Source organism: Paenibacillus solani, assembly GCF_050475945.1.
In the GTDB taxonomy this organism is placed as follows: Bacteria; Bacillota; Bacilli; order Paenibacillales; family Paenibacillaceae; genus Paenibacillus_AQ; species Paenibacillus_AQ solani_A.
In genome coordinates this window covers 1-57,671 of sequence record NZ_JBCMXJ010000029.1, presented here as the reverse complement: position 1 = coordinate 57,671, position 57,671 = coordinate 1, and the positions used below count along the sequence as shown (strand labels likewise).

Annotated in this window: 54 protein-coding genes and 1 riboswitch (1 of these 55 running past the window's edge); of the genes, 43 read left to right on the top strand and 11 right to left on the bottom strand. The window is 49.9% G+C overall.

Annotation, left to right across the window (positions count from 1 at the left end):
• The 4 genes from ABEQ74_RS29505 to ABEQ74_RS29490 all read right to left on the bottom strand — a co-directional run.
• Nucleotides 1–764, bottom strand: partial view of a sensor histidine kinase gene (locus ABEQ74_RS29505; protein ID WP_430125855.1) — the 5' portion only. 910 nt of this gene lie to the left of the window's left edge; the window shows 764 of its 1,674 coding nt (coding positions 1–764); the start codon lies at nucleotides 762–764; its stop codon lies beyond the left edge, outside the window.
• Between the two features lie 172 nt (nucleotides 765–936).
• A complete protein-coding gene (locus tag ABEQ74_RS29500; RefSeq protein ID WP_430125853.1) occupies nucleotides 937–1,824 on the bottom strand; it encodes a carbohydrate ABC transporter permease in 888 nt (295 codons plus the stop codon).
• An 18-nt stretch (nucleotides 1,825–1,842) separates the two neighbouring features.
• Nucleotides 1,843–2,778 carry an ABC transporter permease gene (locus ABEQ74_RS29495; RefSeq protein WP_430125851.1) on the bottom strand — a complete coding sequence of 312 codons (936 nt, stop codon included), beginning with the start codon at nucleotides 2,776–2,778 and terminating at the stop codon, nucleotides 1,843–1,845.
• A 38-nt stretch (nucleotides 2,779–2,816) separates the two neighbouring features.
• Complete coding sequence (locus ABEQ74_RS29490) at nucleotides 2,817–4,346, bottom strand: ABC transporter substrate-binding protein (RefSeq protein ID WP_430125849.1); 1,530 nt, start codon at nucleotides 4,344–4,346, stop codon at nucleotides 2,817–2,819.
• 212 nt (nucleotides 4,347–4,558) lie between these two features.
• Between ABEQ74_RS29490 and ABEQ74_RS29485 the strand changes: the two genes are divergently transcribed.
• From ABEQ74_RS29485 to ABEQ74_RS29465, 5 genes are all read left to right on the top strand, one after another.
• Nucleotides 4,559–5,314: a sugar phosphate isomerase/epimerase family protein gene (locus tag ABEQ74_RS29485; RefSeq protein WP_430125847.1), complete on the top strand. Its 756-nt coding sequence runs from the start codon at nucleotides 4,559–4,561 to the stop codon at nucleotides 5,312–5,314.
• Between the two features lie 207 nt (nucleotides 5,315–5,521).
• Nucleotides 5,522–5,992 carry a hypothetical protein gene (locus ABEQ74_RS29480; RefSeq protein ID WP_430125845.1) on the top strand — a complete coding sequence of 157 codons (471 nt, stop codon included), beginning with the start codon at nucleotides 5,522–5,524 and terminating at the stop codon, nucleotides 5,990–5,992.
• A gap of 239 nt (nucleotides 5,993–6,231) precedes the next feature.
• Nucleotides 6,232–6,906 carry an MFS transporter gene (locus ABEQ74_RS29475; RefSeq protein ID WP_430125843.1) on the top strand — a complete coding sequence of 225 codons (675 nt, stop codon included), beginning with the start codon at nucleotides 6,232–6,234 and terminating at the stop codon, nucleotides 6,904–6,906.
• Between the two features lie 107 nt (nucleotides 6,907–7,013).
• Nucleotides 7,014–8,372 carry a DEAD/DEAH box helicase gene (locus tag ABEQ74_RS29470; RefSeq protein WP_430125841.1) on the top strand — a complete coding sequence of 453 codons (1,359 nt, stop codon included), beginning with the start codon at nucleotides 7,014–7,016 and terminating at the stop codon, nucleotides 8,370–8,372.
• Nucleotides 8,373–8,582: 210 nt separating this feature from the next.
• Nucleotides 8,583–9,554: an NAD-dependent epimerase/dehydratase family protein gene (locus tag ABEQ74_RS29465; RefSeq protein ID WP_430125839.1), complete on the top strand. Its 972-nt coding sequence runs from the start codon at nucleotides 8,583–8,585 to the stop codon at nucleotides 9,552–9,554.
• A 145-nt stretch (nucleotides 9,555–9,699) separates the two neighbouring features.
• Here ABEQ74_RS29465 and ABEQ74_RS29460 read toward each other — a convergent pair whose 3' ends face one another.
• Nucleotides 9,700–10,431 (bottom strand): class I SAM-dependent methyltransferase, encoded by a 732-nt coding sequence (locus ABEQ74_RS29460; RefSeq protein ID WP_430125837.1) that lies wholly within the window; start codon nucleotides 10,429–10,431, stop codon nucleotides 9,700–9,702.
• Between the two features lie 180 nt (nucleotides 10,432–10,611).
• Here ABEQ74_RS29460 and ABEQ74_RS29455 point away from each other — a divergent pair, with 180 nt between their 5' ends.
• Nucleotides 10,612–11,046 (top strand): NUDIX hydrolase, encoded by a 435-nt coding sequence (locus tag ABEQ74_RS29455; protein WP_430125835.1) that lies wholly within the window; start codon nucleotides 10,612–10,614, stop codon nucleotides 11,044–11,046.
• A 533-nt stretch (nucleotides 11,047–11,579) separates the two neighbouring features.
• Here ABEQ74_RS29455 and ABEQ74_RS29450 read toward each other — a convergent pair.
• Entirely contained in the window at nucleotides 11,580–11,708 is a 129-nt protein-coding gene (locus ABEQ74_RS29450) for a hypothetical protein (protein ID WP_430125833.1), read from the bottom strand.
• A 479-nt stretch (nucleotides 11,709–12,187) separates the two neighbouring features.
• Between ABEQ74_RS29450 and ABEQ74_RS29445 the strand changes: the two genes are divergently transcribed.
• From ABEQ74_RS29445 to ABEQ74_RS29380, 14 genes are all read left to right on the top strand, one after another.
• Complete coding sequence (locus ABEQ74_RS29445; protein WP_430125831.1) at nucleotides 12,188–12,376, top strand: hypothetical protein; 189 nt, start codon at nucleotides 12,188–12,190, stop codon at nucleotides 12,374–12,376.
• A gap of 236 nt (nucleotides 12,377–12,612) precedes the next feature.
• On the top strand, nucleotides 12,613–13,218 hold the full coding sequence (locus ABEQ74_RS29440; protein WP_430125829.1) for a metalloregulator ArsR/SmtB family transcription factor: 606 nt from the start codon (nucleotides 12,613–12,615) through the stop codon (nucleotides 13,216–13,218).
• Complete coding sequence (locus ABEQ74_RS29435; protein ID WP_430125827.1) at nucleotides 13,218–14,147, top strand: sigma-70 family RNA polymerase sigma factor; 930 nt, start codon at nucleotides 13,218–13,220, stop codon at nucleotides 14,145–14,147. Before ABEQ74_RS29440 ends, ABEQ74_RS29435 begins: the two co-directional genes overlap by 1 nt.
• Nucleotides 14,148–14,224: 77 nt before the next feature.
• On the top strand, nucleotides 14,225–14,671 hold the full coding sequence (locus ABEQ74_RS29430) for a VOC family protein (RefSeq protein ID WP_430125825.1): 447 nt from the start codon (nucleotides 14,225–14,227) through the stop codon (nucleotides 14,669–14,671).
• A 223-nt stretch (nucleotides 14,672–14,894) separates the two neighbouring features.
• A complete protein-coding gene (locus ABEQ74_RS29425) occupies nucleotides 14,895–15,161 on the top strand; it encodes a B-box zinc finger protein (protein WP_430125823.1) in 267 nt (88 codons plus the stop codon).
• A gap of 60 nt (nucleotides 15,162–15,221) precedes the next feature.
• Nucleotides 15,222–16,010, top strand: coding sequence for a prolipoprotein diacylglyceryl transferase (locus tag ABEQ74_RS29420; protein ID WP_430125821.1), 789 nt, complete (start codon nucleotides 15,222–15,224; stop codon nucleotides 16,008–16,010).
• Nucleotides 16,011–16,027: 17 nt separating this feature from the next.
• Nucleotides 16,028–17,443 (top strand): radical SAM protein, encoded by a 1,416-nt coding sequence (locus ABEQ74_RS29415; protein WP_430125819.1) that lies wholly within the window; start codon nucleotides 16,028–16,030, stop codon nucleotides 17,441–17,443.
• Nucleotides 17,444–17,510: 67 nt separating this feature from the next.
• On the top strand, nucleotides 17,511–18,647 hold the full coding sequence (locus tag ABEQ74_RS29410; RefSeq protein WP_430125817.1) for an SGNH/GDSL hydrolase family protein: 1,137 nt from the start codon (nucleotides 17,511–17,513) through the stop codon (nucleotides 18,645–18,647).
• Nucleotides 18,648–18,678: 31 nt separating this feature from the next.
• Complete coding sequence (locus ABEQ74_RS29405; RefSeq protein WP_430125815.1) at nucleotides 18,679–19,986, top strand: sensor histidine kinase; 1,308 nt, start codon at nucleotides 18,679–18,681, stop codon at nucleotides 19,984–19,986.
• Nucleotides 19,904–20,500 carry an extracellular solute-binding protein gene (locus ABEQ74_RS29400; RefSeq protein ID WP_430125813.1) on the top strand — a complete coding sequence of 199 codons (597 nt, stop codon included), beginning with the start codon at nucleotides 19,904–19,906 and terminating at the stop codon, nucleotides 20,498–20,500. The genes ABEQ74_RS29405 and ABEQ74_RS29400 overlap by 83 nt, the downstream gene beginning before the upstream one ends.
• A gap of 255 nt (nucleotides 20,501–20,755) precedes the next feature.
• The gene (locus ABEQ74_RS29395) at nucleotides 20,756–23,350 is read left to right on the top strand and encodes a LuxR C-terminal-related transcriptional regulator (RefSeq protein ID WP_430125811.1); all 2,595 of its coding nucleotides are present in this window, start codon (nucleotides 20,756–20,758) and stop codon (nucleotides 23,348–23,350) included.
• Between the two features lie 250 nt (nucleotides 23,351–23,600).
• Nucleotides 23,601–26,843 (top strand): S-layer homology domain-containing protein, encoded by a 3,243-nt coding sequence (locus ABEQ74_RS29390; RefSeq protein WP_430125809.1) that lies wholly within the window; start codon nucleotides 23,601–23,603, stop codon nucleotides 26,841–26,843.
• Nucleotides 26,844–27,260: 417 nt separating this feature from the next.
• Nucleotides 27,261–27,839 carry a YecA family protein gene (locus ABEQ74_RS29385; protein WP_430125807.1) on the top strand — a complete coding sequence of 193 codons (579 nt, stop codon included), beginning with the start codon at nucleotides 27,261–27,263 and terminating at the stop codon, nucleotides 27,837–27,839.
• Nucleotides 27,840–28,158: 319 nt separating this feature from the next.
• The gene (locus ABEQ74_RS29380) at nucleotides 28,159–28,341 is read left to right on the top strand and encodes a hypothetical protein (RefSeq protein WP_430125805.1); all 183 of its coding nucleotides are present in this window, start codon (nucleotides 28,159–28,161) and stop codon (nucleotides 28,339–28,341) included.
• Nucleotides 28,342–28,665: 324 nt separating this feature from the next.
• Here the strand turns inward: ABEQ74_RS29380 and ABEQ74_RS29375 are convergent, their stop codons facing one another.
• From ABEQ74_RS29375 to ABEQ74_RS29365, 3 genes are read right to left on the bottom strand one after another with little or no spacing between them, the layout of a single operon-like run.
• Nucleotides 28,666–29,535 carry an ABC transporter ATP-binding protein gene (locus ABEQ74_RS29375; protein WP_430125803.1) on the bottom strand — a complete coding sequence of 290 codons (870 nt, stop codon included), beginning with the start codon at nucleotides 29,533–29,535 and terminating at the stop codon, nucleotides 28,666–28,668.
• A 22-nt stretch (nucleotides 29,536–29,557) separates the two neighbouring features.
• The gene (locus ABEQ74_RS29370) at nucleotides 29,558–30,604 is read right to left on the bottom strand and encodes a FecCD family ABC transporter permease (protein ID WP_430125801.1); all 1,047 of its coding nucleotides are present in this window, start codon (nucleotides 30,602–30,604) and stop codon (nucleotides 29,558–29,560) included.
• Nucleotides 30,601–31,584, bottom strand: a complete 984-nt coding sequence (locus ABEQ74_RS29365; RefSeq protein ID WP_430125799.1) for a FecCD family ABC transporter permease — start codon at nucleotides 31,582–31,584, stop codon at nucleotides 30,601–30,603. The genes ABEQ74_RS29370 and ABEQ74_RS29365 overlap by 4 nt, the downstream gene beginning before the upstream one ends.
• Before the next feature lie 196 nt (nucleotides 31,585–31,780).
• Here ABEQ74_RS29365 and ABEQ74_RS29360 point away from each other — a divergent pair, with 196 nt between their 5' ends.
• From ABEQ74_RS29360 to thiE, 5 genes are all read left to right on the top strand, one after another.
• The gene (locus tag ABEQ74_RS29360; RefSeq protein ID WP_430125797.1) at nucleotides 31,781–32,803 is read left to right on the top strand and encodes an ABC transporter substrate-binding protein; all 1,023 of its coding nucleotides are present in this window, start codon (nucleotides 31,781–31,783) and stop codon (nucleotides 32,801–32,803) included.
• 217 nt (nucleotides 32,804–33,020) lie between these two features.
• A riboswitch (TPP riboswitch) is annotated at nucleotides 33,021–33,124 on the top strand.
• A gap of 150 nt (nucleotides 33,125–33,274) precedes the next feature.
• Complete coding sequence (tenA, locus tag ABEQ74_RS29355) at nucleotides 33,275–33,961, top strand: thiaminase II (RefSeq protein WP_430125795.1); 687 nt, start codon at nucleotides 33,275–33,277, stop codon at nucleotides 33,959–33,961.
• 55 nt (nucleotides 33,962–34,016) lie between these two features.
• On the top strand, nucleotides 34,017–34,859 hold the full coding sequence (gene thiM / locus ABEQ74_RS29350) for a hydroxyethylthiazole kinase (protein ID WP_430125793.1): 843 nt from the start codon (nucleotides 34,017–34,019) through the stop codon (nucleotides 34,857–34,859).
• Nucleotides 34,856–35,689, top strand: coding sequence for a bifunctional hydroxymethylpyrimidine kinase/phosphomethylpyrimidine kinase (gene thiD / locus ABEQ74_RS29345; RefSeq protein ID WP_430125791.1), 834 nt, complete (start codon nucleotides 34,856–34,858; stop codon nucleotides 35,687–35,689). The genes thiM and thiD overlap by 4 nt, the downstream gene beginning before the upstream one ends.
• Nucleotides 35,686–36,369, top strand: coding sequence for a thiamine phosphate synthase (gene thiE, locus ABEQ74_RS29340; RefSeq protein ID WP_430125789.1), 684 nt, complete (start codon nucleotides 35,686–35,688; stop codon nucleotides 36,367–36,369). Before thiD ends, thiE begins: the two co-directional genes overlap by 4 nt.
• 63 nt (nucleotides 36,370–36,432) lie before the next feature.
• On the opposite strand, the gene ABEQ74_RS29335 is transcribed toward thiE, so the two are convergent.
• Entirely contained in the window at nucleotides 36,433–36,960 is a 528-nt protein-coding gene (locus ABEQ74_RS29335; RefSeq protein WP_430125787.1) for a hypothetical protein, read from the bottom strand.
• Nucleotides 36,961–37,161: 201 nt separating this feature from the next.
• On the opposite strand from ABEQ74_RS29335, the gene ABEQ74_RS29330 reads away from it, so the two are divergent.
• Both ABEQ74_RS29330 and ABEQ74_RS29325 read left to right on the top strand, forming a co-directional pair.
• Nucleotides 37,162–38,328: a dicarboxylate/amino acid:cation symporter gene (locus ABEQ74_RS29330; protein ID WP_430125901.1), complete on the top strand. Its 1,167-nt coding sequence runs from the start codon at nucleotides 37,162–37,164 to the stop codon at nucleotides 38,326–38,328.
• A gap of 192 nt (nucleotides 38,329–38,520) precedes the next feature.
• Nucleotides 38,521–39,450 carry a serine/threonine protein kinase gene (locus tag ABEQ74_RS29325; protein ID WP_430125785.1) on the top strand — a complete coding sequence of 310 codons (930 nt, stop codon included), beginning with the start codon at nucleotides 38,521–38,523 and terminating at the stop codon, nucleotides 39,448–39,450.
• A gap of 29 nt (nucleotides 39,451–39,479) precedes the next feature.
• Here ABEQ74_RS29325 and ABEQ74_RS29320 read toward each other — a convergent pair whose 3' ends face one another.
• On the bottom strand, nucleotides 39,480–40,715 hold the full coding sequence (locus ABEQ74_RS29320; RefSeq protein ID WP_430125783.1) for a VWA domain-containing protein: 1,236 nt from the start codon (nucleotides 40,713–40,715) through the stop codon (nucleotides 39,480–39,482).
• Nucleotides 40,716–41,185: 470 nt separating this feature from the next.
• Here ABEQ74_RS29320 and ABEQ74_RS29315 point away from each other — a divergent pair, with 470 nt between their 5' ends.
• From ABEQ74_RS29315 to ABEQ74_RS29240, 16 genes are all read left to right on the top strand, one after another.
• Nucleotides 41,186–43,354 (top strand): transcriptional regulator, encoded by a 2,169-nt coding sequence (locus ABEQ74_RS29315; RefSeq protein WP_430125781.1) that lies wholly within the window; start codon nucleotides 41,186–41,188, stop codon nucleotides 43,352–43,354.
• A 195-nt stretch (nucleotides 43,355–43,549) separates the two neighbouring features.
• Nucleotides 43,550–43,975, top strand: a complete 426-nt coding sequence (locus ABEQ74_RS29310; protein ID WP_430125780.1) for a membrane-associated protease 1 — start codon at nucleotides 43,550–43,552, stop codon at nucleotides 43,973–43,975.
• A gap of 155 nt (nucleotides 43,976–44,130) precedes the next feature.
• Nucleotides 44,131–44,580 (top strand): DnaJ domain-containing protein, encoded by a 450-nt coding sequence (locus ABEQ74_RS29305; RefSeq protein WP_430125778.1) that lies wholly within the window; start codon nucleotides 44,131–44,133, stop codon nucleotides 44,578–44,580.
• A 34-nt stretch (nucleotides 44,581–44,614) separates the two neighbouring features.
• Nucleotides 44,615–45,208, top strand: a complete 594-nt coding sequence (locus tag ABEQ74_RS29300; RefSeq protein WP_430125776.1) for an FHA domain-containing protein — start codon at nucleotides 44,615–44,617, stop codon at nucleotides 45,206–45,208.
• A 32-nt stretch (nucleotides 45,209–45,240) separates the two neighbouring features.
• Nucleotides 45,241–45,762: an FHA domain-containing protein gene (locus ABEQ74_RS29295; RefSeq protein WP_430125774.1), complete on the top strand. Its 522-nt coding sequence runs from the start codon at nucleotides 45,241–45,243 to the stop codon at nucleotides 45,760–45,762.
• Between the two features lie 12 nt (nucleotides 45,763–45,774).
• Nucleotides 45,775–46,614: a PP2C family protein-serine/threonine phosphatase gene (locus tag ABEQ74_RS29290; protein WP_430125772.1), complete on the top strand. Its 840-nt coding sequence runs from the start codon at nucleotides 45,775–45,777 to the stop codon at nucleotides 46,612–46,614.
• A 52-nt stretch (nucleotides 46,615–46,666) separates the two neighbouring features.
• Complete coding sequence (locus ABEQ74_RS29285; RefSeq protein WP_430125770.1) at nucleotides 46,667–48,439, top strand: PP2C family protein-serine/threonine phosphatase; 1,773 nt, start codon at nucleotides 46,667–46,669, stop codon at nucleotides 48,437–48,439.
• Between the two features lie 5 nt (nucleotides 48,440–48,444).
• A complete protein-coding gene (locus ABEQ74_RS29280; RefSeq protein WP_430125899.1) occupies nucleotides 48,445–49,734 on the top strand; it encodes a normocyte-binding protein in 1,290 nt (429 codons plus the stop codon).
• The gene (locus tag ABEQ74_RS29275; protein WP_430125768.1) at nucleotides 49,725–50,417 is read left to right on the top strand and encodes an iron-dependent peroxidase; all 693 of its coding nucleotides are present in this window, start codon (nucleotides 49,725–49,727) and stop codon (nucleotides 50,415–50,417) included. Before ABEQ74_RS29280 ends, ABEQ74_RS29275 begins: the two co-directional genes overlap by 10 nt.
• A 34-nt stretch (nucleotides 50,418–50,451) precedes the next feature.
• A complete protein-coding gene (locus ABEQ74_RS29270; RefSeq protein WP_430125897.1) occupies nucleotides 50,452–53,097 on the top strand; it encodes a molecular chaperone in 2,646 nt (881 codons plus the stop codon).
• Nucleotides 53,098–53,126: 29 nt separating this feature from the next.
• On the top strand, nucleotides 53,127–53,906 hold the full coding sequence (locus ABEQ74_RS29265) for a DNA and RNA helicase (RefSeq protein ID WP_430125767.1): 780 nt from the start codon (nucleotides 53,127–53,129) through the stop codon (nucleotides 53,904–53,906).
• Between the two features lie 175 nt (nucleotides 53,907–54,081).
• Nucleotides 54,082–54,690, top strand: a complete 609-nt coding sequence (locus ABEQ74_RS29260) for a hypothetical protein (RefSeq protein ID WP_430125765.1) — start codon at nucleotides 54,082–54,084, stop codon at nucleotides 54,688–54,690.
• Nucleotides 54,687–56,105: a contractile injection system protein, VgrG/Pvc8 family gene (locus ABEQ74_RS29255; RefSeq protein WP_430125763.1), complete on the top strand. Its 1,419-nt coding sequence runs from the start codon at nucleotides 54,687–54,689 to the stop codon at nucleotides 56,103–56,105. Before ABEQ74_RS29260 ends, ABEQ74_RS29255 begins: the two co-directional genes overlap by 4 nt.
• The gene (locus tag ABEQ74_RS29250) at nucleotides 56,102–56,734 is read left to right on the top strand and encodes a hypothetical protein (RefSeq protein ID WP_430125761.1); all 633 of its coding nucleotides are present in this window, start codon (nucleotides 56,102–56,104) and stop codon (nucleotides 56,732–56,734) included. The genes ABEQ74_RS29255 and ABEQ74_RS29250 overlap by 4 nt, the downstream gene beginning before the upstream one ends.
• Entirely contained in the window at nucleotides 56,735–57,277 is a 543-nt protein-coding gene (locus tag ABEQ74_RS29245; protein WP_430125759.1) for a hypothetical protein, read from the top strand.
• Nucleotides 57,278–57,304: 27 nt separating this feature from the next.
• A partial coding sequence (locus ABEQ74_RS29240) for a DUF4280 domain-containing protein (protein ID WP_430125757.1) occupies nucleotides 57,305–57,671 on the top strand: 367 nt, incomplete at its 3' end.

Below are 57,671 nucleotides of genomic sequence, written 5' to 3'. Positions count from 1 at the left end.
TCGGGCTTCGGGACGGCAAAGATCAACTGCACCTCCGAATTGCGAAGGGGCTGGCTGATCAGAATATAATCATTGTTGTTCTCGCTTAATTTAAGCTCATGATCTGCCACAAAAGCTTTGTTCGTTAGCGGGGCACCTTGGGTGTCAGCGTAAATAACCTCGGTCCCTTTTTGCACAAGATCCATCGAATGAATCTGATCAAAATCCACCATAACTGCGGCATAAGTGCCGTCTTTACCAAGCAGCTTGAACAGATAGGTTTTCTCTTCAACCTCGAAAGCGAGCCAGCCTGCGTTATAATAGTTCTCGGATCGCTGCGTCAAGGTATGCATATGCTGCCGAATGGCTTCCTTCGTTTCGTAATTATACCCATTGTCGAACATATCGCGATAGGTATTATTGACTGCACTATATATAAAAAAAGCGTTAGCCAAGTCATATGAGTTCAGAGCCGTATTGAATTGCGTCATAATTTCATGAGAAGCCAGATGAGCGCGAAGCGCACTGACCGGACTGTTCAGCGTTATATAATTGTAATCGCTTACGGCAACGTTTGACAGAAAATTATCAATAGCATCCAGATCATTTTGCAAATTTTGCGCATACAATGCGAAGGATTGCTGATTTGATTCGACAAATTTTGCGTTAAAGGCGTGATAGGAATAAAAGTTGAACACCAACAGCATTCCGATAAGCGGGAATGTAATCAGCAATAAAGCGCGAAAGATATTCATTTTAAATGAAGCGCTGAACTTTCTTCTCATGATGTGGCCACCTAGGATTTAATATGTTCATATATTATATCACGCAAGAGAGCTGGAACAGGCTGAGCAAGTTATTTCCATGGAATTCATGATTCCAAAAAAGGACAATCGGCTAGCAAGGAGATGTATACCCGTGCTGTGCTTCTTGTCCTTTTTTGTATGGATGCTAGGCCTAGCCTTTTACGGCTCCGACCGTAATGCCTTTAACGAAATACCGTTGGAAGAACGGATACACGATCATAATCGGTAAAGCTCCGACTACGGCGATCGCCATCTTGATCCCTACGCTTGGCATATTAGAGGCAATTTCACTGGCGTTGCCGCCAGCTCCGCCGCTTGCCAGGAATCTAACATCCTGCAGCATCGTATTCAGCATATTTTGTACACTGAACAAGCTGTGGTCCGTCAAATAATAGAGACCGTTTCTCCAATCATTCCAATAGTTGAGTCCGATGAGGAGCGACAGCGTAGCGACCATTGGCAGCGACATCGGGAGAACGATGCGGAAGAGAATGCGAAATTCTCCAGCGCCGTCGATTCTTCCGGCTTCAATGACTTCATCAGGGATGGTTGTCGTAAAGTACGTACGCATCATGATGACATAGAAGGCATTGAGCAGCAGGGCAGGAATGATCAATGCCCAGATCGTATTATCAATGTTCAAATAGCGGGTCCACATAATGTAGGTCGGAACTAATCCGCCGTTGAACAGCATCGTGAAAAAGACAAAGAAAGCAAATTTTCCGCGATGCGGCAAATCTCTTCTGGAGAGAGGGTAAGCCAGCAATACGGTAATCAGCAAGCTGACAACCGTACCGACAACCGTGACGAAGACGGTGATGCCATAGGCACGTACAATCGTATCAAGCCTCTCATACATGTACGCATAGCTTTCCAAACTGAACTTCTCCGGGAACAGCGAGTAACCGTTCCGGATCAGTGTGCCCTCATCGGTAAAGGAAGAGACGACGAGCAGTACAAACGGAAACAAGCAGAATATCATGAACAGGAGCATTAGAATATTCGCTATGATCTGAAACGCTCTACTATTATCAACCATGTTCGAATCTCCTTTGCGTCAGAATAGCGCGTTCTCTTTGCTGAATTTAATAACGAGTCGATTGGCGATGTAGACAAGCGTGAATCCGACCAGCGATTGGTACACACCTGCGGCAGAGGACATGCCAACATCGTTCAGCTTGATCAAGCCGCGATAAACATAGGTGTCAATCGTATTCGTAACATCGTACAGCGGACCCGAATCCATCGGTACCTGATAGAACAGACCGAAGTCGGAATAGAATATCGTTCCAATGGCAAGCAGCACTAGCGTAATCATCGTCGGCTTCAGGGAAGGCAATGTGATATGAACGATCTGCTTCCAACGGTTGGCCCCATCGATAACGGCAGCCTCATAGTAGCCCCGATCGATGCCCACCACAGTTGCATAGTAGATAATGCAGCTATAACCGACGGTCTTCCATAGATGCACGATGGTCAGGATGTAGGGCCAGTATTTCGGCTCCGTGTACCAGGATATGCTGTTCAGTCCTAGAGGCTCCAGAATGGAATGATTGATGAAGCCCGACTCGGAGCTGAACAGAGCGAATACGAGATAGCTTACAACGACGATGGATATCAGATAAGGCAGCAGGATCACCGTCTGATAGCTCTTTTTCCAAAACTTCGAACGAATTTCATTTAGAATAATGGCAATCGCGACGGCTATCACAGTCCCCAGAATAATAAAAGCAAGATTGTATCCCAGCGTATTCCGCGTGATGATCCAAGCCTCTTTCGTCTTGAAGAGATACTCGAAGTTGCTCAAGCCTGCAAACGGACTGTCGATAATCCCTTTATTCCAGTTGATATGCTTAAACGCGATGATGATACCAGCCATTGGTACATAGTTGTTGATCAGCAGGTAAATAAGTCCTGGAATCATCATGATGTACATGGGAATAAAGCGTTTATAACTGGTTTTTCCAGCTCTTTTTACCTTTGGTGCTGCCATGATGGCCATTCTCCTTTCATCTAATAACCGAAAAAGGATTATTTCTTACTAGCAGCCCACTTATCAAGCTGGGATTGCTTCTCGGCAATAATGTCATCAATGCCGGCATCCTTCAGTTCTTTCTGGAAGATCGGCAGTGTCGTTTCAGGATCCAACACTCCACACATCAAGGCTTCGTGGTATTTGGCAACGACATTGGATGCCGCGGTCATCTGGTTTCTTACACGACTCGAATCAAAGGTGAAGCCATATGCTGCAGAGCGGGTGGCAGTGTTGTTAAATTCCTTCTGAACTTCCCAGTAATCGGCCGGGTTGCCTTTCCATACATGACCGATGGTTTGGTTTGTCCAAATCCAGCCCCCGGTCGGAGGGTATCCGCTGTTGCCGCCATTAACGCCTTCAGGGAAGTCGATAATGGATTGTCCATTTGCAGCTTCCTCGCCAACCGTTACATAATGCTTATCTTGAATACCGTAGATCAAAAGGTTCACAATTTCAGGATCAGTATACATCAGGTTCAGCAATTTCATAGCCGCTTCGGGATGCTCGCTGCCGCTGCTGATTGCCCATGTAGCCATTTGCACGTCGGAAGTTGTTGTATAAGGAGGGATGATTTCGGATACGACAATTTCTGTATTCCAATTTCTCGTCTCCTGAACGGCAAATCCAGGCTTCAGGTTAGCAAATCCGCCAAATGCGCTGCCTGCTTTCATCAGCGTGCCGGCGCTTTCCGTATTGTTAATTGCATCTTTCATAATCAGACCATTTTGATACCATTTGCGCGTGCGAGTAATAAAGTCTTTGTACAGGTCGGTCTCATACAAGTTGACAACCTTGAGTTCCTTGCCATAATCCATCAGTACGCCCAGGTTCGTCATATCGTCGCCAAGCGTATCCCAACCCCAGTTACGAACGAGCTCGCCATTGGATGGAACGACTGGGATTACGTTAGGTTCATTTTCATGAATCGTTGTCAGGGCTTCTTCCAACTGATCGAGTGTTTTGATATTTTCATAGTCGATGTTGTATTTATCCGCCAGGTCTTTTCTCATTTGGAAGCCGTAGGCCTTGGCAAGGTCGCGACCTGTCGTAATACCGTATACGTCATCGCCGATGCGGCCGCTCTCGATATACTCCGGTCCGATTTCCTTAACGAGGTCTTGACCATACTTCTCAAGCAAATCATCAAGAGGGATGATCTGACCGTTGTTGGCAACCGTAGCCAGTGGCGTCATATAGATCGGAAGCAAATCCACGCCCTTGCCGGACGACATCATCATTGTCGTCTGCTGTACATAATTTCCGTAAGAAATATACGTGAGGTCCATCTCAACATTGAGTTTTTCTCTTGTAATTTTGTTAACGGCCTCCACGACCTCAGCGGTATCTTTCTTGTTATTGCCCATCATGACAACATCGAGCTTCACGAGCTCCTTCTCTTTCAAATCTCCTTCAGCGATAGGTCCCGGATCGTTCTTGGCGCTGGAACCCGAATCTTTGCCTCCGCAGGCGGCAAGGATTGATAGCGCTAACAAGATCACCAGTGCGCATGACATCATTCGTTTCATTCTGACAACACCCTTCTTCTCTAAGTAAAATCTTGTTCTTTATATTAGCAAACAAGGTGAGCGTGTATCTGTAAAAATAATGTCCTAAATGATTGAAAAAATGACTTGTTGTCGATTAAAGCATTATCGTTGATTCGGCGTCAACATAATTGTGCTAGAATGGTGCGGGAACTTTTGCCATAAACTTATACATCAGAAACGAGGCGGTAGGCATGACAAACTTGAAGGTTGCATTACAGCTGTATACTTTACGTGATTACGATCAGGAAGACTTTGCAGCGAAGCTTAGAAAGGTACGCGAGGCCGGTTATGATGGCGTTGAATTCGCGGGATTTGCCGATATTCCGGCAGAAGAGATGAAGGGAATGCTGGAGAAGGCTGGGCTTACAGCTATGGGCAGTCATACGCGGATAGAGGAACTGCTGGACCAGCTGGACGAGGTTATTGCTTATAATCAGGTGATCGGCTCCTCCTATATTGTGATCCCTTACTATAAGATCGAATCGATGGAAGACGTACATAGCCTGATCACCATCGTGAAGGAGATGGGTCCGAAGATTAGAGCAGCTGGTATGGATCTTCTATATCACAATCATTATCATGAGTTCACGAATGAGTTTGGTGACAAGCCGATCTTGGAGATGCTGCGGGAAGCTACAACGGAGGCCGAGCTGAACTTTGAGATCGATATGTTCTGGACAACTCATGCCGGCCGTGAGCCTGTGAAGGTCATGGAAGACTTCGGTTCACGCTGCAAGACCGTTCATGTGAAAGACATGGTGAGCATCGAAGGCAAAGAGATGACCGAGGTAGGAACAGGGATTCTTGATCTGAAGGGCATTATAGGGAAGGCTCAATCCGCGGGTTACAAGTGGGTCGTTGTTGAGCAGGACCGCATCAAGATCGATGGCTATGAGAGTGTCAAGATTTCGCTTGATCATGTGAAAGCGATCTGCAGTGGCATTTGATAGTCCTTATTAAGTAAGTGAAAAATGGATGCCTTATGATGACATAACGTTTTAACTTAAATAAAGAAGAGGTCCATATCCAATGAGGATCAAAGGATATGGATCTCTTCATTTTTTGAGTTGGATAAACGGGGGAATGAATAGTTTAAGTTGATACCAATATATGGTACCGTTATACCTGAGAACTAATTACTCCCGGAGGACGTTATGAAGAAGCTGCGCGCTGCCATTATTATTTTTATTATTTTTATTATTTTTCTTAGTGGTTGTAGAAGTGCAACAGAGATACCTATTAACATGGAACAGAAAACCGGGACTGAGGTTCCTGATCCAGAATATGCTGTACCACAATTTACACCGTTAGATGAAAGTGAATATGAGGGCATTCAAAAGGAAATGATCAAATTAATAAATCAACATGTACAATATGTGAATGCAAAAGACGAAGAAAAGTTCAAAGAATTGTTTGATAACCAAGACTACGGCTTACCTTCTTTTGAAGTTCTGGGCTTGGTGGTAGATGAATTCCAGCCAATGAAGGGGAATCAAGGTCTTGTATCGATACTATTAACCATCAAACCACTTGAAGGTAATAGGTTAATTGAAGAACTTAAATTTTGGTATTATATTGCCTTGAATGAAGAAGAGGGAAAGTGGAAAATCATGTCCATCGATTAAAAGTTTTATCATAACGACGATACGAGATCCCACCAGGGTATTGTTTATATAAAACAATTGACCTCGGAAGATAGAGAGGGTGTTGTCATAGTGGGTTTGCACAAAAGTTGGGGGGATTTAGCAGTAACCGCAATTTAGGCGGTCTTATTGGCGTCGGATTATGTTTTTATGTTCTATATCGATACGAACTCCTGAACGGATGGACCATATTATTTATAATTTGTGGAGCAGTCGCCGCAGTGGCAGTTGTTTATACTATGGTCACATCCCGAGCATCTGAGCAGCAGCGTAAGATAGATCTGCCTAAATTTATTTTATCTCCAGAAAAGCGCAAAATCTGGTTTGTTAATATGCTGCTCTGTTTGTTTTCCGGCATGATTGGTGTATTATTAATACCCTATTTACAGGAGCGATATGATGCGGACCTCGAAGAAATTGCAATAACCTTCTTGTTGCCCATGCTTGTCTCTTCATTCTCAGGTTCCTTTTTAGGGAAGCTTGGAGATCGTGCAGGTTACCGTAAGGCTATTGCTATCTCAATCGTTATATCCTGTCTAACTATTTCGACCATTGTGTTTTCTCCTAGGTTAAGCATCTTTGCGGTGCTTTGGACCATTTTTATCATTTCTAACTTTTCTTCTTTTCTTTCGCTCGATGCGATGTTTTTTAGGGGGATATCAGAAGAACATATCGGGGATGCTTCCGGCAAATATTCCATCGGCGCATATGTTGGGGGAATAATAGGACCTGCATTGGGTGGTTTTGTGTTTGATACATATGGTTCAACTGTTCCTTATATTATATTTGCAGTAAGTATGGCCCTGCTGGTTCTTCTCCTGTTCAGGGTGCTCCCGAAAGACAACTCGTACAATCCTGCACTTACGACAGAGAACCAGACATTCTCGCAAAAATGACCTTAAACAAGAGGCGGAGATAAATTCCGCTTTTTTTTTGATACCGATATGTGGTATCGTTATGTGTTACGACTTAAATTTCAGGTATTGACCTTAAAGGAGACCCCATGACATTTCAAGATTTAAATATATCCCCGATCATTCTCAAGGCGCTGGCCAAGGAGAACTACAAGACGCCAACGCCTATTCAGGCTCAGTCCATCCCGGCTGTGTTAACCGGCAGAGATTTGCTGGGCTGTGCCCAAACCGGAACAGGGAAGACCGCTGCTTTTTCGGTACCAATGATCCAATTGTTAAACGAACAGCCTCCTAAACCGGGCATGGGGCGCCGCATTCGCGCGCTGGTATTGTCGCCGACCCGTGAGCTTGCCCTGCAAATCTCGGATAACGTTAAAGCATACAGCCAGTTCACGAAGCTCCGTTCGACCGCAATTGTAGGTGGTGTTTCGCAGAAAACACAGGAGCGAGCGCTTCAGCAAGGAGCTGACATCCTGATTGCCACCCCGGGCAGGCTTATCGATCTTATCAATCAGAAGCATGTCGATCTGCAGCATGTGGAGATTCTGGTGCTGGATGAAGCTGACCGAATGCTGGATATGGGCTTTATTCATGACGTGAAGCGGATCATCGCCAAAATGCCGAGCAAAAGACAAACGCTCTTCTTCTCGGCCACGATGCCTGCGGAAATCACCAAGCTGGTCAAAACACTGCTCCACAATCCTGTAAAAGTAGAGATTACCCCGGTTTCCTCTACGGCTGAGCGGATCGAGCAATCCGTGTACCTGCTGGAAACGGGGAGTAAGCAGAAGCAATTAAACGAGCTGCTGAAGGATCCAACGATCGCATCGGCATTGGTCTTTACTCGTACGAAGCGCGGAGCGGACCGGGTGGCGCGTGGTCTGAACAAGGTGAATGTTACGGCTCAGGCCATTCACGGTGATAAATCGCAAACCAGCCGACAGAACGCACTTAAAAATTTCAAAAGCGGCGAGACGCGGGTATTGGTGGCGACGGATATTGCCGCAAGAGGCATTGATATCGACGAGCTGTCGCATGTCATTAACTTCAACCTCCCGAATATCCCCGAAACGTATGTTCACCGGATTGGCCGGACAGGACGTGCGGGGCTAAGTGGAACGGCGATTTCGTTCTGCGAAGTGGACGAAGTGCCTTTTCTGCGGGACATTGAGAAGTTAATCGGAAAGTCCATTCCCGAAGTGAAGGATCATGCTTATCCGATGTCCGGCTCATTAAGAGCGGCCAAGGTAGAACGGTCGCCGAAGCCTGCATCGGCAAGACCTGCCAGAGCGAAGAACAATTCGAACCAGTCTACTTCAACCAAGAATGCTGCAACCAAGGCGACTTCGACCAAGTTTGCTTCGTCCAAGTCTGCACCATCCAAATCTGCTCATACCAGATCCGGTTCCACCAGATCTAACCGAGCGCCGAAAATAGTGAAAAAGTGAATATAAGCAAACGGACAACCCTTTCTCCTAAGTGAAAAGGGTTGTTTAATGTCTTTTGGTTCATAAGAAATTAGTGATTCATACTTTGTAAAAAATTTCACAAAGTTATCATATGAATGCCGATTCTTTCCTTTCCTATGAGTTAAGATAGATATGAGAGATCAGTAATTGTTTTACATCGAAACTAGCCGGATATGGAGGATGGACTTCATGAGAAATGTATTTGTTTTGGGTGGAACCGGATTCTTGGGTTATTTTACGATTAAGGAAATGCTGAAAAGAGGATATAAAGTATCCACGGTATCGCTGCCTCCGCTGCCAACGGAAGATCTGCTTCCCCGTGAAGTTGAATGTAGATTAGGCAATATTAATGATATGAGTGATGAAGAGATTCTGGATATGCTAAAAGGCATGGACGGTTTTGTATATGCGGCTGGCGCTGATGAGCGCGTGGTGCCTGAGGCGCCAGCTATGAAGTTCTTCTATGAAGCGAATGTTCTCCCTACACAGCGTCTGGCTCGATTGGCCAAGCAGGCTGGAGTGAGGAAGTTCGTGCTGTATGGATCGTATTTCGCCCACTTTGCCGAGAAGTGGGCAGATCTGCCGATTATAGACAATGCGTATCCGCGTACCCGTCTGCTGCAAGAAGAAGTAGCTTGCATGGAGGGTGAAGGCGGCATGGATGTTATGACTCTGCGCTTGCCGTTCATCTTCGGGATCATGCCAGGACGCATGCCGCTCTGGACCATGTTCGTTGATCGGGTGAAAGGTAAAGAGACGGTGCCGGTGCCGGGAGGCGGAACGGCAGCCGTGACTGCCCAGCAGGTGGCAGAAGCCACAATTGGCGCGATCGAGCATGGCCAGCACCGCGGTAAATATGCGATCAGCGGCATCAACATGAAGCACAGCGAATTCCACCAGATGGTACTTGACGCACTGGGACAGAAAGACAGCAAGATCGTTGTGCTGCCGCTGGAACAGATGCAGCCTGCGATGGAGCAGCTGGATGCGGCCACAGCCGCAGCCGGCAAGGAGCACGGCATTCATATGAGTGTAGCTGCGGCGATTCAAGACCGCGACGCCTATCTGGATCCGGCGGATACGATGCCGATTCTGCAATATCAAGAGGATGATGTGTACGCATCGATTGTGGAGACACTTCGCAAATGCGTCGAAGAGTAGGCTAATTCAGTCGCTGCACCTGTACAGCCGCAGATGCAGCCTCGCTGCGGCAGAGCGAGCACAAAACTGTGTGCGAGTAATTGGCTTATCAACCCTAAAGCGCCCCTTCCTGTTAAGCGGAAAGGGCGCTTTTTTCGTAAACACACTAATCTTGTTTTCTACCCGCCAGACACAGGAACAGCGGAATTCTGCGCCTGCGTTCATAGGTTTCGTCACTTGCAAAATGCTCCCGCACAGGCTTCGATTCCCTGAGCTGCTCCACTATAAAACCGGCCTCCTGCATCGCGATAAAATAATCTTCGACGGTCCGATGATATTTATGAACGGTGCCGCCCAGCCATTGCTGCTCCCGGTAGCCGTCGATGAAGTAATTATCTACAACCCAATTCGTTCTTGTGCCGGACGGCTGAAGAGTAGAGGTAATGACGGGATGCTCCACAGAAAATACAAATCTTCCGTTTGGCTTCAAGGTCTGATGGATGCTGCGAAAGACGCTCCCGATATCCTCCAGATAATGAAGGGCAAGCCGGGAAATTACCACATCGTAGACGTTACGAGGGTATGTATAGTCCTCCATCCTCATGTGCAGAACGGACCCATGACTGTAATCCATAAGCTGGTTTGAGGCGGCCTTCACCATATTGCGGGAACCTTCAATCCCAACGTATGCAGCACAGCCTTTTTTCAGTAATTCCACGCCAAATCCGGCATCTCCGCACCCCAAGTCGAGTACATGCCGATCCAAGACGTCCCCCAGCAGCTGCCATATGACTGGCGTCTCCAGCGTATCATTGGCATTCTCCTGCCATTGCCGCCGCTGCATGTATTGCTCGAAGTTCGAGTTATCGTCATAAAAATCAGATCCGTGATAGCTCATAACTACCTCCTTCGAATAACAACCTAAAATGCACCATGTGTACTTTACCATATTGGTCATAAGGTATGAATGAAAAATTTTAAAATGAGTTATTTTGGAACCTATTTTGCAGTCTACTGTAAGGTGAGAGACAACGGTATACTCATATTAAGTAGAATAGGCTTCCAGGAGGGGAAGGACATGTTTATCGTCAATGTGGAAGGTGCCGTGCATAAGGACGGGCAGTGGCTGATGATAACGCGCAGCTTAAAGGAGGAGAATGCCGGAGGAACGCTTTCGTTTGTGGGAGGCAAAGTCGACAAGGAAGGCGACACACTGGATATTCTGGAGCGCACCGTGAAGCGGGAGCTGTATGAAGAAGTTGGAGTCAAAGTAAAGGAAAACGTTACGTATGTTTACAGCTCTTCTTTTGTAACGGATGATGGACGTCCCGTCATCAATATGGTGTTTTTGTGTGAGTATGATCAAGGTACGCCATATTGCAAAAGCCCGGACGAGGTGGATTCGGTGCAGTGGATGACACTGGCCGAAATCATGAATCATCCGCAGGCGCCGCCGTGGACGAAGGAGAGCGTACAGCGTGTGGAGGAGGCGCGGAGCAAGCTCAATAAGTAAGTTCCTGATATAAAAATACTAAGAAAGGTGGCTTGGATATGAACAGCCTATTGCAGGTGAGAGTGACCGGGATTCTGATCGAAGACACGGATTCACTCCTTGGAGGACTTGTGAGAGTGTGTAAGAAGGAGATTCTTGAACGAAATTTTTAAGAACAGTTGGTGGATCTTGAGCTTATCAAGGCAAATTCGGCTCATATTTTAACAGCCTAATTTGATGAAATTGAGATTTCCATATGCTGTCATCAATATGTTGTTTTTAAGGGAGTTATTCACAAGACTGAACATAAAAGTATTCAGTTTTGTGTTCACCGTCTACACTTTTGTGGTATTATGAATACAGAAGTGTTGGTGTTATATACAACGTATATACAACATGAACACGTATAAGCAGAGAAATACAAACTATAATAGAAATAGAGCCCTCACCGATCGCAACGGTAAGGACTCTAGAGCAGGAACAAAGGGCTGTGAATCCCACGGCATGTTGAAAAACTTAATTAATCAGCGAAAACCCACCGAAGGCGCCTAACCTTATGCGGTGGGTTTTCGCTTGTTTAGCTTACGACGAATCCAGCGGAACAGCTTGCGCACACTCAGCAAAATGCTGAGTGCAGCTGCAACACCTTTGAGTACGTCTACTAGCTCGACAAGGGCGATCAAGGCATCACCCCCTTTAACGAGAGATAGCCGTGATCACTCCACCGCACTTTGTCCTACCAGAGATTATAACACTAAAAGGGCGTCCCCTCCCCAATATAATCCAAAAAATCGATGCAAAAGTAAATTTCGTATGAATTGAAGTAAAGCAGAAAAAATTAATTCTGCACTAAATGTCTGATAATACCTCCAGGATAATAGTATGTTGGAATTATTTTTTTGAGGCGGACAATCGAGTAACACGGCCATGAATTGTGCGGTAAGCGTGGTGAATGATGCTTAGGTAAAAAAGAGTTCATAGTCATTCATTCCCTATATTCGGCGACAGAGCTCCTCTATAATGGAGCTGCACAGGTCATCCAGCTTGATTGTTAATCTAAAGATTTGAGGTTCGTATAACAGAGAAAAATCGCGGATAACAAAAGCTGCTGTGTGGGTTCGCTACAACATAAGAGAGAATATGAATGAAGGAGATATGAATCATGGCTAAAACCAAACGGGGACGCATCCTGTGGAGCATGCCATCTCGTGGCCGGGGGACATGCCCTGTATGCAGCACGACTCGCATTAAGCTCCTCTATATTGCCAACAAGTCGGACGGTACGGCACTGAAGGTATGCAAGCGATGCCAGAATGCTGATCAGTCCCGAGTTGACGCAGCGGTAGTGTAAACGACAGTTGCGCCTTAAAATCGACTTGGACGCAACCGCTCGAGCACCATATATCTATTCAAGTCGGAGAATTCAGAAGCCTGTTCCTTCATCAAGAAGGACAGGCTTCTTGGCGTTTACAAAAACGAGAGCATTCCATATTAGGGTTTACAAATAATTCCTGATAGTTTATTATCTAATTTAACAAATATCAAATTAGATAATCGTTAAATTAGAAAGGAGCTGAACATACACTTATGCAATTGGATAAGGTGGTCAGTTATCATAAAGCGCTCGCAGATCCGACGCGGATCAAACTGCTCATCCTGCTTGCCGAAGGGGAGCTCAGCGGACAGGATCTGGCTGAGAAGATCGGTGTCACGCCGGCAACGATTACACATCATGCCGCCAAGCTGCGGGAAGCGAGCCTCATTCAAGAGCGCAGGGACAAGAACACGATCTATTTTTCATTGAATGATTACTTTATCAAACATAGCGCTGCGGCGACGGAGAAGCTGATCTATCACAGAGTAAGGCAAGAGGAGGATTTAGAGCATATGCAGGACAACAATCTTAAGATGAAAACATCGGTTCTTAACAATTTCTTCACGAAGGACGGTAAATTAAAGAGCATTCCTGCTCAATTGAAGAAGAAACTCATTGTGCTCACACATATGGTGTCTCAGCTGGAGGTGGGGCGAAAGTACAGCGAGAAGGAAATCAACGAATTCATCAAAGGATATCACGAGGACTTTGCGACTATTCGCCGAGAGTTTATCATGCATCATTTCATGTTCAGGGACAATGGAGTGTATGAGCTTAATCCACAAGAAATGTGGGTGCGGTGGGAGGATTTATCCTAATGGAAGAAGAGTCTCCGTTAACCTATCAACGGATCAAAGAAGCCCAAGCGGGGGATTTTGAAGCCTTTCGGCTGATCGTCAAGCAATATTCCAACGCGTTGTTATCCGTTGCGTACAGTGTGTTGGGAGATTTCCATGATGCCCAGGATGCAGTGCAGGAGGCATTCTTAAAGTGTTATCGAAATCTGAATACGCTGAACGATCCTGCGAAGCTGGGCAGCTGGCTGTATGCGATCACGCGCCGGACCAGCCTTGATTTTGCCAAACGAAGCAAGCCGACGCTCCCTCTGCAAGATACTGCTCCATCACCCGACAACGTCATGCCTTGGCTGGAGCAATATGCGATTCAAGAATCCGTGTGGGGAGCCTTGCAGGAATTGGAGGAGAAAAGTAAATCGGTGGTCGTGCTGTACTATATAAGCGGTTGGTCGATGAAAGAAATCGGCCAGTTCCTTCAAATGTCGGTATCTGCCGTGGAGAGCCGGATGCGACGTGCCAGAGAAGTATTGAAAGGGCATCTAGCTGGCGATTATGAGCAATATTTTCATACTCAGCGTTTGGGCCGAGAGTTTGAACAGAAGGTTTCGGAACAGGTTCTTAAGCGGGCAGGCCATTTCTACGTCCCGGTCACGAATAAGGAGCGGGCCACCGCTTGGTTTATTCAGCATTTCCACCTGGGAATCAGCAGGCATGGCAATCCGGTACTGGAATCCGGACAGGAATTGTATTTGCTTGAATGTCAGCATCACGTTCCGGCAAGTTTGCCCGTACTCACGTTCGAAGTTACGAATGTTGAAGATTTAGGACAGCTGCTGCAGCATCAGGGGATTGCAACCGAGCTGATCCAGGAGGATGCTCTATTCGGTAAATTGCTGGTGTTTTATGATCCTGATGGCAATAAGTATCATGCAATTGATCCTAAGGTATAAAAAAAATTTTCCGTGACGGAATTAGCCCGGTTCCATCGTCTATATATCGAAACCATTATTATCGAGAGGTGAATGGAATGAGAACAGATAACCAATTAAACGAAGCACCGAAGCTTCAATCCGTGAATAAGCCGCTTTTAAAGAAGGTTCATTGCAATTATCTTCCGGTCAAGAATATCACACAGGCTGTCAAATGGTACTCTGAGCTATTTGGTCTTACCGTGCGGAAATGTGACGATACAGGGGCCATACTGATCTTGGGAGATGGACAGTGGCTGTTTCTGTTGGAAACGCTGGATAATCGAACAGCCAACTTCCTAACCAATCAGTGGGATGGGGAGAACTACGAGATGTTCTCGTTAACCTTTGAGGTCGAGAATATTACGGAGCTGCACAAGCGGCTGCGAGAGAATGGAGCAGAAGTCGAGCCGCTGGTGGATCATGGATCCTGCGGATTACAGTTCAAATTCAAGGATATGGACGGCAACAAGTTTAACGTTTGGCAGGATGCACCTGCCAGCTAACCAAGGAACGCAGGAATAGATAGATCAGCAAGGCAAGCACTGCTTGAAGATGGCAGAAGGCTTGCCTTTTTTGTTTCCCTATTTCAGATCCGGTTGGAAATGGCGGTGTTTCTTATTTGAACCGTCGTTGCATGACCAGCCCGCCCATCGTTAAAGGTAGTCTAATTTCCCGGCAGCGTTTACAATAGGGAATAAGGATTTATATTCCAAGAGAGGTGATTGGATGGAAGGTTACCGCTGTATGAATCATCCGGAAAGAATGGCCGTTGCCCAGTGTACACAGTGCGGGAAGCCCGTATGCGACGAATGTTATAACCCGGAGACAGGGCGCTGCCGCATTCGCTGCGGGGAGATGACGGCTCCTGGCTCGGCGGGAACGCCACCGCACAGGAACGTGGTCATGAACGTGATTGTGTCCATTCTTGCGATATTGGGAGGACTTCTTGTGCTGCTGCTCGCGATTTGCGGAACTATACTGTTCTCTAGTTAATGATCGCAGGCTTTAAAAATTATGGACCTTATTTAATCTTTGTATTCAAGGAGTGGACCGATGGAGTTTCCTGTTTATTTGCATCTGGGTTCCTGGCGGATTCATCCGCATGTGCTGTTTGAATCGCTGGCCTACTTTATCGGCTTCCGCGTGTATGTATGGACTCGCAGGCCGAGTGGCATGACCAAGCTGATGAGCCTACAGATTCTGGCTGGAATCATCGTCGGTGCGGCTATCGGTTCCAAGCTGTTATATTGGCTCGAAGATCCGGCTGCTACCTGGGAACAGCTCCGCCAATTTCATCTACTGTGGGGAGGCAAGACGATTGTTGGCGGCCTCCTGGGTGGATTGATCGGTGTCGAGCTGACGAAGCGCTGGGTGGGCTGGAAGCATTCCACCGGCGATGATTTTGTTTATCCGCTGATGCTGGGTCTGGGACTCGGACGGATCGGATGTTTCCTGACCGGTCTTGATGACCATACCTATGGCACGCCGACGACCTGGTTCACGGGTGTGGATTTTGGCGACGGGATCTATCGCCATCCAACCCAGCTGTACGAGATTCTGTTCCTGATCGTGTTGGCTGTTCTGCTAATTCCGCTGTACCGCCAGAGCCGCGGCAGATCCATTCGCACAGAGTATGTGTCCGGGCGGATGTTTCAATGGTTTATGGCCGGGTATCTGCTGTTCCGTCTGGCAATCGACTGGATCAAGCCGACGCCGCATCCTTATCTGGGCATGAATAATATCCAGCTGGCGTGCATCGCAGGACTGATCTATTATGCATGGCTGATTGGCGGCAGAGACAGGTTTCGCCGCTTCAAGCCGGGTTCCCAACTTCCAAGCTGACCAAAGGAGCGTTATATATGCCAAAGAACCGACCTTATTTATATCATGAATTGACCAATAGCATATGCACGACATGTTATCGTAAAGTAGAAGCCAAGATCATCGAGGAGAACGGCAAGATATATATGCTCAAACGATGCCTTATTCATGGTCCGGAAAAAGTACTGATCGCCACGGAGGCGGACTACTACCACCAGACGCGGAAGTTCATCAAGCCGTCTGAAATGCCGCTCGTCTGGAATACGCCGATTCGTTACGGCTGTCCTTATGACTGCGGGCTTTGCCCGGACCATGAGCAGCACAGCTGTCTCACGCTCCTGGAGATTACGGATCACTGTAATCTGCAGTGCCCGATCTGCTTCGCGGAATCGTCGCCGCATCGCACCTCGTACCGGTCGCTGGCGCAGATCGAATTCATGCTGGACCGGATCGTGGAGAATGAGGGCGAGCCGGACATCGTGCAAATCAGTGGGGGCGAGCCAACAACGCACCCGGATTTCTTCGATATTCTGGACATGTGCAAGAGCCGGCCTATCAAGCATATCATGGTGAACACGAACGGCATCCGGATTGCTCAGGACCGGGAATTTGCCCGCAGGCTGGCGGAATATATGCCGGGGTTTGAGATATACCTGCAATTCGACAGCTTTGAAGCGCATGTGTTAAAGGAGCTGAGAGGTGCCGATCTGCGGCGCATTCGCCAGCAGGCCATCGAGCATTTGAACGAATTCAACATATCCACCACGCTGGTCGTCACGCTCAAGAAAGGGCTTAATGACAACGAAATCGGCGACATTATTCAGTACGGGCTTCAGCAAAAAGCGGTGCGCGGCGTCACGATCCAGCCGATCCAGGCGGCCGGCCGCCTGGAGGGGTATGATCCGGCGACGGACCGACTTACCGTGAGCGAAGTACGGCGGATGATTATCGACCAATCCGAGGTGTTTACGGATGCGGATATTCTTCCGGTTCCTTGTCACCCGGACTGCCTCGCTATGGGCTATGCCCTCAAGCTGGGCGGAGAAGTGCTGCCGCTCACGCGGATGATCGATCCGGAAATATTGCTCGAAGGAGACAGCAATACGATTGTGTTCGAGCAGGATCCAGTAATCCGGGGCAAAATGTTCGAGCTGTTATCCACAGGTCACTCGCCGCAATCCTCTGCGCTTTCGCTGAAGAGCCTGCTCTGCTGTCTGCCGCTGGCTGCCGTGCCGGAGCAGATTACGTATGACAACGTCTTCCGGGTCATCATCATGCAGTTCCTGGATGCTCATAATTTCGATGTCCGTTCCGTTAAGAAATCCTGCGTCCATATCGTGCATCCCGATGGGCGGATGATTCCGTTTGACACCTATAATATGTTCTACCGGGACGATAAAGAGGAACTGTTGAAGGAGCTGAAGGAAGAGGTCGCCACGGCATGGGACAGATAAGCTGCGGATAATTAGTACATTGCAGAAATTACGGAGATTAGGAGCTTACATAGGGAGGCAATACATTATGCAGAACAGCATTCCCGAACCTGAGAAGGTATCCCCTTATCAATTGGATCAGAACATGAAGATCGATCATGCTCTGGGGGATGACTTGTTATGGCATTCCCCGCTGGATGAGCCGTTCCAAGTATCCGGCTTTGCCTGGCTTGATACCGAACATAAATACCGCAGGCTGCCTGCGTCGCCTGATGTTCCCATCCGTCCAGAGGTGAATGCCTTGGCCAACTGTACCTCGGGCGGTCAGATACGCTTCCGCACCAATTCGCGAACCGTATCGGTCCGTGTGCGGCTTACAGCAGGAGCCAGCATGTATCATATGCCTCCAACCGGAGAGTGCGGAATGGATGCGTATATCGGCGGGCCTGGCGAATGGAGACATGCAGGAACCACCCGCTTTCAGCCAGGCCAGGTAGAGTACGAGAGCAGTCTATTTAATGTTGAGGGCCATGACGGCAAAGTACGCTCGTTCCTGCTCAATATGCCTTTATACCAGGGCGTGGAAGAGCTGTGGATCGGACTTGCGCCAGACGCCGAGCTCCTGGCACCCGAACCCTATGATTGTTCCAAAAAAGTGATTGTATACGGAACATCCATTACACAAGGCGGATGCGCATCACGGCCTGGCATGTCCTATACGAATATCTTAAGCCGCAGGCTCCATCTGGAGTTCATTAATCTAGGATTCTCGGGCAACGGCAAGGGAGAGCAGGAGCTTGCCGAATTGGCCGCACAAATTGCGGAGCCTGCCTGCCTTGTCATCGATTATGAGGCGAATTGCGGCGGGACCGAAGCTTATCAGCAGACCTTGCCGCGGTATATCGAGACCTACCGGAAGTTCCATCCGGAGGTTCCCATCATCCTGGTATCCCGCATTCCTCACGGAGGAGAGTCGTTCATGCCGGAGATTCTCGAAGGGCGGCTTGAACGTAAGAAATTCCAGGTCAATCTCATTCGGCAGCTGACCGAGGCCGGAGATCATCACCTAACGTTTGTAGATGGATCGGAATTGTTAGGTGATGATTCTGGGGAAGCCACCGTGGACGGGGTCCATCCGACGGACCTAGGCTTTCAGCGGATGGCCGATGGCCTTGAGCCTGTACTGAGGCAAGTGATTGGGGACATGACTGCATCAGCAAGGTGAAAGAACCCTTAACAGGGGCAACCGCTCAAATTTGCAGCAGTACTATGACCACTGGCGGAAGCTTGCTACGGAGGCAGGCGGCCGCCCTGTGCTGGTCAGCACGCAGGAGATCGACGTCTCTGCTGGCAGCAAGCAATATATGTTCACAGTCGTCCGCGACATTATCGATAAATCGTACCATTCCATTGGCACCATTGTGGTGGATGCCAACATCGGCGTGATCGAGAACATTGTCACCGATCTTGAGGAAACAACGCACGGCACGACCTTCATTCTGGATGACAATCGAACTGTGATTTATGACAGCGAGAAGAAGTATTTGTCCCGCAGCATGACCGACAATGCGGAGCTGGCCCAGGTCACCGGTAACGAATGTAGCTTTCGTCTTGAGGTCAATGGTGAGCAGCAGCTGGTCGTCTACCGGAAATCCGAACAGACCGGCTGGTTGATTATGATTACAGTGCCGGAGCAGCAGCTGATGCAGGATGCGCTAAAGACCCGCAAGATTACGATAACGGCAGCCGTTGGCGTTACCAGCTTTGCACTTATCATCTCTTTGATTCTGATCTACGCGCTGACAAGACCGCTGCGATCCATCGTCCATCTGATGAAGCAGGTGCAGACCGGCAAGCTCGATGTGGTATTCCCTGTGAAGAGGCGTGACGAAGCGTCGCTGATCGGCATCTCGTTCAACCGGATGATGGCACGCATCAAACAACTCATCGACGATATCTACGCAGCCGAGAAGCGAAAAAAGGAGGCGGAGCTGGAGCGCCTTCAACACCAGATCAATCCGCATTTTATCTACAATACGCTGGAAACGATCCGGATGACAGCCGTCCTTCATAACGACCAGGAGGTGGGGGATATGGTTCAGCTGCTGGGACAGCAGCTACGCTACAGCATTCATGCCGGCAGTGAGGTTGTTGAGATCAAGCACGAATGGGAGCATGTCAAAGCCTATATCGAGCTGCTTAATTACCGCTACGGTGAGCGGTTTGTGCTGACATTGCCGAATGATCCGGCAGCAGATTCCATCCGGGTGATGAAGCTGTTATTTCAGCCGATCATTGAGAATGCCGTCAATCACGGTTTTGATGAGAACAAACCAATACTGCATTTGACCATCATCTATGCCAAGGAAGGTGCGGACCACATTTTTATCGTTACGGATGATGGTGTGGGAATGTCGGCAGAAGAGCTGGCGAGGCTTCGCCGCATGCTGGATCAGGTGCAGTTTCAGGGAGCGGACAGCGGTGGGATCGGACTGCGGAATGTGCATGAACGGCTTCGGCTTCGTTCAGAAGGGATGGGTAGAGAAAGATTTGTATACAAATAACTGGGAGATTTCAAAGGGCGAAATGGCAACCGGCAAGGCAGCGATGTACTTCCTCGGCAACTGGGTCATTCCGCAAGTGATCGGAGCGGGAGCAGCGTCAGAGGATATCGGCTTCTTCCCACTCCCGTATGACAATAGCGGCAAGTACAACGCACCGCTCGGCTCGGATTACTTCATCGCCGTCAGCAAGGACAGCAAGAACAAAGAGCTTGCTACTGCCTGGGTTGATTTCTTCGTGAAGGAATCCGGCTACGTGGAAGATTCCGGCTTCATGCCGATTATCAAATCGGCGGAGTCTTCCATCTCGCAGCTCGCCGAATTCCAATCGTTTAATCCGACATTGATCGAGAGCGAAGCGACCGATCCGAAGTTTAACGAAATCGCCAACAAGGCACAGATCGGCATCGGAACCGGCGATTATGTTCAGGAATATATCGTAGCTGACGATCTGCAGGCTGCATTCGATAAGCTGAATGCGAAGTGGAAGGAAGCCAAAACGGCACTTGGCTACTAAAACGAGAATCAACGGTTAATTTCAAGATGTAGTTCCAAGCGGCCTTACTCTGGATGATCCAGGGTGAGGCCGCTTTGCGTACGCTGTCCAGTTGCAGAACAGCTTTACCACAGCCTGTATACTAGCAGGCATTGTTGTCGATCCTTCATGGGCTTAATCCTATTAATTTCCGGGGAAACGCAGTATTTTGAGGGTTATTCTGGAAAGTTACTCAAGAGTCTTTTATAGTAACAGTAAGACTTGGAGGTGACTCACATGGGAGAAGGGACTGTCATTCTAAGAACTAAATTGCAGCCGCCTGCACTACGGGATTCATGGATCAGCCGTTCTGTATGGGATGAGAGGGAGAATCGTGGCAACGGGTATCGGATCATCACGGTTGTAGCCCCTGCCGGCAGCGGAAAGACCACCGTCTTGGTCCAGCATATGCTCCATGAAGGGAAGCATGGGCCGGCATCTTGGTTAACTTTAGATGAGCAGGATAACGATTTGCGGAGATTTTGGCGCTATATGATCCATTCACTCTTGCCCTACTTACCTTCCGGGAGCGAAAATCGGCTGCTGTCCTTGCTGGTTCCTTATTCAGATCAAGCGATTTATTCTTTTTTGGATTCATTCATTACGGAGATGCATGGCATCTCTCTGTCTATAAACGTGGTATTGGACGATTATCATTGGATTACTCATCAGGAGATTCATGATAGCCTGAATTATTGGATCGAACATATGTCAGATTCAGTTAAAGTGTTTATCGCTTCGCGTACGGAGCTACCTCTCAAAGGGTTAGGGAAATGGCTATTAAGCGGAAGATTGCAGCGGATAGGGGCGCAGGAGCTGGCATTCAACGAGGAGGAAGCGAATTCTCTGTGTCAGCATACACTGGGGCGCTCCCTATCCCCCGAGAAGCTGAATACATTGGTGCAACGTACAGAAGGGTGGGCAGCCGGACTGCAATTAGCACTCATTGCGCTGCGGCAGAATGAAGCCGCTGGCATGCCGGATTCCGATGCTTTTAGCCAAAGTAACAGGCATATGAGTGATTACTTAAGTCATGAAGTCATGCGCGGGCTGGACAAGCATTTACGACAGTTTTTGCTGGAAACCTCGGTTATGAGGCGATTTCACGCGGACATTTGCGCTGCCGTCACAGAGCTGCCTGAATGTGATGACATGCTGGAGGTGCTGAAAGCCAGAGGGCTATTCCTGATTCCCTTAGATCACCAGGAGCTGTGGCATCGTTACCATCATATGTTTGGCGATTTCCTGAGCAGCTTATTAAAGCAGCAGAACCCTGAGCGATGGATTGACCTTAACCGGAGAGCAAGCCAGGTATACGCGCGCGAAGGATGGCATGAGGAAGCGATCGATTACGCCTTGTTGGCGGAGGATTACGAGATGGCAGCCGCTCTGGTGGATCAGCATATGATGGAGCTGATCAAGAAGGGAGAATTCGACCTTCTGCAACTGTGGCTTAACAGGTTTCCCGAGGGGACCCGTTTGCCGGACAGATTGCTGTTTGTGAAGATCTTTGTATATTCTCTCCGAGGGAAGCATGACCAAGCACGGGATTTGCTTGAACAATTGGAAGCAGGCATGTATGGACGGCCGATAGTCGAGCGGCAGCTAGAGTGGCTGAGCAGGCTTTTTTTTGTAAAAGCCAATCTTGCTTTTAATTCCAGACAATTTGATGAATGGTTCCAGTTTGCACAAACCATTGAACATCGGCTGCCGGAGGACCCCATATTCTTTAATTTCAATTACAATAACCGGGAGCCCTTTGTCCGCAATACGCCGTTCGGGCTTCAAGGGGTCCTTACGGATACCACGGCACAGGTTGGTACACGAATCGTCTCGATTCTGGAAAGCCATGGCTGGGAGGATTCCTTGATGTGTCAATATGTCATGCAAGCCATGGCAGAAGGCTATTATGAGAAGAATGAGATGGATGCATGTGTACTCTGGTTGGATCGACTTTTGGAAGGAAGGCGCTACAAGGACGTGCCAGGCCTATTTATTCCGATCCGGCTGACAATGGCACGGCTTAAACGAAAGGAAGGAAACCGCCATTCGGCACGGGCTATAGTCCTGGATACATTGAATGCCATGCAGGCAAGAGAAGATATATTATGGTGCAGTGCCTTGCGGGCTTTTTTGGTGGAGCTCGATCTTAGAGACGGAGAGTTGTCCAAGGCAGAGGCAGGTTTTCAGGAGCTAAACCTTACGTCGCAGCGGATAAGCCTTGAGCATTCCTTGGAAATCATGACATGGGCGCGACTGCTCATTCATCAGCAAAGAACCGATCAAGCGCAGGCTATGCTGGCGGCCCTCCGGATTCAAGCCGAAGAAGCTGGAAGCATTAATATTACCGCATCTGTCATCGTCCTGCAGGCCCACGCGGAATACACCCGCGGAAACGTAAATTCAGCCGCGTTGTTTCTTCAAGAGGTGCTCTCGCTTGTCATGCCGTATCGATATAAACGCACATTTATGGATGAAGGGAATTGGCTTTATCAATTGCTGCAGGAGCTGAATACGACCGGTAATACTGTGAAGACAGCTCCATTGAAGGATTATATTACTGAACTGATGGACGAGATAAGACAAGAGAAGCTGGCAGACCTAGATCTTCTGGACCCTTTCGGTACATATGGGCTAACTCCCCAAGAAACGCAAGTGCTGATACTGCTTCACCGGGGGGATACCAACCAGTCCATCGCCGATGAACTAGGACTCACGGTGGGGACCGTAAAGGTATACTTGAACCGGATATACAGTAAGCTAGGTGTCAGCTCAAGAGTACAGGCGGTGCTGAAGACCTTCCCGGGATCTGAAATAGAACGTTCGAGATAGAGGAGCATCTATTGTCCATCGTACGCACTTCTACTTGTGCTTAAAATGCGCGTCTGGGCATGATTGTATGGCTGTCGACCGTATGCATTACTTCATTATGTTGATGAACCATAGCCGTGGCGCAGGGGATGCGCTGCGGTTTTTTCCCGTTTGTCCCCCCCTTTGTTAACTTTGGATAATAGGCAATAGTCCCGGGGTTTTGTATACTTTTGTCGCATTCATATGAAATCCATAGAAAGGAGTCGACGCATTGCAACGTAAAATATGGCACATATGTCTCATTGTACTCTTGCTGGCGAGCCAGATGGGGACCACAGGGCATGCGGATACGGGAAAGGCCGTTTCACCCGGAGAGACTAACATCGTTTCGATATCCTCAAAAGGGTACCATACGTTAGCCTTGCTGGATAATGGAACGGTTTTGTCCTGGGGATCGAATGTGGTGGGACAGCTGGGGAATGGGAAACAAGGCATGAATATGAGCACCAGCTTTGCGCAGCCTGTTTATGAAAATGTGAACGGTGAGCTTAAAGTTCTTACGAACATTATAGCGGTCGAGGCATCGCAGCAATACTCGCTTGCCTTATCCGCTGACGGGATCGTATACGGCTGGGGTTTAAATGCAAGTAATGAATTGGGACGGCCGTACGAGGGAACCTATTATTATCCAACGGCAATCCCGATTACAGGCCTGCCTCCGATTGAACAGATTTCTGCCGGAGTTACGCATGCTGCCGCTTTGGCGAAAGACGGAACCGTGTGGGCTTGGGGAGATAATCAGTCGGGTGCGGTGGGTAACGGAACCAGTGGTTCGATGGAGTATGTCGAAAGACCGATTCAGGTGAAGAAGAACGCTTCCGAATTCCTGACAGGAATTAAACAAATTCATGCAGGAAATAGGTTTACGATGGCAGTAACGAAGAACGGAGAGCTGCTGGGCTGGGGGGATAACGGAGCTTATCAGCTGGGGGACCTCACGTTAGTTAGTCGTTCGTATCCCGTCCATGCGCTGGATAAGAACAAGAATCCTCTGAATGGAATCAAGAAGGTAGCTACGGGTAACGATTATACCCTGGCTTTAAAAGAGGATGGAACCTTATTGAGCTGGGGAGTCAACGGTTACGGGCAGTTAGGTTCAGACACGCTCCAGGGCACTTATTCAACTTATGCCAAGCCCGTATTGGACAAAGCATCTGGAGATGCTTTCAGCCATGTTGTTGATATATCGGCAGGGATTGCACACGTAGCAGCGATCCGCGAAGACGGCAGCGTGTGGACATGGGGCGGCAATACTATCTGGGGGTCAACGGACATTACAGGACAGCTTGGCCGCGGAGACGAGCAGTGGGAGGAGCGGCCGGAGCGAGTCATCGGGCTGCCGGGTAAGACTAAAGTGCTCCAAGCTGAGACTGCCGGTCATCATACGGTAATCAAGCTGGATAACGGCACGCTCTGGAGCATGGGGAGCAATAGAGAAAGACAGCTTGGAGGCGGTTATATGATGGACAGTGCCATAGAGCCTATCCAACTGTCACTGAGCCATTACGACAAAGCTTACTGGCTTATGCAAGACATCGGACCGGTTATGGGGCAGCCATACCGGTTGACTCTTCAGTTGGCAGGCCATGAAGGACAGCCAGTCAGCTTCGGTACGGACATCGTGGATATGCAAGCTGTAGGGGCGACAATAATAGGGCCTGTAAGTTACGTAGGGGAAGGACGTTATGCGGCTGATATGTTGGCAGATTCTCCTGGACCTGTTCAGGTAACGGCACGGATTAATGGACTGGAGGCTCCGGCAGCGCAAATTGTCGTACTCTCCAGAGAGCCTCACCCTGCCCATTCGGATCTGACAGCAACGCCTTCCATGTCCGTCGTTGGAAGTGCCGATCCGGTCGTATTGAGGTTGCAGTTAAGGGATGCTGACGGAAATGAGCTGATCCGAAGCGGCGGTAAGGCAGTATTCACCAGCTCGCTTGGAACGGTCAGTGAACCGGTAGAAATCTCTTATGGCGTGTATGAAGCGGAGCTTCGATCCGACATAGCGGGTGTAGCTGATATTGGTGTGACTCTGGATGGCAAGCCTTTTGACGTGTCGGCTAAAGTATCGTTTAGAGCCGGATCTCCAAACAGAGCTTACTCCACATTAACAGCGGACCCGGCAATCGTGGTGGCGGACGGGAAGCATTCCATAGAGATCAAGCTTTACATCAAGGATGCCCATGGCAACGATCTGGATGAATATCTTGGCCCCATTGAGTTAACTTCTTCTTTGGGGCAGATGACGACGGTGACGGAGTCGACCTATGGCGTCTATGAAAGTACATTGGTATCTAATCAGCCGGGGATCGCCACGATCAGTGCGTCGTCACTTGAAGGTCTGCTGCTCGCGGATCCCATTACGGTTGAATTCGAGCTATTCATCAAAGACATCTCCTTCAACAAGCAGCAATACGAACTGGAGAGAGGCAGCTCGCTGCAAGCCAGTCTAATCGCAGCGGATGAACACGGCAATACAAGAAACATTACATCGAATAGCCAGTTGACGATAGAGGATGAGACGATTGCAACAATCAGTCCGGAGGGACTGATTAGGGGGAAAGGGAAAGGACAGACCGTTCTAAACGCCGTTTATGGTACGCATTCCACTAGTGCCGTAATCAAGGTTACGGATACGGATATAGATCCGGGTCCTGATCCGAATCCTGAACCAAATCCCAACCCAAACCCAAATCCACAGCCGAATCCGGGTACTGTCACCGAACCGGAGTCAAATTCCGGCTCTGGATCCAATCCCAATCCGACTCCTGGAACCGATAAGAAACCCGACTCCGAGCCAGGAAAAGGGGACAAACCGGCGGTACCTCCAGCAACCGAAGATCAAGAGCCGGTGCCTGGGGGAAGAGATGACGGAGAAAGAAAAGAGACTTTAGAATTCTCTGACGTGAAGGGACATTGGGCTGAGGATGCTATCATGAAAGCAGTTAAAGCAGCTAAGATTAGCGGGTACCCCGATAGATCCTTCCGGCCCAATGCCTATATTACGCGCGCCGAGTTTGTTGTTCTGCTGAATCGTTGGTTTGGGCCATTCGCTTCTTCCGGGGCTGGCAGATCGGACATAGGCGAGTTTTGGCCTGATTGGTCTAAAGATGCCATCTCGGATGCGATGCAAGCAGGCATCTTGAAGGGCTATAAGGATGGCACCATTCGTCCGAATCAATCGGTTACCAGAGGAGAGCTTGCCGTGATGCTGCAGCGTGCCATGAAGCTTGCAGAAGCCCCGCCCCCTGTGGAAGGAAACAGCAGCCTGTCTGCTTACAACGACCATGCCCTGGTGCCAGCCTGGGCAAGGGAAGCCATGACGGAGCTGGCTGCTCGTGGATTAATCCAAGGTGACAGCCAGTCTAATCTGAGGCCAGGGAAGCCGGCCACTCGGGCCGAAACAGTTGTCCTGCTCACTCGCCTGGAAGCGTTATTAGAGCAAGGGAAATAAACAGATTTCATTGAGTATAGGTAAGCAGCCGCCTCTCTATAACGTATAGGGAGGCGGTTATTTCATTATCGCCAGCACGGAGGCATCTAGCCGGTGCAGGTTACTAAAGTTCAGATTCCAACTATGGAAACTTTACCAAAAATGCCACAAGTCTATTATAGGTTCTAACAAATTTGTTACATCCTACTTGCGTAATTTAGATAATATAGAATAATATGAAAGAGCGCGGCTTTCATAGAGGAGCCCGCGTTTTTTTGCTATCTATCCTGCTAGGAGTCCTTCTTATCGGAAGCCCCCCTAGGGAAGGTCGTTCTATTAGTGGAAGATGGCAAGTATTGAAGGCTTATATAGACAAAGGTGCGCATTTTTATATTTTCCATGTATAATAGAAGAAATCATTCAAATAGGAGCTAGGAAATGAAAAAGCTAGGAAGAAACGATCTATGTCACTGCGGAAGCGGAAAAAAGTACAAAAGATGTTGTCTGGAAAAAGATGAACGCACGGTATACGGTAAGGTCATCCAGTTCCCTGGTGTGAGAGCAGCAGAACCTAAGCTACAAGTCGATCAACTTCGGCAAATGATTAACGACAAGCTGGTGTGGATGGAATGGAACGCCGATGAGCATCGTGAGCTTGCAGAGGCTGTGTTTCCGCAGATCTGCAAGGATTATGAGCTGCAGGATGAGCAGCAGCTGTTTCAAGTGTTCAGCCTCCTGATGGTTTGGAACAGCTTCTCCAGAGAAGCCGATCCGAAGTACCGCAAGCAGGGCGGGTATGCTAGTGCGCTAGAATATATAGTAACTTCATCGCTTAACATTTCAGCAACGAAGTCCGATATTGCGAAGAAGCACGAGGTTTCCGTAGCTACACTGACCCGCAATAGCGGTCAGATTCAAGACTTCATGGATGGCGTAGCAGCATCCAGTGACGACGCTAACGTCGAGGATGAGGAATCCGAGGACGAAGAGAACAAGGATATGTCCCTAGGCCGATAGGGAATCGCCCAGAATAAATAATCTACGATATGAATGCTCATGGTGTGCATTCGACCCATAGCATGACCGCTCCCATTCAAGGGGAGCGGTTATTTTTCGTTTGATCATAAATGGCCCGCCCCTGGTTTTATCCAATCTATGATGAAGCTTGGTGAGAACCCACGATCAGCATGTCCAAGTGTGTCGTATAGCAGATTTCCGGTGAATAGCTCTGTCATACGAGGACTATCGACTCAGCGTGTAATCGAGTTTTGTGTAGAAATTGTAGAGTTCGCTCCTGTAATCTAGTTCTATAGACTTATACAGCTGGAGTGATAGGATGACAGAAGAGTATTTTGACGAAATGCGCAAGTTCGGCCATGAGGATGATATGAGGTACCGGATGTTGATGAGAGGGGTAAAGAACCTGCTGGAACAGCGGAAACGTGAAAAGTCTAAGCTTCTTAAAGCAATCCAGCATCGCCATAGAAAAAAAGACCTCCGTGCAGATAAATGGTCATAATATACCATTAGCATAGCAGTTGTGTGCAACTGAAGCAGTAGCCAATATCGATAGGGTAACAAGGACCGCCCTCAACTATGGGGGCGTTTTTTTGCGTGTTTCATGCCTCTGTCGACTCGTAACGACGGCTAGCAAATTCGATAGTGACGTACGTGTTGAAGCCGTTTCGCCTTTTCGATGTCCCTGCTGTTCTGCTGTTCGATATCTTGGTTTACGAAAACTAGGGCTGTTTTAGATGATAGCCCATCTGCAAGATAGCCTACATAAAAAAGGCCGACCCCCACCGCTTGAATGCGAAAAGGAGTCGGCTTTATTGCATATATGTTATACCGTTGCCAGATCAGGGGCGGGTGTGGAAATTGTTGTTTGTTTCGGGTCCGCTGCATCCGGCTTGTCGGTTGAAGGCCGCCGCATGCCCTTTCCGCGTGGAACGCACATCGGTGTTCCGTACAGCGGGTCGGGAATAATTTCACACGGCAGCTGGAACACAGTCTGCATCAACTCGGAATTAATGATATCTTCCGGCTTTCCTTCAGCCTTGATGCTTCCGTCGCGAATGGCCACGATATGATCGGCATAACGACAGGCCAGATTGATATCATGCAGCACCATTACGATGGTTCGCTGTTCCTGAACGTTTAAATCATACAGCAGGTCCAGTACTTCGATCTGATGCGTCAAATCCAAATAAGTGGTCGGTTCATCAAGCAGTATAAGCGGCGTCTCCTGCGCCAGCGTCATCGCGATCCAGGCACGTTGGCGCTGGCCGCCGGAGAGAGAGTCAACCGTACGATCGGCCAGCTCGGTCAGTCTTGTCGACTTAAGAGCTGCCGTGACGGCCTCTTCGTCTTCACGTGACCACTGACGCAGCCAGCTCTGGTAAGGATAGCGTCCTTGCTTCACGAGCTGCATCACCGTTAATCCTTCCGGCGCAGTAGGTCCTTGAGGCAAAATGGCGAGCTTTCGCGCCACGTCCTTGGTGGACATGCTTGCAATGTCGGCCCCGTTCAGCACGACTGAGCCGCGCTGCGGCTTCAGCAGCCTGGCCATGGAGCGCAGCAAAGTGGATTTACCGCAGCCGTTGCTGCCGATAAACACGGTGATTTTTCCTATAGGCACGGTTAAGTTCAGATTTTCGAAGATGAAGTCTCCCCCATAGGACAGCCCCAATCCCTTTGCTTCCAGCGTATTCATGACGCTTAGCTCCTTTCGGGTTCTAGAATCGATTACGGTTACGATACAGCAAGTAGAGGAAGAATGGCGCGCCGATTGCCGCGGTGAATACACCTGCGGGCACGTCGCGCGGCAGAAATGCCGTCCGTGCTACCAAATCCGCGACAAGCAGCAGAATTGCGCCGATCAATGCGCTGACCGGAAGCACGCTCCCGAAGCTTGGACCTACCAGTCTGCGGGCCATATGCGGTGCCATCAGACCGATGAACGCAATGGCGCCGCCGATCGAGATTGCAGCTCCTGCCAGGGCCACACTAAGTCCGATCAGAATCAGTCGCTGTTTCTGAACCTGGGCACCCGTGCCGCTGGCAACGTCGTCTCCCAACGCTTGGATGTTCACGTTTCGGGCTTGCAGCCATGTAAGAGGAAGAAGAATGGCTACCCAAGGCAGCAGGGTCAAAACGTCCTTATCCCAGGACATGCCATAGATGCTGCCCGCCATGAAGGTGAGCGAACGGTCGGCCAGCTGCAGTGGTCCGGAGATGATCAGCATATAGGAGATCGATTTGATTGCGGCCGATACCCCGATACCGATCAAGACGAGTCGCAGCGGCGATACGCCATTCTTCCAGGCGAGCACGTACAGCAGTCCGGTAATGAAAAAAGCGCCAAGAATGGCGAACAGTGGCATCCAATGGATGGATACGGTGCCTGTGAATATGAAGATGAAGAGAACCGCTCCAAGCGATGCTCCCTCTGTAATACCGATGACATCAGGGGAAGCAAGGGGGTTGCGGATGACGCCCTGCAGAATCGCGCCTGCGACTGCAAGAGAAGCGCCGATTAGGACAGCGATGATAATGCGGGGCAGCCTTAGCTGCATGACGATGACCTGCTCCATAGGTGGAGCATCGCCGAACAATGCCTTCATGACGTGAAGCGGCGAAATAAACTGGCTTCCCGTTCCTGTGCTAATCACCATAACGGCGAAACAAAGCAAGGTCAGGATTAGACATACCCATAGTGTTCTGCGCTCCAGCATAAACGATACTTTTGCGTTCCTGGAGCGGAATATGCGGTGTTTGCTCATTGTGCTCGTCTTCCTTTCCTGGCTATGTACACGAAGAACGGCACGCCGATGATTGCGGTCATCACGCCGACCGGAACTTCCTTCGGCATGGCAATATATCGGGAACCGAGATCGGCCGTCACCAGCAGAAGTGCGCCCAACACCGCGCTGTAAGGCAGAATCCAGCGATAATCATTTCCAACTAAATACCGAACGATATGCGGGATGATGATTCCAACGAATGCGATGGGTCCTGCAATGGCAACGGAACCTCCAGCCAGCAAAATAACGGCCGCGGCTGCTAACAGTTTAATGAGGGCTGTTTTTTGCCCCAGGCTCTGGGCGATGTCGTCACCCATGGAGAGCGTGTTCAGATGACGGCCCAGCAGGAGTGCAGCCAGCATGCCAACGGCCATGTACGGCCATACGGCTGTAAGTTGGTTCAAGTCACGTCCGGCTACCGAGCCGACCAGCCATACCAGCACCTGATCGAACATTTTGCCATCGGAGAGCATGAATCCCTGTGTCAGGGAATGGAAGAAGGCTGCCATGGAGGCCCCTGCAAGGGTGATTTTTATAGGCGTCATGCCATCTCTGCCGATGCTGCCCAGGAAAAATACAATACCTCCGCTCACCGCGGCTCCGATTAGCGCGACCCAGGTAAGGGATTGGAATCCGCTTATGCCGAGCCACCCCGCCGATATAATGATGAAGAAGGCTGCACCCGAGTTCACGCCCAGTGTACTGGGAGAAGCAATCGGATTGCGCGTAATGACCTGCATGAGCGCTCCTGCGACAGCCAGGCTAGCTCCTGCGGCCAGCGCAATAAGCGCACGGGGCATTCTTGCCGTGAGAATGATCAGATGCTCATTACTTCCGTTAAAATGAGTGAACGATTCCCATACCTGATGAAGAGGTATGTTCGTTACTCCAAGTGTGATGCTGCCAATGACGGCAGCGGTTAGCGCCAGTAGAGATATCAATAGTCCGAGTACGCGCATATATGCTCACTTTCCAAGTCCATGAATAATTAATTTCATATGAATTTTAGGTGAAGGGACCTCATCTGTCAATGAACTTGATAATCATTCTCATAAATATCTTGATATTTTGCAGCATACCCTTTATAGTTTTGAATCAGTGATTGATAATGATTTTCAAATAGAGGGATACAACACAAGGGGGATTTAGACAGAAATGGGAAAAGGAATGGCGAATAAATCAGCGAGAGGCCTCAAGTTTAGCTTGCTGGCACTCATCATGATCGTGATTCTTGCCGGGTGTGGAGCAAGCCCAGCGAAAGAGGGCGCAAACAACGCGAGCGGCGACACGACGAATACCGCAGGGAGTAACAACGGCAGCGCAGCTGACGAAACGTATGAAGTTACACATGCCATGGGCACGGAAACGATCAAGGGAACGCCTAAAAAAGTAGTAGTCCTCACGAACGAAGGAACTGAAGCGCTCCTTGCTTTGGGCGTAAAGCCTGTAGGTGCCGTTAGATCTTGGACAGGCGATCCGTGGTATCCGCATATTAAGGATCAGATGGAAGGCGTTACCGTTGTCGGGGAGGAAAGCCAGCCGAACATCGAGCTGATTGCTGGTCTGCAGCCTGACCTGATTATCGGCAACAAGATGCGTCAGGAGAAGGTATATGAGCAATTGAAGGCGATCGCGCCGACCGTATTTGCCGAGGACCTTCGCGGCGAGTGGCAGCACAATTTTGAACTGTATGCCAAAGCATTGAACAAAACAGCTGAAGGTGAAGAGCTTCTGGCTGCTTACGACAAGCGGATCCAGGAGTTTAAAGAGAAGGCCGGAAGCAAGCTGGACGAGACTGTCTCTGTGGTCCGTTTCATGGCAGGAAAGACGCGAGTGTATCATACCAATACGTTCTCAGGCGTCATTTTTGATCAAATCGGTATCGCCCGTAACGACATGACGAAGAATGCCAAGGATGATTTCGTGGATGAGATTACGAAGGAACGTCTGCCTGAGGCGGACGCCGACAGACTGTTCTACTTCACATATGAAACCGGGGATGGCGGCGCCAACCAAACCGAGCAGGAGTGGATCAACGATCCGCTATGGAAAAACCTGAATGTCGTCAAGAACGGTCAAGCCCACAAAGTGGATGACGCGATCTGGAATACAGCAGGCGGCATCTTGGCAGCGAATTTGATGATCGACCAGCTGCAAGAGTATTATGGCATTAAGTAATTTATAGAAGATGGATGCGCAGGCAGACGACGATCTATCATAACCTGGATGATGCCAGGTAAACAGAATATAGGAGGCTCCGCAAGATCTAAGATCTTGAGGGGTCTCCTTTTTTGTGTTAGTTACGGGGGCGCGCCCACCTCTCCTATTCTTTGGTTCCATCGTTAATGTTTGACACCTGCTGCAAACCTAGGTACAGTAATAGACAAAAGAATAGGAAGTCCACTAGGGGAGCCGTTGGCGGCTGAGACAAGAGCGTATCTTGGACCCTTTGAACCTGATCTAGTTCGTACTAGCGTAGGAAAGTGGAGCCTTCGGATATACAGTTTCGGTATGCTTTGCTTTGTTAAGCACGTGCCGGGCTTGTTGTCGAAGCCGCTCCAGTTTTCGGGGGCGGCTTTTTTGCGTCGTTTGGAAAAGTCGCGACTTACGGACTTCCTGCTCTTCAATATGTTGGAGGTGGGATAAACCATGAGTTTCACGCAAGAGCTCCGTCAGCAGGCGGACGGTATTTTTGAGGCAATCTTCAATCATCCCTTTGTAAGAGGCATCGCCGAGGGGAAGCTTGGGCGGGAACAGCTGATTCACTATGTGAAGCAGGATTTTGAGTATTTGAATGCTTATATGCGTATATACGGCATCGCGATTTCCAAATCGACCAGCCGTGAAGAGATCGCGGTTTTTAACGAACAGATTTCATTTATTCTGAACAGCGAGGTGCATCCGCATCAGAATTTTTGCGCAGCCGCTGGTGTGACATATGAGGAACTCCAAGGGTATCCACTTGCTCCGTCCGCGCATCATTATATCCATCATATGCTGACAGTGGCGCATGAGGGCAGTCTGGGTGAGATTATGGCCGTGCTGCTGCCGTGTCCATGGACGTACTTGGAGATTGGTCGCAAGCTGCTGGAAGAGTTAAAACCCGATGAATCTCACCCGTTCTATGATTGGATTTATTTCTACGGTAACCGTGCTGACGATGCGGCCGCTGCGTTCTGCGAGCAAGTCGATGAGTGGGCGGAGCATACAACCGCTGCGGAGCGGGAACGGATGAGGGGGCATTTTATGCTGAGCTGCCAGCTGGAGTATATGTTTTGGGACATGGCTTATAAGCAGGAGGAATGGCCGGTGCCGCTCCAGACTGTAGTAGGATAAGATCCGCTATGACTAATACAATAAATTCCAATATAGATAAGAGAGGCTGATTCGTATGCATTCATGGGAAAAAGAAGTTTCGGCGCTTTTAACAAAGGTACAGCAGACGAGCCCCCTCGTTCACAATATGACGAACGTGGTGGTTACGAATTTTACGGCTAACGGCTTGTACGCGCTGGGCGCGTCGCCGGTTATGGCATACGCGCCTGAGGAAGTGGCCGACATGGCGGCCATTGCGGGCGCCCTTGTATTGAACATCGGCACGCTGAATCGCGAACTGGTGGACGCGATGATTATCGCAGGGCAGTCGGCGAATGCCCATGGCGTCCCGGTACTACTGGACCCGGTTGGTGCGGGGGCGACCCATTTTCGGACCGAGTCGGCGCTGCGTATTCTATGCGAGGTGAAGGTATCACTCGTGCGGGGGAATGCGGCCGAAGTTGCTCATCTTGTCGGGGAGAGCCGTGAGATCAAAGGCGTAGATGCCGGGAACAGTGCAGGCAGCCATGACGCCGAGTTGGCTGTGCGGGCCGCACGGAGTTTAGGCACAATCGTGGCCATAACCGGTGAAGAGGACGTAATTACAGATGGAACCAACGGGCGCATCATTAGCGGCGGAGATGTTCTGCTCACGAAGGTCACCGGCGCAGGGTGCCTGCTCACTTCGGTGCTGGGTGCCTTTGCCGCAGCCGAAGCGAACCTGCTGCTTGCAGGTACGGCAGGGCTGGCCTTTTACGGGGCGGCGGCTGCCAAGGCTGCGGAGAGAACTGCGAACCTTGGACCGGGAAGCTTCCAGATCGCTTTCCTGGATGAGCTCGCGAAGCTTCAGCCCGGCTCGCTGAAGGGATATGCCGCAATCCGTGAAGCAGAGACAACGGCTGCAGGCGGCACAAGATGAACAAGACACATGTGCCTCGGGCGCTTACGATAGCCGGGTCCGACAGCGGTGGCGGTGCCGGCATTCAAGCTGACCTGAAGACGTTCCAGGAGCTCGGCGCATACGGCATGTCGGCGATTACAGCCATCACCGTGCAGAATACACTGGGAGTCCATGGCGTATATCCGCTCCCCTCCGAAGCAGCCGCAGAGCAGATTCAAGCGGTGGGCTCAGATCTTGGAGTAGATGCATTGAAGACAGGCATGTTGTTTAATGCGGAGATCATTCGTCTGGTTGCTGATCAGATTCGGGCATTTGGCTGGGAGAAGGTCGTAGTCGATCCCGTAATGATTGCCAAGGGCGGAGCGGCACTGCTGCGAAATGAAGCGGTGCAGGCTTTAATAGAAGATTTGCTGCCGCTGGCGTTGATCATCACACCTAACATTCCTGAGGCTGAAGTACTGGCGGGGATGCGTATCCGCACGATGGAAGACCGGAAGGATGCGGCAAGACGTATTCATAATCTGGGTCCCCGGATCGTTGTGGTCAAAGGCGGACATGACGACGGATTGGCTACAGGCAGTCCCTCTGTCATTGACCTGATATATGATGGTACTACCTTTACGGAAATACGCGGCACAAGGATCCATACCGTACATACGCACGGTACAGGGTGTACCTTCTCTGCTGCCATTACCGCAGGCTTGGCCAAAGGTTTGGACGCTATGCAAGCGATCCGAACCGGGCGCTCCTTTATCCAAGCTGCCATTGAGGATGGTTTGAACCTCGGGCAGGGACATGGCCCAACGAATCATTGGGCGTATCGCTGCCGTCAGGAGGTGCGGCTATGACGGGGAGAGTGGCACCCGCAGTGATGAGGCAGCATCTGCGAATGTACCTCGTGCTCGGCAGCGTTGATTGTCCCGTTGATCCAATCCATGTCGTGCAGGAAGCACTGGCTGGCGGAGCAACCATGGTTCAGTTCCGCGAGAAAGGACATCGAGCCCTTGTTGGCGAGCCGATGATTCAACTGGCTCGCCGAATTCAGCATCAATGCCGCCAAGCGGGCGTGCCCTTCATCGTTAATGACGATGTAGAGCTAGCCCTGAAGCTGAACGCCGACGGCGTGCACATCGGGCAGGATGACGAATGCGCAGCTGACGTCCGGAAGCGGATTGGCAGCCGCATCCTCGGTGTCTCTGCGCATACGGTAGAAGAGGCCGAGCGTGCCATTCGCCACGGTGCCGATTATCTTGGTATCGGGCCGATCTATCCGACCAGGTCGAAGGATGATGCCAGGGCTGTGCAAGGTCCCGAAATTCTCCGCACATTGCGCGAGTCGGGAATCGATCTGCCAATGGTCGGGATTGGTGGGATTACCGCAGAGCGCGTGGAGGAAGTTCTCTGCGCGGGAGCGGATGGCATCGCCGTGATCTCGGCCGTGACGAGGGCGGAGTCAGCACGGCAGGCAGTGAAGACCATTGTAGGGGAGGCTGAGCGCTTTTTCTTGAGAAATCACGCTAACCATTAATAGTACTTACAATATAAAGAGTGTCGAATGAATACCGTTCGACACTCTTTATAATTTTAGGGATTAGTGTATGCGCTCTGCCTCTCCTTCTACATACCATTGTTTTGTACCATTTGATTTCGTTGTTTTCATGTTAATGACAATATAAGAACCATCATGCTTCTGCCAAAACTGTTTAGCTTCCGTTAATTCGGGGTTTATTAGAATCGCAGGCATGTAATCTCCTACTTCCAGGTTTGACTTTCTTTCTTCGCCATAGAACGCATCCATAAAAGAGGACTTCTCTTTTGATTTGAATTTTGAAAATAATTTGTCTTCAAACTCAACAGAGTTTACCATTTTCCATTCTCTTAGGTTCTGTTGTGTTGTGAATGTCCCGGATGTAATGGATTGATTTAAGATGGTTTCTCTCCCTAAATTCCATGAAGAAACAAGCTTGTTCTCGACGTTTTTAATATGCTGTTGTTCTTTAAGATTATCGGTTTTATAAGAGAAGATGTTTGTGAATGAGTCACTCGCGTAGACACTAGTTCCTGATACAGCAAGCGCTGCACCAAGAGCTATAATCGTAGTTTTCTTATTCATTTTCATTAGATACTTCCTCCTGTAGTCACGACCTGGTCATGAACGCACATAAGATAAAAAGGCCGGATAGTTATTGTCATATTTTGCCCAATGCAATGGTATCCAGAATATGATAAAGTTTGATCGTTCCGTTTCCAGTGGATATACGTCCTCCTGGAGTGGACATTGGAATGGAAAATAACATCTGTAGGTGATAGCAACATGAAGATGAACAAGCTTGGTTTACTGCCGAAAATTCTTATTGCCATCCTGCTCGGCATCGCGGTCGGCTCCATCTCGCCGGAATGGCTGGTAGCCGGTTTGGCTACGTTTAGCGGGTTGTTTGGAAACTTTCTCGGGTTTGCCATACCCTTAATTATTATCGGCTTCATTGCCCCCGGGATCGGGGAGCTGGGGAGAGGGGCCGGCCGCTTGCTGGGCGTGACCACGGGTCTTGCCTATCTCTCTACCATTATCGCGGGGCTTTTGGCATATATGGCAGCAACGTTATTGTATCCGCATATTCTTCAGACTGGCGGTCTGGTCAATTCCTTCGCCAATCCGGAGGAGTCACTGCTGGAGCCTTTCTTTAAAGTAGATATGCCGCCCGTATTTGGCGTGATGACCGCTCTCCTGCTTGCTTTTACGCTGGGGCTGGGAGCGGCTGTTATCAAGGGACAAGCCTTGCAGAAGGTCATGGTGGATTTTCGGGAGATTATCGAGAAGCTGATATCCGCGGTCATTATTCCGCTGCTGCCGTACCATATCCTTTGCGTCTTTGCCAATTTGGCCTATGGTGGGCAGGTGACCATGATCCTGTCAGTATTCGCCAAAGTATTCGTGATGATTATTGTCCTGCATGTACTTTACCTGACCATTCAATATTTGATTGCGGGTCAGATTGCACACAAGAATCCGCTGGCTATGCTGAAGAATATGCTGCCGGCTTATTTTACGGCAGTCGGAACGCAGTCTTCGGCGGCAGCCATCCCGGTTACGCTGCGTCAAACCAAGCTGAACGGGGTCAGCGGAAAGGTCGCCGATTTTGTCATCCCGCTATGCGCTACCATCCATCTATCGGGAAGCACTATTACGCTGGTAAGCTGCTCGATGGCCGTGATGCTGCTGTCGGGGATACCGATCACGCTCGGAATGATGTTCCCCTTCATCCTGATGCTAGGCATCACGATGATTGCCGCTCCGGGGGTACCTGGTGGCGCCGTCATGGCAGCATTAGGTCTGCTGGAGTCTATGCTCGGCTTCGATACGACGCTGACTTCGCTCATGATCGCCCTCTATATTGCCCAGGACAGCTTTGGGACGGCCTGCAATGTGACCGGCGATGGCGCCATCGCCGTAATCACAGATCGGATAAGCAAAACCGAATCTGCGTAACGGATGTAATACATGTACGATGAAGACAGTCAGCCCTAGCACGTATTAGTGTGAGGGGCTGGCTTTTTGGTTGATTCAATATCAATAGTGTATCCCATTGATCCCAGAATTTGCTAGTCTGTGAAAAGGATTCTTGTCTTCCATATCGAATATGAAAGTCTAATGAGATCCGAGAGGAAGACGGAGGAAGCAATGAAACCGGAAAAAGACGGGCCTTACTTGTTGCGTAATACCAAACTGCACGGCCAATATCTTGTGAAGAGAATTTTCGCTCAAAGCGAACTGTCGCTTGTGTATCTAGGGCGTGACCTGGCAGGAAACCTTGTCGTAATTAAGGAGTTCTACCCGAGAACGTTGTCGCTGCGTGATCTTGACGGCAAGCAGGTTCTATGCAGGATGCGCAACCAGCAGGCGAAATATGACGAGCTGAAGGCAGCCTTTATTCGCGAAGCAGAGACGATGCAGCGGCTTTCGCATCCCCATATTGTTCGGCATGAGCGTCATTTTGAAGAGAATGGAACAGTGTATATCGTGATGGAGTATCTGCGTGGAAGAACGATGGAGAGAATGCTGAAGGACGGGAAGCTGCCCCGAGAAGTGCTGCTGAATAGCGTAATGCTCCCGTTAATCGCGGCTGTACAGTTTATACACGGACAAGGCTGCATCCATCGTGATATCAAGCCGGCGAATGTGATGATCCTAAAGAATGGCGGAATCCGGTTAATTGATCTGGGATCTGCGTCATGGAGTCGCAGCCATGATGCATCACGAACGATCATGACATCTGCCTGCTATTCCCCGCTTGAACTGTATTCAGAGACATCCCGTCAGGGTCCGCACAGCGATGTTTACAGCCTATGTGCGACGATCTATGCGGCTTTGGGCGGTCAGCCGCCGCCCGACATCGGCGAACGTCTGATTGAGGATCGTATCCTCCCGATAAGGCAGCTCGAGCCAAGGCTTAGCCCGTTTCTGTCCCGAGTTATCATGATGGGATTATCGCTCCGAGAACGCAGACCATCACTTTCCCTGCTAAAGGCAGCGCTTATGGTTGAACGCTATCGTTGGAATCGCAAAAGTGGCCGTTCGGCCGCTCAGTACGAAAGCTCATATCATGAATAAATATCCACTTATGCAAGCAAGCCGGCCATCTAGGCCGGCTTGCTTGTTGTTGTTTCTTCAGGAATATCCATAGGGACAGCCGGAGGATCAATCCTTCTCGGACTGGTCCGATGCGCCTTATAAGTTAGAACCAGCTCGGTTCGTCCATCCTCAAATGTAATGTAGATCTGTTCGCCATCATGGAGCACAATCTTCCGATCCCTTGGCATGATTCTGCCGTTCTTCATGATTACACAGCGACTGCTGCTGCTGACGATTAGCCGGTTGCCGCGGCCGGATCGAAACCGGATGCGTGCAGCCTCCGGAAGCGGTTCGTGAACATCCAATTGGTGGAACAGATGCTGCAGAGTCAGCGTCTCATGTGGGCTAACATGGCTTAGCATCCAATTCTTCATCGGAGGATTGCTCCCGCTTGCCGTACGCAGGAACAAGCCTTCCATTCTGCCGGATATCGCTCTACGAGGGCGTGTCAAGATAAAAGCGATCGTTCCTGCAAGCACTACGGCTACTGCGCCGATCCATAGGGGAAGCGCTGAAGAGAATGCCGAAGTGGCATGGGAAGCAGCCAAAATTTGACGGACAGCGGTAGCGGCTTCTCCCGGGCGAGTCGCTTCGGCATACATACCCCCGGTATCTGCTGCAAGCCGCTGCAGTCTTTCACGTTCCGTTGTTCCTGCCGGATGGATCGCGATTGCATCGATGGGGATCGCCTGGTTCATCGCCTGATTCAGAAGCTCATTCAGCTTGGTCTGTCCGGCTCCACCAGCATCGCCGCCGCGGTAGTCCAGTCCCCCATCGGAGAGAAGCAGCAGCCGAATCTGTGCTGGATCCTCTTGTCGAAGTTCCAACACGCGATTCATGCCTCGATCTAGTCCCAGAGGCATGTCGGAGAAGCCGGTATAACGTATATCCTGCAACGATTGAATCATGGCTTCATGATTAGTACTGCTGTTGGCAAGAAGCGCCTGTTCGCCTGAGATACTCTCGTTGTAGGCGATATATCCCATGCGTGAAGATGGCGCGGTGAGTTCATGATAGATACCCAGGATTTCACGGAGTGTAATATCCGCCTTGCTCACCCGCATGGAATAACTGGTATCGATGATCATAAGGGTTGTCGTTTCCGGGAGCCCGTCGTTTTCCGAATTTGCCAGATTTGAAGACTTCGCAAATGCTGTCGGCATCGAAGCAAGCAGCAGAACTATGGATAAGGAAGCGAATCGGCTTATACCAGAGAGGATCCGTTTCCTTCGATTCTTAAACATCACCAAGCACCGACCCTTTCTCTAATACTATTATTTTCTCGAAAAACAGTTATGGATTATTTTTCCTAACAATATACACCTATTCACCAAAATACTGATAAATAAGGAATTAAGCAAGCGGTATTTTTCGACATAATTTTTATTTTTAGGTCCGATAATTTTGATAAATAGGTATATTATTCCTATTTGGAAATGTAAAAATATGAATTTTTTTCACTTATTATGCATCGATATCGTTATTGCTGTAGAAAAATAAGGAAATAAATTTCGATTATATTAATAAATGGTAAATATTATTCAGAAAAATAGGATTGTAGACTCATGGTTGAGAAAAAAGAACTATATTTCCTTGATTTGACAAAAATTCAATATCCTTAATATGATAATCGTGATCATCAAGGGGGAACCAAGCACTAGAGGATAGAGAGGAGGACGTTATCGGGATCACGTGCATTCCGATAGCCCTGACCATGGACATTATTAATCAAACGAATCGGACGATGCTATTCGAGGAGATTAATCCGGAGGTGCTGGATCTGCTTACGCTGGTAGGCGATGTTCGAGGAATCGACAGCCTGAGCGATGAGAAGATCAAGGAAATTAACCGGCATTTGCTGGTCAAGAATTTTGATGAATTTTTAACCAAATTTTCGCCGACGGTCTACTCCTTCTACAATGCGGCGAATCAGCGGGTCGTTTATACCCTGAAGAAGCCCGAAGGCATTCCTGCCGAGGCCATCTCCGAAATTCAAGTAAATCAGGATAATGACTTCCTGAAGATGCTCTTTACGCTAATCGACACTAAGAAAAGTCAGGGCATCCCGAACGTTGACTTTAAATTCGAGAATCTGCTCGATATGATTTCACCCAAGAAAGTGATGGATGATATTCGCCAGGTGCGTAAGGAGATTCATTATTTGCACGGGCAATACGAAAGTCTGGATGAGGGCGACCCGAAGAAGCTGGAGCTTGGGGACAAGCTCAACATGATGTTTGAGGACGCGAGCAAAAATTATAACAATGTCATGGCGATGCTGCCACTGGCCATTGAGGATATCAAAACGAGACTGCTTCTCGGTGGAGCCCAGGAAGACAAGCAGATGGAGGCTGTTCAGATCGGCATGCTGTCCATCGGCGACAATGGCGAACTGAAGATCATCGAAGCGCCGAAGAGCAGCAGTACTGAGCTGGTGTTGTTGGATGAATCGGCAAGCGGCGAGCTGGCTCTCGTTTTTGAAGATGATTATGATGCCGTGACCGAAGCCCCTTCCGCCTACGTTAAGGATCTGGTAGTTCGGACCTTCTGCCCGCTGCCGTCCGTGCAGAATGAGGTGGATATCGAGACTGAGGTTCGTAATTACAATACATATTTGGAATTTTACAAGAACGCCAAGGATGACTTCGTGAAAACAGTGAAGCCGCTTGTCGAGAAGATTATCGGCGTCAAAATGTTCTTTGATCAATATACAACCAAGAACCGCGGGATGCAGCCATCTCTTCTTGTGGCTAATGCTAAGCCGGATATGCTGGCGAAGAGCACGAATATTCCTCGGCTTGAAGCTTACCTGAATACGGTGAATTCCAAGAATGATTTCACGGATACCGTATGGTTCGGCATCGTGCCTTCGATTGAGATGGAGTCTTCGGGCAGGGCGCGAATCAGCCGCGAGCGCTTCCGTGGCAGCGAGAAGGCGGCCAAGCAGGAAGGCAATACGATGGAGTCCCTCTCCATGCTGCTGGATACGGTGAAGAACTACAAGGTGCAAGTGTTCTTCAGCTTCGAGACAGGGGAAGAGACGACATTTAACAACTTGGCAACGGCAGGTGTGGAGAAGTATCTCGATAAATGCGGCATGCTCACGCGCAAGGATTACAGCGAGTTCGCCATTCCGTGTCTTCCGAACTTCACTGTCATTCCGAAGGATAAATCCGGCGTGATCATTGACAGCAGAATGCTGCAGACTGAGCACGGCGTTCAGTTATCCAAAGAGAAAGAGGATATTCTGAAGCTGTGGATTGAGGGTGTGTACATCGGCGCCGCATACGTAGCTGCCGGCATTATATCCGCGTGTCAGTGCCCTGAATATTTACGGGAAAACTTCAAGAACGTCAGCCGGGAATACCCGGGCGTCCGCTTTGACATTGAAGCAGGCGATAACAGCCTGAGGGCTGTAACGACGATGGCCAAAGAGATCTCAGGTTTTACGAATAATATCAAGGATGCGATTAACCGCCGCAATTTTGGATTTGTGTTCTCTTCCGAGAATTCACAGCTGCAGGATAAGGATATCAAGCGGATTACGGTATATAAAGCCAGAAGCCTCGCACCTGCAGAGGATGGCTATGACGCTATGTACAAGACGCTGGTCAGTACCTATATCGAACGGATGCTCCGGTTCCAGACCGGGGATTTCAAGCATGAGAACATTATCCGGTTCTTCAGCAACAATCCGAGCAGTCAGAAGAGCCGCTGGATGTCGACGCGCGGGTTCGTGAACTCCATCCTTCAGGACGGAGACGACATGAACTTCACGATTGATGAAAAGACCAATCTTTGTCAGATCGACCTTGCTTATAACGGCAATGTTAAGAATCTGGAGGTCACGATCACGAAGAGCGCTTCGGCAGTCAAAGCGTAATCGAATGTAATACTGAATATTTATATCCTTCGGACCGAGTTTGCTGGAGCACGGCAGCATAATGGCAGCGGTGAAGGGGACCGGTCCGGCATTAAGGATATGTTGGAGGCGACCGGTTCGCTGGTAGCTTCTTAACATACACCCGTCCGCAAAATTCACCGGATGGGAAGCAATTATCCAATAGGAGGAATGAACATGGGATTCAGATTGAAAGTAGAAGGTGCAGAAACGATCGAGCTCGGGCTCGATAACATCAAGACGGTAACTTACGACACAGATACGCCGGATGATTCCAACGCCAGATCCACTGATGTAGGCGCAACGCTGCTGATCACTGGCAAAATCATCACAGCGGTAGATGGCGAAGCAGCTGACGATACGCTTAAGCTGGCTACTTGGTCGCTGGTGCCTGCTGAGAAAGCGGACTGCTATCGCAAGGTGACGCTGGAAGTTATTGCAGCTGACCAAGTTGTGCGCAAGGTGCATTTCCCGAACGCTTTCGTCGTGGATTACAACGAAGTGTTTGGTGACAGCGAAGGTGTCGGTATGTTCAGCATACTGATCAAGCAGAAGAAAGATAAAACCGAGCTTGCCAAAATCGAAGGCGGATATGCAGTTTAGCATACATATAGCCTAGAGTCTTCGCAATATCGGTGGAACACATTAAGGGGCCGTCACTGGCCTCTTAATTCCATATCCGCCCATCCGGCAGTGCGATCGCATTCGCTAAACGAAAGGTGCGGGTGATGAAGTCATATATCAGGGTGATGAGCAGCATGAACTTTTATGAAGTACTCGGAGTGCAGAAGTCTGCCCCGGCTGAGGAGATTAAGAAAGCATACCGGAAGCTGGCTAAGCGCTATCATCCGGATGTGAATCAAGGAAGCCAGGAAGCTGCCCGGAAATTTCAGGAGGTGCAGCAGGCTTATGAAGTGCTGTCCGACCCTGCGGCCCGCGAGTCCTATGACGGGGGAAGAAGCGGCGGGACACGGCGAGGCAAGGAGGCAGAAGCGCGTGGCCGCAGCGGTTCGCGGCATAACGGGAACATGCGAGGCGAGCCATTCGATCCATCCAAGATGGAGGAGCAGTTCTCGCAATTTTTCGGGTTTTCTTCGCAGGACAAATCCGCTTCCAAGGGCGGCGGTTCCCATTCGGTGAAGGATGGACCCATTCCTACGAATCAGACATTCGAGCGTTTTTTTGGTATTCGAAAAGGAAAGTCCTGATTACAGATTTCCTTAAGTTACGGAGGGAATAACGTTGAGAGATTCATCCGGCTTGGCAGCCGACCATCAGGAGCAAATCCGCCCGGAGAGATCCGGCTGGCTGATTGCCCTGGATCTGGTGATCGCGATAGTTACGGCTTCCACCTTGATTTATGTATTTGTGTACAGTGACAGTACGGCTTTGAAATGGACGGCAGGCATTGCAGCCTCCGCATTAACCGTTGGATATGCCGTATATTATGCGCGCAGCCGCCCCCTTCCGCGAGAGACGGCGTGGGAAGCAGCTTCTCCGATTTCGAAGCTTATTCTGCTGAACGAGGACGGGGAGCGGACCAAGGAATGGTATATCCAGGGCGAAACTTCGCTCTTGATCGGCAAAAGCTCCGTAGATGGGGAAGCAGACGTCGATTTGTCCGACTCTGAATATGCCTCTCTGATCAGCAGGCATCACGCCGTGCTGAACCGTGTGGCCGGGCTTTGGTATATCGAGGACGTGGAATCGCGTAACGGCACAGGAATTCAGCGTGGAGGAAAAGGTGCAAAGACCAAGCTTGCCTCAGATGAGCCGTGCAAGATCGACCCGGATGACATTATATACATCGCAAACACCAGATTAATGGTCAAGTAAGCAAAAACTTCTATTCGGAGGGAACGAATGTTATGAGTTTGACGAGATGCTCCAATGGACATATGTTCAGCACACGCAAGCACGGAACCACCTGTCCATATTGCCACATATCCGTAGACCAGCCTGCCAAAAACGATGTTCGCCTCGCAGCCGTAGGAGAGGCTGATGACAGAACTATGCCATACTTGGGCGAGACCGAAGGAGTAAGCCCGGTTACGGGGTGGCTGGTATGCATTGAAGGGCCGCAGCTTGGTCAGGATTACCGGATCATGGCCGAGAAGAATTTCATTGGCCGGGCGGAGGATATGCATGTGCGGATTATCGGAGACAATGCAATCTCCAGAAGGAACCATGCTGTTATCGTATACGATCCGAAGAAACGGAACTTCTATCTGCTGCCGGGGGACGCCTCAGGTCTTGCCTATCACAATAATGAAGCCGTTTACTCTCCGGTTGAGCTCACTCCTTATGACGTCGTCCAGCTCGGACGAAGCAAGTTCATTTTTATTCCGCTATGCGGCCGCCACTTTGAGTGGGATAATACCGCGGGTTAAGGGCGGTTATTTATGCGCGGAGAAGAGTATGTCCCCTATGTAGTCACATTGTTGTTTGCGGCAGCGCTGATCCTGCTTGTTATATTCAGGCAGCGTTTACTTCGGCGGGAGGCCGGGCCTGGCGTCATGATCGGAAACGGACAGACCATCGGCAGGAGATCTGAACAGGATGATTACTTCTCCAGCGTAGCTACGGAATGTGGGACGCTAGCTGTTCTGGCGGACGGGATCAGTGGGCTCGCGCACGGCCGGATGGCCAGCACAGTGGCGGTATCTGCATTCATCCGGGAGTTCGTCCAGCTTGAGGAAACGGATGATTATCCCTCATATTTTACGCGTGCTGCCCGAATCAGTAACCGGGAGATTCTTCACCGTCTCGGAGGCGGGCGGGGCGGAACAACACTGGTAGCAGCCGTCATTCACCACTCCAAGCTGTATTGGGGGGCTGTCGGAGACAGCACCATTAGCGTGTTCCGCAAAGGCCAGTTTATCCCGATGAACAGCAAGCATATCCTCGAATATGAGCTGGAGGCCAGGTATCTTGCCGGTGAGATAACCAGGGAAGCCGTTGCCCGGCATCCGATGCGCAAGCGACTGATCAATTATTTAGGTTATGACGGTTTTAAAAATTTGGATGTCAGTCCGGAGCCATTTTCCCTGCAAAAGGGGGACAAGGTCCTGCTGTGCAGTGACGGTGTCTATAACACGCTGACGGAGCTGGAACTGGAAGGTATTTTGACCCGGCGGATCAGTGCCAATGAAGCGGCGGAAGAAATTATCCAAGCCGTTGAAGATAAGGGATACAAGCACCAGGACAACGCAACGGTCATGATATTGGAGCAGATGCGCTAATCTGCCCGGTAGTGTCAAAGATCACGGATCGATACGAAAAGCGGGGGTACGGATGAGAAGGGAAAACAGTGAGTTCCTGACGGAATTTCTCTCCGAAGAGGGGACTTTCATAACGAACAAGGATTACTTCGCCTATATGGAGCTGGAGGATATGGCCTGCTGGGTAATGGCTGACGGTCTCGACACGGACGATGAGGTTGAGAGCGCAGAGACCGCGGTCAAGGTGCTGCTGGAGAATTTTCAGGAAAAGCCCACACTGTCCCGGTTCCGCCTGAAACGCTATCTGAAGGAAGCCAGCGATATTCTGAGATTCGAGAGCCGGCGCGTCAGACTCAAGGCCAGCCTGATCATGGTCGTAACCAACTATTCCAAAATGGTCTATGCCGTATCAGGGAACAGTCGATTGTACCATTTTCACCACGGTCGGTTGAAGTATAAGAGCGATGACCAAAGCGTGGCGCAGGTGTTGGCCGATCGAGGGAGACTGAGCGACGAAGCCGTTGACCGCCATGAGGAGCGGCACAATCTGCTGAATTATTTAGGGATGCCGGGTGGATTTAAGCCGTATGTATCCAAGAAAAGAAAGCTCAGTGATGGTGACGTACTGCTGATGTGTACGCCGGGTGCGTGGGAAGGTGTGAACCGAGGCGAGATCCAGGCAGCCGTCGAAGGGGCTGAGAAACCGGGCACCTTGATTGATACGCTGGAAGATGTGCTGCTCAGCAAGCAGCGTCCGGTGATCCCGAATTATACGATGGCCGCTGTTTATGCGAACAAGATTTACCAGGAGGACCCGAATCGGCGCAAGAAATATATCAAGCTGGCTTTAGCCGTACTTATTCCCCTTATTCTTGTCGGGGGCGGAACCTATGTGTATAAGGCGAGGGAAGTCGCTAAGAAAGCGGAAGCCGCTGCCGGAATCGTGCAGCATGAACAGAACGGAGATCAATACATAGAAGATGAGAATTATGCGGAAGCGGTCAAGGAATACAGTGAAGGTCGCAATGACGCAATTAAGGTTAAGAACAAGATTCATACCAATCTTCTTGGCCGGAAGCTGCGAGTCTCCCAATTGATTGTGGAGGGTGACAAATCGCTGAAGGAAGGTGACTACGAGAAGGCTCTGACGAATTACGGCAAGGCGAAAAAAGAAGCGCAAGGCATATCGGTGTTTGACGCAGAGCTGCTCGCCAAGAAGGAAGAGGAAGCCGGTAATGTGCAGAAGGTGATGGAGCTTGTGAAGGATGGGGAAATGAAAATGCAGAGCGGCGACTATACCGGCGCCAAGCTGGTACTGGATCGAGCTCGGCTGTTAGCGATTGAACATTCCTTATCCACGGTGGAGAAGAGTATCAGGGCGACGCTGGATGAAGCGGATCTTAAGCTCGCGAGCATAACGCGGGAGCAGAAGAAGCTGCAAGGCGAGAAGCTGGAAACCAAGGCGGATCGCAGCCTGGCAGAGGAACGCTACGAGGCAGCGATCGATACCTATATCATGGCGCAGGCCGTATATCAGGAGATTGATATGCTGGAGAAGGTGCTTGGCATCGAGCGAAAGATTACAAAGGCGGAAGAGAAGCTGAATCCGATTCCACAGGTACCTGCAGGCCAGAACGTGCAGCAGCCCGGCATTTTGGCTGATGGCCAGTATGGGGCAGCGCCTGGCGGCTATGTTTCACCAAACGTTGGCGGGCAGGCCATAGTTCTTCCACCAGTTACGAATCAGAATATGGAGGAGCAGTTCCCAGATAGTACGGCAGCTGAAGCCCCCTCCAAGGATGTGAGTGAGGACCCAGAGCAGAACGGGGAGGATGAAGGACGTTGAGCAGCATGAGAGATGTTGTGGCCGATCGGTTAAACCGGATGGAAGATTTGGAGCAGCGGCGGGCGCTGAAGCAGATCGTCAGCGGCTTGTTCACGAACTTGGTGGATTATCAGGAGCAGATGAACCGGGAGCTTGAACAGCGCATTTTTGATGAGGTCCGGCAGGAAGAGGATAAGTACGATGTCTATGTAACGGTCTGTCCACGAGAGGAGCTGGATCCGGTTCATCATTATCTGTTTCCGATGGTTCATGATGATATCCACAAGAAACCATTTGACATGATGGCCATTGTCGACGACTTGAGCCGGGGGCGGGCAGTGACTTTGACAACGCTGTTCCTGGAATGCCGGCATGAGCTGCTTCGTTCGTTGTGGACAAGGAATGATCGCATGTTTCAAGGGGTGATCAAGACTTCGCTTGCTTCCCATGAAATTCAGGTCCAGCTTCGGCCGAATCGGATGTATATCCGTGAAATTGAGAAGCTGTATCACATATTCCGCGTCAACCATCTCCCATGGCGAACGGTGAATCATCCCTACGCAGCAAAGTTCTTTGATGTCATTCTTGCCGGAGAAGGCTGCCAGTTGTCACCGGAGGAAGAGATTATCGAGATCACCGTCCATCTGGAGGAATTCGAAGCGTACAAGCGCAGCGATATGGTTCCCCTCTGGAATATTGAGCCGCTATATCTGAAAACGGTCGGATTTCCATCACCGGCTTGGGACAAGGTGAATTACGAGCATGTGTTTTCAATCCGCAAGCGAGGGGCACAGCATGGTTATTTGGTAGATGCCGAGCCGGAACACATTCGCTATATCAAGCATGGCACCCATGAATTGACCGTAGTATCCCCGAAGGACCGGGCTGAGGTATGGCGGCTGTTGAAAGTGGTCCGGCCATCTTCCCTCGATGACCGTCCTGCCGCAGCAGACTATGAATTGGCTTCTAACCGGCGAAACGGCGGTTTTACGGACGCCTATATCAGACAGCAGTCCCCGGTTGTCCGGACGAAGGGAGAAGTGCTTCGGATTGTGTCTCTTCTGGAGAATTCCCGTCTACAGTTGATGGATATCCGGGTTGCTGATGCGGCGGACGAGCCGGCCGTTACCTACGATATGAACCCGTTCATCGATGATCGTGTCCGAGTCAAGGCCGGACGCGCCCGACTTCGACTAACCTTCCGGTACCTGGGTACGGAGCCGCCGAGCTTTATCATGGATGATGTCATGAGCTTCTTGGTCTCGGAAGTGCAGCTGTATTTTCCGGAATACCTATGCGAAGGAGAATGGGCGTGAACTACATATGGGACTTCATGATTGCAGCAGAGCGTTCAGGCTGGGAGAAACGGGATGTGGTGTTTGAGGCAGCACGTATATTCTCGCCGTATATGGAGCTTAGTCCGTATGAGCTGAACGCTTCGATCGAGCGGCGAGTGGAGATGAACCCGTTATATCGGTTCGACGATATTCTTGGCGGGCTCGCGGATATGAATCTGGATGCGGATACCGAGCTGAGAGAAGCGCTCTTTGATATTATCGTGCATTTTCTGGCGGATATTGACCGGATGCAAGGAATGAACCGGCGCGAATTCTATATCCAGTTTATTCTGCGCGATATCAAGGAAGGCCGCTTCGGCAAGCGGATCCAGGAGCATATTCAGCTATTCGAGAGGGAGCAGCAGGAATGGATTGCCCGCAATATGCTGCAGCTGCACGAAACCGGTGAAGCGCTGCATTGGTACAAGGACACGCTCCGCATGGCATATCCTTCGTGTCTCGTCTATGCCAATTGCGAGGCGCGGGATGAGATTATTGTCGTTCTTGGGGTGCCTGAAACTTTGGATGACAGAAACAGGGCCGATCTGATTCGGGATTTGTTCCTGCCGCTGCGGTTTCATCTGGAGCTTTATTGGGAGCGGCATTTTGGCATTATCGGAATCGGGGAAACCATGGCGATCGGCAGCACAGCACTATATTGACTGGTGGATATAAGGGGAAAGGACGGTGACGAGCATGTATTCTTACAAGCTGTATACAGGGAAGGAAGGGCGTAGGACGGATTATGACGCGAAGTATACCGCAAGCGAGCTGGCCGAGATGACTACATTCCAGCTGCGGGACATTTGCTTCCGGGAGAAGCTGGTGGAGGGCTTCGTCAATACGCTGGACCGCGATCAGCTAATCTCGCTCATTCTCAAGTTTCGGGGAGCTGAGGGCAGAAGGCTTATCCGTAATTATAAGAATGGTGGATTCGAGCGAGTTGAGAGAACGCTGCGCAAATATTTGAACCAGCCTTTATCTGGTGAAGGCGGCATTCAAGCTCCGGCGAGAATGGTTCTCTATCCGGGCATGCGAGTGGACCGCAAGGACGGCTATCGTGTTACGGCGGGTGGGATTCTATCAGAATCCAATGTGCTGCTGGTTAACGATCAGAATGAGCTGTGCGGCATCTTGAATCTGATCAAGGACGGCGATGAGCCGGGAAGCTTCTGTCTCGCCGCAGATCAGGAAGCGGAAATCAAGCGGACGCTGAACCGGAACTACAGCCTGTTGTTCTTCCGTGAGCAGGACTCGGACTACCTCTATAAGTCTTACTACGAAGAGGAGCAATTGCCTCCAACTCAGCTGTATTATTACCGCATTCCGGTCTCAGAGCTGGAGATCCGCGAGCTGGAGACCACCTCCGCCGTACTGGCAATCGACTTCGGAACAACGAATACGACGGCAGGGGCTTATCTGGACAGCAACTACATTGGCAACCGGAGCGAGGCAGACGTACTGCAGGAGCGAATTAGCCTGGATGCGATCAACTACGTCTCCTTCGCGGACCGATCGAAGAAGACGGAAGAATGGATCGAGCTGTTGCCAACCGTGATCGCCGTAAAGGATTGCTCCGATCCGGAAGGCATCGTATATGAGTATGGCTTCGATGCATTGAAGACGATGCGCAACAGTGGGTACAGTTCCCACGCGACCGTTATGCACGGACTGAAACGGTGGGTGAATGATTACGCTCGCAAGGAAGAAGTGACGGATGCAAGCGGGAATGCGGCTGTGGTCCCGCGCAGTGAGCTCATTCGCGCCTATCTGCTGCATGTTATTGCCACAGCCGAGCATCAATTTAAGTGCCGCTTCAAGCAGCTCCATATCTCGAGCCCAGTTAAGCTGAAGGCGCAGTTCCTGCTGATGTTCCGCGATATTTTGCCGGAATACATCATTGAAAACGATCGGCAGCTGGATGAGGGTATGGCGGTTCTGTTTAATACCATCGCAGATCAGATCGAGAAGAATTCGTTCTTGGATGGAGAGGCATACAAAGCGCTCGTCATTGATTGCGGCGGCGGAACCACGGATTTATCCTCCTGCGAATTCCGGATTGAGGACGGGCATATATCGTACCAGATCGATATTCATACAGCCTATGAGAACGGGGATACGAACTTTGGCGGCAACAACATTACATTCCGTATTCTCCAATTCATGAAGATTGTGTTTGCCTCCTACTATCGGGGCGGCAAAGGCTCTGCTGACATTGACCGATTGATTGATATTCCCGGCAACGATATTTTCCGTTACGTGGACGAGTACGGCGTGAAGTCGGTGTATTCGTCGTTCGAGGCCGCATACCGCGAGGCGGAAGAGATTATTCCGACACGCTTCAAGCTGTACGAGAACCGGACGCGCGAGGAGTATATGCGGGTTAGAAACAACTTCTACTTCCTGTGGGAAATGGCAGAAGGTATGAAGAAGGAGTTTTTTCACAAAACAGGGGTTCTCCGCAACCGATTCCAGAGTGAAGAAGAGATCGGCCATGAGAGTGATTTGAATATTACGGCCATTGACCGTTGGTATTTGTCTGTGATGGAGGATGGTCAATTCAAGGAAGTGTATCAATATCCGGATGTCGTTTTTAACATCAAAGAGATCAATCATCTGATCAAGGCGGATATTTACGAGATCGTGCGCAAGTTCCTGGATGAGTTCTATCGTAACGGCACTTTGCAGGATTATTCGATTATTAAGCTGACTGGCCAATCGTGCCGAATCGATGTATTCCGCGAAGCCTTGAAGGAGTTCGTGCCGGGACGAAGCATCGAGTTCAAGCAGAAGGCGGCTGACACCGGACAGGTGCCTGAGCTGAAGCTGGCGTGCCTGCGAGGCGCCCTGCGGTATATCAGCGCGCATAAAGCCGGCAGCATTGAAGCCAATATCGTTCATCACGCGCCGGTTGTGCCGTACTCCGTGACGGCATTCACGCATAACCGCCAGGAGCGGGAGCTGATTGTGTGCCATCAGCGGCTGGACCGGGTTCATGGGCATATCTCACGCCCGGCTGATGTGGGGGAAGTCGAACTGTTCCTGAAGGACAGTGCGGGAGGGCTCCGGCATAAGTATGTATATACGAGCGATGCCGCAAGCTATCGCGCGGTGCTGTATGAGGAGATCGAGAACGAATACGGCAGCCATATTCCGCAGGAGGAGACCGACTCCATCGTCAACGGCGAAGTGAAGTTTTTTGTGTTCGCCCGTAATCAGCACTGGGGGTTTCATATCGTGCCGGTAGCCAGACGCAAGGAGCAGCTGTACATCGGGCAAGCGGCGTTTTTTGCATTCGAGAATGATCTGTCAGAGCTTGATTTTTTTGACGGATCGAAATAAACCGGCGGGTACGCAAGGAGGAGATAGCCTTGTTACACAACCGTTATCCGATGTTCACCAAGGGCAGAATCCTCAGGCTGGATATGCTGGAAGAGCTGCGGGATTACCCGCGCGGTATGATGGACATCCTGTACGCCGATCTGTCCTCCGGCATTGTGGCGGGGGCAGAGATTCGGCTGGAGGAGAATATGCTGTGTATCACGCCGGGAATCGTCAAATTTGCCGGAAGGCTGTACATGCTGAAGGAAGAAATCAGGCAGCCATACCATGAGACGGGAGTGCTCAGCGTGCTGCGCCTCCGGTTTCATCCGGAGCTTCGTCATCAGGATTATGTGGATTTTCCGGCGGAGGTCGTGCTGGACGGATCGATGGCCGACCCCGATTCCGAGCTGGAGCTTGCAAGGTTCAAGCTGAAGCCGGGCGCGCGGCTGCGCGACGATTACGAGAACTTCGCTGATCATGCGACAGAGTACAACACATTGAACCGAATACATACCCCCTATGCGTCCATAGGGAACAGCACGTTCTGGCCCGGTGCCCTCCGCTATTACGCGGAAGCGGTACTTCGGGCAGGCGGCGGACAGCCGCACGATTATTCATTTGCCATGCAGGTGCTCGGCAGCGAACGGCCGGTTAGCAGAAACGTGATCCAGCACTATATCGGACTACGCCTCGGCATGGGCTACCGAGAGTATGATTATGCGCATATCCATAAGTATTTGAATCGAATCTTGAATGACATTCAGAGCGGCAGCCGCGGACGCCATGATTACCGTCCGGGTGGCCCGCAGCGAATGCTGGTGGATTAGGGTAGGGAGAACGACAGATCGACAGGGATTGGATATCAGTAGGGTGGAAGGGATGCCATGCCGTGAGAGCACATCTGGAGTTTAGCCACGAATGGGCGCCTTACCGATTCCAGATTCGTGTTTACACTTGGGTCGAAGGGCCATAGCTGATTGAAAGGTTGGGAGGGCACCAATTATGTCATTTATGGACGAGAAGATTACGAAGTTTATTAATGAAGCGGAACAATCGATGACTCAGCGCTCCATTTTAGAAGGACCCGTCAAAATAGGCAACAGGTACTATGAGTTTCAGAAGGAGTCTTTGTATGAAGACAAGTTGTGGGTGTATCTTCCAAGTGATTTCGAAGAAATGCCCCAGCAGGCAAGAGTGATTAAATATCCTTATGAGCAGCGTCCTGAAATTATCAAGACGGATGCAGCCGGCAGCATTAATTTTACGTTTAAACGCATTGATCACGAGCTCGAGGACGAATGGGTGGAAGAGCTTACTGGGGGAATGAAGATCCTGATCCAGAAATCCAATCCTTCACATGTGTTCTACGAGACGGGGATCAAGGAAGCTGCTCAAAGGAAGCCAATAGGTTTCTTTGAGTTCAAGAGCATGGTGCTGGACGGATCATTGTTTAATATTATGTTCTTCTTGGAAATGGAAGGTGAGGTTCTAATGGGGACCTTCTGTTGTCCTTATGCCGATTATCAAGATTGGAGAGACATTGCGTATCAGGTGATTGAACAGATGACCGTTGTGCAGATCCAAAATGATCAGGAGGGTGAACAGGGATGAGCCAGACGTTAACGATCCATTCTACGGCCAATATCACGGTATCCCCGTATCAATTTGAACGGATTACGGAAATGCAACTGGTCAGACCGATGAATGATCATGCAAGGATAACAATCAGTGGAATTGTGGCTGAAGAGATGCTGGACAAGTACGTCGAACAGCTTGAAGCCGGGGATCAAATTGAGGTCAAGCTTCGTGAGAAGAACAAAGAGACCATCATATTTCGCGGTCCGGTCACGAACATGAGGGTGGAGGCGGTACGGGACGTTCGCAGTCTGACGATAGAGGCGTACAGCTCCACAATCAACATGGATGTCCGTAAAGAAAGCCGCTCGTTTCAAAATAAGCAGATGTCCTATCCGCAGCTGTTCCAACGGGTGATGGCTGGGTATTCCAAATCCGATTTTATCGACAATGCGACCGGGGGGAAGTCGATCGGCAGCTTGCTGGTACAGTACCAGGAAACGGACTGGATGTTTCTTAAACGGATCGCTTCCCACTTCCATGCTCCGCTTGTTCCGGTGAGCTCCCATGCTGGAATCAAGTTTTATATCGGACTTCCAGATACGGGCCAACCCGTGAAGCTGGACGAGTACAACTATACGGTTCATAAAGACCTCAGAGATTATCAGCTCAAAGCAGAAAATGGCGTAGACGGCATCGATGAACATAACAGTATGAATTATACCGTGATGAGTTATGTATGGGTCGAGCTAGGCAGAGCGGTTCAGTTCCATGGGCGGACGTTATATGTCACCAGGGCAGAGAGCCGAATTGAGAATGATGTCGTGATCCACATTTATGAACTGAAAGACCGAGGCGGAGTTCAGTGCCGTACAGCGTATTGCTATGAGCTCGCAGGGACATCTTTGTTTGGAGAAATACTCGATGTGGCCAACGATAAAGTCAAGCTTCGTCTTCAGATCGACCAGGATCAGCCGGTGAATGAATCGATGTGGTTCCCGTACTCGACGGTCTATTCATCTCCAGATGGCAGCGGATGGTATTGTATGCCCGAGGTGGGAGATGAGGTGCGGCTCTATTTTCCGGATGAACGGGAAAAGAACGCATTTGCGGCTAGCTCCGTGGACAAGGATTCTTCCGACCCAGCAAGACGCAGTGACCCATCTGTCAAAAGCATCAGCACCAAGTACGGCAAGCAGGTGATATTTAAGCCAGGTTCAATTGAGATTATTGCCAGCGGCCAATTGTTGATGAAGCTGACAGATGATGGGGGCATTGAAATCAACAGCGATAAGAAAATCTCACTGAACGCCGAGGAAGATATCGAGATTACGGGTGGGGCCAAAATTCTGCTCCAAGGAGAAAGCGGGATTGAGATCGTCCAAGCCAATGCCACTATGAAGATTGAGGACGAAGTGACGCTCAGTGGCGGCCGGGTGAACATTGAATGAGACCCATGATGGATCGGGAAACGGCACTTGGTGATTTTTTGGCGAAGCATATCATCGACCGTTGGCAGGAGGACCTTCTGGTAATCAACGATGTCTATACGGAGAGTCGGATTCAAATTGAGAAGTCATTGGCTGAAGCGGTTGACCGTGTGTGCATGGAGGCTCTGAAGTTTCAACAGCAAGGACTCAAAGGAGATATTCAGTACATATATTTTTCCTGGCTAAGGTCGAGCATGTTGGAGCAGCGGGCCGAATATCGGATTGATCTATACGACGAAAAGTGGTTCCTGGATCCTGTGGAGTGTGCTGGAAGCTGGAGGGCCGATTTTATCTTTGATCCGTTGTTTAAGCGGTTTTCCGGATTAAGCCAGGTGAAGAACGACTATGCTCGAAAAATAACTCAAATGGATATCGAGCGGATTATGCAAATTGAAGCGGTCAGGTACCATATATTCGCGGTTGAGTATCTGCGAAGCGAAGTGGCTTCACTATTGGAAGGCAAGGGTTATGTACAGATGGGTAAGAAGGCGGAAATCGCCATTCTGGCCGGGGAATACCGGGATCAGAGCGAGATCCTGCATGGCGGTCCTGAGTCTGTGCAGACCGAGGGCGAAGCGGGGGTGAGCTAAGTGGATTATTTTGTGATGCAGCAGGACGATCGTTATACAGAGTTTCCTATCCTGCAGGATGTGCGGCAGCATATCGATATCCGTCATATAAACCGGCTGAAATCTGATCATCTGGCAGATACAACGATTTTTCAAGTAATAGCCACGGAGGAAGCGGAGGCTTTGGATTTACTGACTACGCAGCTGTACCTGGTCTCCGAGAAAATGAAGCAGCTCATTGAGTTGTATGAACCGAACTGTCTATTCAAGCTTACCCCATTAATCGATCGTGCGCGTGGAAAACAATTGCTTTATTACTTGCCTATATTTGAAGAAGTTGAGGCGTTAAGCCCGAATACGGAATTCAATCTGGACGGTAGTGTCATCCGTCATCTGGTGCTGAACGAAGAGAAGATCAGGGGGAAGCGAATCTTCCGGGTCAAAGAAAGCGAGACTCCACTGATCATTATTCGTTTGGATATAGCAGAGAGCATTCTTCGCCGGGATCTGATTGGTGTTAGTCTGAGACGAGTTCCTACTGAGAAAGAGTATTTGGAAGATTGAATATAGATATGATGGAGGGACCTTTAGATGCCGGAGCAAAGTGAATATGTCGTCCGCGGAGCGGATATTTATTGCGATTGTGGGACCCATCCTCGGAAAATAAATCTGCCAGTAAGTCATGGTTCTTTTGTCAGTGAGAAGCCAATGATGAACGAGACGGATTGCAAGCCTGAAATCCATATCTCCAAGTTTGGAATATGCACTCATCCGAGTAACACGAGCGGCGAGGAGGTCCACCTCATCCTGCCGGATGGCCGGCAAGTAAGCGGAAAGCCTTGTCTGTTGATGCTGACCGGAGAGCCTTGGACTAGAACCAAGACATCGGTAAAAGTGGAAGGGCAATCTGCATTAACGACGGAATCGGAGCTGTACTGTACGATGGGCGGAAAGATCA

What these genes read in the sequence shown, in the direction of transcription:
- ABEQ74_RS29500 (WP_430125853.1), bottom strand. Translation starts at nt 1,824, where the DNA reads ATGGTTGATAATAGTAGAGCGTTTCAGATCATAGCGAATATTCTAATG.
- ABEQ74_RS29495 (WP_430125851.1), bottom strand. Translation starts at nt 2,778, where the DNA reads ATGGCAGCACCAAAGGTAAAAAGAGCTGGAAAAACCAGTTATAAACGC.
- ABEQ74_RS29490 (WP_430125849.1), bottom strand. Translation starts at nt 4,346, where the DNA reads ATGAAACGAATGATGTCATGCGCACTGGTGATCTTGTTAGCGCTATCA.
- ABEQ74_RS29485 (WP_430125847.1), top strand. Translation starts at nt 4,559, where the DNA reads ATGACAAACTTGAAGGTTGCATTACAGCTGTATACTTTACGTGATTAC.
- ABEQ74_RS29480 (WP_430125845.1), top strand. Translation starts at nt 5,522, where the DNA reads ATGAAGAAGCTGCGCGCTGCCATTATTATTTTTATTATTTTTATTATT.
- ABEQ74_RS29470 (WP_430125841.1), top strand. Translation starts at nt 7,014, where the DNA reads ATGACATTTCAAGATTTAAATATATCCCCGATCATTCTCAAGGCGCTG.
- ABEQ74_RS29465 (WP_430125839.1), top strand. Translation starts at nt 8,583, where the DNA reads ATGAGAAATGTATTTGTTTTGGGTGGAACCGGATTCTTGGGTTATTTT.
- ABEQ74_RS29460 (WP_430125837.1), bottom strand. Translation starts at nt 10,431, where the DNA reads ATGAGCTATCACGGATCTGATTTTTATGACGATAACTCGAACTTCGAG.
- ABEQ74_RS29455 (WP_430125835.1), top strand. Translation starts at nt 10,612, where the DNA reads ATGTTTATCGTCAATGTGGAAGGTGCCGTGCATAAGGACGGGCAGTGG.
- ABEQ74_RS29445 (WP_430125831.1), top strand. Translation starts at nt 12,188, where the DNA reads ATGGCTAAAACCAAACGGGGACGCATCCTGTGGAGCATGCCATCTCGT.
- ABEQ74_RS29440 (WP_430125829.1), top strand. Translation starts at nt 12,613, where the DNA reads ATGCAATTGGATAAGGTGGTCAGTTATCATAAAGCGCTCGCAGATCCG.
- ABEQ74_RS29435 (WP_430125827.1), top strand. Translation starts at nt 13,218, where the DNA reads ATGGAAGAAGAGTCTCCGTTAACCTATCAACGGATCAAAGAAGCCCAA.
- ABEQ74_RS29430 (WP_430125825.1), top strand. Translation starts at nt 14,225, where the DNA reads ATGAGAACAGATAACCAATTAAACGAAGCACCGAAGCTTCAATCCGTG.
- ABEQ74_RS29425 (WP_430125823.1), top strand. Translation starts at nt 14,895, where the DNA reads ATGGAAGGTTACCGCTGTATGAATCATCCGGAAAGAATGGCCGTTGCC.
- ABEQ74_RS29420 (WP_430125821.1), top strand. Translation starts at nt 15,222, where the DNA reads ATGGAGTTTCCTGTTTATTTGCATCTGGGTTCCTGGCGGATTCATCCG.
- ABEQ74_RS29415 (WP_430125819.1), top strand. Translation starts at nt 16,028, where the DNA reads ATGCCAAAGAACCGACCTTATTTATATCATGAATTGACCAATAGCATA.
- ABEQ74_RS29410 (WP_430125817.1), top strand. Translation starts at nt 17,511, where the DNA reads ATGCAGAACAGCATTCCCGAACCTGAGAAGGTATCCCCTTATCAATTG.
- ABEQ74_RS29395 (WP_430125811.1), top strand. Translation starts at nt 20,756, where the DNA reads ATGGGAGAAGGGACTGTCATTCTAAGAACTAAATTGCAGCCGCCTGCA.
- ABEQ74_RS29385 (WP_430125807.1), top strand. Translation starts at nt 27,261, where the DNA reads ATGAAAAAGCTAGGAAGAAACGATCTATGTCACTGCGGAAGCGGAAAA.
- ABEQ74_RS29380 (WP_430125805.1), top strand. Translation starts at nt 28,159, where the DNA reads ATGACAGAAGAGTATTTTGACGAAATGCGCAAGTTCGGCCATGAGGAT.
- ABEQ74_RS29375 (WP_430125803.1), bottom strand. Translation starts at nt 29,535, where the DNA reads ATGAATACGCTGGAAGCAAAGGGATTGGGGCTGTCCTATGGGGGAGAC.
- ABEQ74_RS29370 (WP_430125801.1), bottom strand. Translation starts at nt 30,604, where the DNA reads ATGAGCAAACACCGCATATTCCGCTCCAGGAACGCAAAAGTATCGTTT.
- ABEQ74_RS29365 (WP_430125799.1), bottom strand. Translation starts at nt 31,584, where the DNA reads ATGCGCGTACTCGGACTATTGATATCTCTACTGGCGCTAACCGCTGCC.
- ABEQ74_RS29360 (WP_430125797.1), top strand. Translation starts at nt 31,781, where the DNA reads ATGGGAAAAGGAATGGCGAATAAATCAGCGAGAGGCCTCAAGTTTAGC.
- tenA (WP_430125795.1), top strand. Translation starts at nt 33,275, where the DNA reads ATGAGTTTCACGCAAGAGCTCCGTCAGCAGGCGGACGGTATTTTTGAG.
- thiM (WP_430125793.1), top strand. Translation starts at nt 34,017, where the DNA reads ATGCATTCATGGGAAAAAGAAGTTTCGGCGCTTTTAACAAAGGTACAG.
- thiD (WP_430125791.1), top strand. Translation starts at nt 34,856, where the DNA reads ATGAACAAGACACATGTGCCTCGGGCGCTTACGATAGCCGGGTCCGAC.
- thiE (WP_430125789.1), top strand. Translation starts at nt 35,686, where the DNA reads ATGACGGGGAGAGTGGCACCCGCAGTGATGAGGCAGCATCTGCGAATG.
- ABEQ74_RS29335 (WP_430125787.1), bottom strand. Translation starts at nt 36,960, where the DNA reads ATGAAAATGAATAAGAAAACTACGATTATAGCTCTTGGTGCAGCGCTT.
- ABEQ74_RS29330 (WP_430125901.1), top strand. Translation starts at nt 37,162, where the DNA reads ATGAACAAGCTTGGTTTACTGCCGAAAATTCTTATTGCCATCCTGCTC.
- ABEQ74_RS29325 (WP_430125785.1), top strand. Translation starts at nt 38,521, where the DNA reads ATGAAACCGGAAAAAGACGGGCCTTACTTGTTGCGTAATACCAAACTG.
- ABEQ74_RS29320 (WP_430125783.1), bottom strand. Translation starts at nt 40,715, where the DNA reads ATGTTTAAGAATCGAAGGAAACGGATCCTCTCTGGTATAAGCCGATTC.
- ABEQ74_RS29315 (WP_430125781.1), top strand. Translation starts at nt 41,186, where the DNA reads ATGGACATTATTAATCAAACGAATCGGACGATGCTATTCGAGGAGATT.
- ABEQ74_RS29310 (WP_430125780.1), top strand. Translation starts at nt 43,550, where the DNA reads ATGGGATTCAGATTGAAAGTAGAAGGTGCAGAAACGATCGAGCTCGGG.
- ABEQ74_RS29305 (WP_430125778.1), top strand. Translation starts at nt 44,131, where the DNA reads ATGAACTTTTATGAAGTACTCGGAGTGCAGAAGTCTGCCCCGGCTGAG.
- ABEQ74_RS29295 (WP_430125774.1), top strand. Translation starts at nt 45,241, where the DNA reads ATGAGTTTGACGAGATGCTCCAATGGACATATGTTCAGCACACGCAAG.
- ABEQ74_RS29290 (WP_430125772.1), top strand. Translation starts at nt 45,775, where the DNA reads ATGCGCGGAGAAGAGTATGTCCCCTATGTAGTCACATTGTTGTTTGCG.
- ABEQ74_RS29285 (WP_430125770.1), top strand. Translation starts at nt 46,667, where the DNA reads ATGAGAAGGGAAAACAGTGAGTTCCTGACGGAATTTCTCTCCGAAGAG.
- ABEQ74_RS29280 (WP_430125899.1), top strand. Translation starts at nt 48,445, where the DNA reads ATGAGAGATGTTGTGGCCGATCGGTTAAACCGGATGGAAGATTTGGAG.
- ABEQ74_RS29275 (WP_430125768.1), top strand. Translation starts at nt 49,725, where the DNA reads ATGGGCGTGAACTACATATGGGACTTCATGATTGCAGCAGAGCGTTCA.
- ABEQ74_RS29270 (WP_430125897.1), top strand. Translation starts at nt 50,452, where the DNA reads ATGTATTCTTACAAGCTGTATACAGGGAAGGAAGGGCGTAGGACGGAT.
- ABEQ74_RS29260 (WP_430125765.1), top strand. Translation starts at nt 54,082, where the DNA reads ATGTCATTTATGGACGAGAAGATTACGAAGTTTATTAATGAAGCGGAA.
- ABEQ74_RS29255 (WP_430125763.1), top strand. Translation starts at nt 54,687, where the DNA reads ATGAGCCAGACGTTAACGATCCATTCTACGGCCAATATCACGGTATCC.
- ABEQ74_RS29250 (WP_430125761.1), top strand. Translation starts at nt 56,102, where the DNA reads ATGAGACCCATGATGGATCGGGAAACGGCACTTGGTGATTTTTTGGCG.